Annotated in this window: 51 protein-coding genes and 1 riboswitch (1 of these 52 only partly in view); of the genes, 30 read left to right on the plus strand and 21 right to left on the minus strand. The window is 62.1% G+C overall.

What is annotated here, in order from left to right; translation table 11 throughout:
* Positions 1-310: 310 nt before the first annotated feature.
* From PG900_RS20120 to PG900_RS20135, 4 genes are all read left to right on the plus strand, one after another.
* Positions 311-763, plus strand: a complete 453-nt coding sequence (locus tag PG900_RS20120) for a pullulanase (protein ID WP_139704397.1) — start codon at positions 311-313, stop codon at positions 761-763.
* A gap of 207 nt (positions 764-970) precedes the next feature.
* A complete protein-coding gene (locus PG900_RS20125) occupies positions 971-3,118 on the plus strand; it encodes an adenosylcobalamin-dependent ribonucleoside-diphosphate reductase (RefSeq protein WP_270832121.1) in 2,148 nt (715 codons plus the stop codon).
* A 10-nt stretch (positions 3,119-3,128) separates the two neighbouring features.
* Complete coding sequence (locus PG900_RS20130; RefSeq protein WP_017410266.1) at positions 3,129-3,809, plus strand: TSCPD domain-containing protein; 681 nt, start codon at positions 3,129-3,131, stop codon at positions 3,807-3,809.
* A gap of 208 nt (positions 3,810-4,017) precedes the next feature.
* Positions 4,018-5,388, plus strand: a complete 1,371-nt coding sequence (locus PG900_RS20135) for a PhoH family protein (protein ID WP_011704812.1) — start codon at positions 4,018-4,020, stop codon at positions 5,386-5,388.
* 82 nt (positions 5,389-5,470) lie between these two features.
* Here PG900_RS20135 and thiQ read toward each other — a convergent pair whose 3' ends face one another.
* The 3 genes from thiQ to thiB form a co-directional block, all read right to left on the minus strand.
* Complete coding sequence (thiQ, locus tag PG900_RS20140) at positions 5,471-6,166, minus strand: thiamine ABC transporter ATP-binding protein (protein WP_270800497.1); 696 nt, start codon at positions 6,164-6,166, stop codon at positions 5,471-5,473.
* Between the two features lie 65 nt (positions 6,167-6,231).
* Positions 6,232-7,854: a thiamine/thiamine pyrophosphate ABC transporter permease gene (gene thiP / locus PG900_RS20145; protein ID WP_270832138.1), complete on the minus strand. Its 1,623-nt coding sequence runs from the start codon at positions 7,852-7,854 to the stop codon at positions 6,232-6,234.
* Complete coding sequence (gene thiB / locus PG900_RS20150; protein WP_270800684.1) at positions 7,851-8,831, minus strand: thiamine ABC transporter substrate binding subunit; 981 nt, start codon at positions 8,829-8,831, stop codon at positions 7,851-7,853. The genes thiP and thiB overlap by 4 nt, the downstream gene beginning before the upstream one ends.
* 51 nt (positions 8,832-8,882) lie before the next feature.
* Positions 8,883-8,973: riboswitch (TPP riboswitch) on the minus strand.
* Between the two features lie 91 nt (positions 8,974-9,064).
* Here thiB and PG900_RS20155 point away from each other — a divergent pair.
* Complete coding sequence (locus tag PG900_RS20155) at positions 9,065-9,355, plus strand: PilZ domain-containing protein (protein WP_017410271.1); 291 nt, start codon at positions 9,065-9,067, stop codon at positions 9,353-9,355.
* A 101-nt stretch (positions 9,356-9,456) separates the two neighbouring features.
* Here the strand turns inward: PG900_RS20155 and PG900_RS20160 are convergent, their stop codons facing one another.
* The 5 genes from PG900_RS20160 to leuA form a co-directional block, all read right to left on the minus strand.
* Positions 9,457-10,386, minus strand: coding sequence for a transglutaminase domain-containing protein (locus PG900_RS20160; RefSeq protein ID WP_270832122.1), 930 nt, complete (start codon positions 10,384-10,386; stop codon positions 9,457-9,459).
* Between the two features lie 118 nt (positions 10,387-10,504).
* Entirely contained in the window at positions 10,505-11,104 is a 600-nt protein-coding gene (leuD, locus tag PG900_RS20165; RefSeq protein WP_270800501.1) for a 3-isopropylmalate dehydratase small subunit, read from the minus strand.
* 15 nt (positions 11,105-11,119) lie between these two features.
* Positions 11,120-12,517 carry a 3-isopropylmalate dehydratase large subunit gene (leuC, locus tag PG900_RS20170; RefSeq protein WP_201903921.1) on the minus strand — a complete coding sequence of 466 codons (1,398 nt, stop codon included), beginning with the start codon at positions 12,515-12,517 and terminating at the stop codon, positions 11,120-11,122.
* Between the two features lie 32 nt (positions 12,518-12,549).
* Positions 12,550-13,635, minus strand: a complete 1,086-nt coding sequence (leuB, locus tag PG900_RS20175; RefSeq protein WP_270800505.1) for a 3-isopropylmalate dehydrogenase — start codon at positions 13,633-13,635, stop codon at positions 12,550-12,552.
* A 2-nt stretch (positions 13,636-13,637) separates the two neighbouring features.
* A complete protein-coding gene (gene leuA / locus PG900_RS20180; protein ID WP_011704822.1) occupies positions 13,638-15,212 on the minus strand; it encodes a 2-isopropylmalate synthase in 1,575 nt (524 codons plus the stop codon).
* Between the two features lie 407 nt (positions 15,213-15,619).
* Between leuA and PG900_RS20185 the strand changes: the two genes are divergently transcribed.
* From PG900_RS20185 to ilvN, 6 genes are all read left to right on the plus strand, one after another.
* Positions 15,620-16,243 (plus strand): TetR/AcrR family transcriptional regulator, encoded by a 624-nt coding sequence (locus tag PG900_RS20185; protein WP_011704823.1) that lies wholly within the window; start codon positions 15,620-15,622, stop codon positions 16,241-16,243.
* Positions 16,244-16,369: 126 nt separating this feature from the next.
* Positions 16,370-16,870 (plus strand): phosphatase PAP2 family protein, encoded by a 501-nt coding sequence (locus PG900_RS20190; protein ID WP_043162413.1) that lies wholly within the window; start codon positions 16,370-16,372, stop codon positions 16,868-16,870.
* Positions 16,870-17,979: an MJ1255/VC2487 family glycosyltransferase gene (locus PG900_RS20195; protein WP_103828619.1), complete on the plus strand. Its 1,110-nt coding sequence runs from the start codon at positions 16,870-16,872 to the stop codon at positions 17,977-17,979. The genes PG900_RS20190 and PG900_RS20195 overlap by 1 nt, the downstream gene beginning before the upstream one ends.
* A 36-nt stretch (positions 17,980-18,015) precedes the next feature.
* Complete coding sequence (locus PG900_RS20200; RefSeq protein ID WP_011704826.1) at positions 18,016-18,168, plus strand: hypothetical protein; 153 nt, start codon at positions 18,016-18,018, stop codon at positions 18,166-18,168.
* Between the two features lie 389 nt (positions 18,169-18,557).
* Positions 18,558-20,276, plus strand: coding sequence for an acetolactate synthase 3 large subunit (locus PG900_RS20205; RefSeq protein WP_270832123.1), 1,719 nt, complete (start codon positions 18,558-18,560; stop codon positions 20,274-20,276).
* Between the two features lie 91 nt (positions 20,277-20,367).
* Positions 20,368-20,862, plus strand: a complete 495-nt coding sequence (gene ilvN, locus PG900_RS20210; protein WP_270832124.1) for an acetolactate synthase small subunit — start codon at positions 20,368-20,370, stop codon at positions 20,860-20,862.
* Between the two features lie 405 nt (positions 20,863-21,267).
* Here the strand turns inward: ilvN and pta are convergent, their stop codons facing one another.
* A complete protein-coding gene (gene pta / locus PG900_RS20215; RefSeq protein WP_017410280.1) occupies positions 21,268-23,439 on the minus strand; it encodes a phosphate acetyltransferase in 2,172 nt (723 codons plus the stop codon).
* A 51-nt stretch (positions 23,440-23,490) separates the two neighbouring features.
* A complete protein-coding gene (locus PG900_RS20220) occupies positions 23,491-24,693 on the minus strand; it encodes an acetate kinase (RefSeq protein WP_011704831.1) in 1,203 nt (400 codons plus the stop codon).
* Between the two features lie 302 nt (positions 24,694-24,995).
* Between PG900_RS20220 and yfbV the strand changes: the two genes are divergently transcribed.
* On the plus strand, positions 24,996-25,436 hold the full coding sequence (gene yfbV, locus PG900_RS20225; RefSeq protein WP_158197932.1) for a terminus macrodomain insulation protein YfbV: 441 nt from the start codon (positions 24,996-24,998) through the stop codon (positions 25,434-25,436).
* 55 nt (positions 25,437-25,491) lie between these two features.
* Here the strand turns inward: yfbV and PG900_RS20230 are convergent, their stop codons facing one another.
* From PG900_RS20230 to PG900_RS20240, 3 genes are all read right to left on the minus strand, one after another.
* Positions 25,492-25,992, minus strand: coding sequence for a YfbU family protein (locus PG900_RS20230; protein ID WP_010634968.1), 501 nt, complete (start codon positions 25,990-25,992; stop codon positions 25,492-25,494).
* A gap of 412 nt (positions 25,993-26,404) precedes the next feature.
* Entirely contained in the window at positions 26,405-26,869 is a 465-nt protein-coding gene (gene bcp, locus PG900_RS20235) for a thioredoxin-dependent thiol peroxidase (RefSeq protein ID WP_024944312.1), read from the minus strand.
* A gap of 21 nt (positions 26,870-26,890) precedes the next feature.
* On the minus strand, positions 26,891-27,424 hold the full coding sequence (locus PG900_RS20240; protein WP_016349586.1) for a glycine cleavage system protein R: 534 nt from the start codon (positions 27,422-27,424) through the stop codon (positions 26,891-26,893).
* A 283-nt stretch (positions 27,425-27,707) separates the two neighbouring features.
* Between PG900_RS20240 and dapA the strand changes: the two genes are divergently transcribed.
* The 3 genes from dapA to PG900_RS20255 all read left to right on the plus strand — a co-directional run bounded on the left by dapA (position 27,708) and on the right by PG900_RS20255 (position 30,881).
* Positions 27,708-28,595 (plus strand): 4-hydroxy-tetrahydrodipicolinate synthase, encoded by an 888-nt coding sequence (dapA, locus tag PG900_RS20245; RefSeq protein WP_223951831.1) that lies wholly within the window; start codon positions 27,708-27,710, stop codon positions 28,593-28,595.
* Positions 28,588-29,712, plus strand: coding sequence for an outer membrane protein assembly factor BamC (gene bamC / locus PG900_RS20250; protein ID WP_029301731.1), 1,125 nt, complete (start codon positions 28,588-28,590; stop codon positions 29,710-29,712). Before dapA ends, bamC begins: the two co-directional genes overlap by 8 nt.
* A 65-nt stretch (positions 29,713-29,777) precedes the next feature.
* Positions 29,778-30,881, plus strand: a complete 1,104-nt coding sequence (locus PG900_RS20255) for a phosphoribosylaminoimidazolesuccinocarboxamide synthase (protein ID WP_029303855.1) — start codon at positions 29,778-29,780, stop codon at positions 30,879-30,881.
* A gap of 143 nt (positions 30,882-31,024) precedes the next feature.
* Here PG900_RS20255 and PG900_RS20260 read toward each other — a convergent pair whose 3' ends face one another.
* A complete protein-coding gene (locus PG900_RS20260; protein ID WP_016349590.1) occupies positions 31,025-31,627 on the minus strand; it encodes a short chain dehydrogenase in 603 nt (200 codons plus the stop codon).
* A gap of 98 nt (positions 31,628-31,725) precedes the next feature.
* Between PG900_RS20260 and PG900_RS20265 the strand changes: the two genes are divergently transcribed.
* The 4 genes from PG900_RS20265 (at position 31,726) to PG900_RS20280 (ending at position 34,646) form a co-directional block, all read left to right on the plus strand.
* Positions 31,726-32,625, plus strand: a complete 900-nt coding sequence (locus tag PG900_RS20265; RefSeq protein WP_158197930.1) for a LysR family transcriptional regulator — start codon at positions 31,726-31,728, stop codon at positions 32,623-32,625.
* Between the two features lie 72 nt (positions 32,626-32,697).
* Positions 32,698-33,339 carry a DUF2057 domain-containing protein gene (locus tag PG900_RS20270; protein WP_270832129.1) on the plus strand — a complete coding sequence of 214 codons (642 nt, stop codon included), beginning with the start codon at positions 32,698-32,700 and terminating at the stop codon, positions 33,337-33,339.
* Positions 33,340-33,411: 72 nt separating this feature from the next.
* Positions 33,412-33,849, plus strand: coding sequence for an HIT domain-containing protein (locus PG900_RS20275; protein ID WP_029301727.1), 438 nt, complete (start codon positions 33,412-33,414; stop codon positions 33,847-33,849).
* Between the two features lie 98 nt (positions 33,850-33,947).
* Positions 33,948-34,646: a DUF3334 family protein gene (locus tag PG900_RS20280; protein WP_158197929.1), complete on the plus strand. Its 699-nt coding sequence runs from the start codon at positions 33,948-33,950 to the stop codon at positions 34,644-34,646.
* A gap of 68 nt (positions 34,647-34,714) precedes the next feature.
* On the opposite strand, the gene PG900_RS20285 is transcribed toward PG900_RS20280, so the two are convergent.
* The gene (locus PG900_RS20285; protein WP_024944318.1) at positions 34,715-35,713 is read right to left on the minus strand and encodes a DUF2860 family protein; all 999 of its coding nucleotides are present in this window, start codon (positions 35,711-35,713) and stop codon (positions 34,715-34,717) included.
* Between the two features lie 207 nt (positions 35,714-35,920).
* Between PG900_RS20285 and arcB the strand changes: the two genes are divergently transcribed.
* The 6 genes from arcB to PG900_RS20315 all read left to right on the plus strand — a co-directional run bounded on the left by arcB (position 35,921) and on the right by PG900_RS20315 (position 47,777).
* Positions 35,921-38,233 carry an aerobic respiration two-component sensor histidine kinase ArcB gene (gene arcB, locus PG900_RS20290; RefSeq protein ID WP_270800542.1) on the plus strand — a complete coding sequence of 771 codons (2,313 nt, stop codon included), beginning with the start codon at positions 35,921-35,923 and terminating at the stop codon, positions 38,231-38,233.
* Between the two features lie 28 nt (positions 38,234-38,261).
* Positions 38,262-39,617 (plus strand): dGTPase, encoded by a 1,356-nt coding sequence (gene dgt, locus PG900_RS20295; protein ID WP_270832131.1) that lies wholly within the window; start codon positions 38,262-38,264, stop codon positions 39,615-39,617.
* A gap of 322 nt (positions 39,618-39,939) precedes the next feature.
* Complete coding sequence (locus PG900_RS20300) at positions 39,940-40,143, plus strand: hypothetical protein (protein WP_011704847.1); 204 nt, start codon at positions 39,940-39,942, stop codon at positions 40,141-40,143.
* Between the two features lie 149 nt (positions 40,144-40,292).
* On the plus strand, positions 40,293-44,570 hold the full coding sequence (locus PG900_RS20305; protein ID WP_270800547.1) for an ATP-binding protein: 4,278 nt from the start codon (positions 40,293-40,295) through the stop codon (positions 44,568-44,570).
* A complete protein-coding gene (locus PG900_RS20310; RefSeq protein ID WP_270800550.1) occupies positions 44,551-45,762 on the plus strand; it encodes an EAL domain-containing response regulator in 1,212 nt (403 codons plus the stop codon). Before PG900_RS20305 ends, PG900_RS20310 begins: the two co-directional genes overlap by 20 nt.
* A 38-nt stretch (positions 45,763-45,800) precedes the next feature.
* Positions 45,801-47,777, plus strand: coding sequence for a HAMP domain-containing methyl-accepting chemotaxis protein (locus tag PG900_RS20315; protein WP_270800553.1), 1,977 nt, complete (start codon positions 45,801-45,803; stop codon positions 47,775-47,777).
* Between the two features lie 108 nt (positions 47,778-47,885).
* On the opposite strand, the gene rfaH is transcribed toward PG900_RS20315, so the two are convergent.
* The 4 genes from rfaH to metN all read right to left on the minus strand — a co-directional run bounded on the left by rfaH (position 47,886) and on the right by metN (position 50,986).
* Positions 47,886-48,386, minus strand: coding sequence for a transcription/translation regulatory transformer protein RfaH (rfaH, locus tag PG900_RS20320; protein ID WP_016349600.1), 501 nt, complete (start codon positions 48,384-48,386; stop codon positions 47,886-47,888).
* Between the two features lie 96 nt (positions 48,387-48,482).
* Complete coding sequence (metQ, locus tag PG900_RS20325) at positions 48,483-49,283, minus strand: methionine ABC transporter substrate-binding lipoprotein MetQ (protein WP_011704853.1); 801 nt, start codon at positions 49,281-49,283, stop codon at positions 48,483-48,485.
* Between the two features lie 25 nt (positions 49,284-49,308).
* Complete coding sequence (locus PG900_RS20330) at positions 49,309-49,962, minus strand: methionine ABC transporter permease (RefSeq protein ID WP_011704854.1); 654 nt, start codon at positions 49,960-49,962, stop codon at positions 49,309-49,311.
* A complete protein-coding gene (metN, locus tag PG900_RS20335; RefSeq protein ID WP_011704855.1) occupies positions 49,943-50,986 on the minus strand; it encodes a methionine ABC transporter ATP-binding protein MetN in 1,044 nt (347 codons plus the stop codon). The genes PG900_RS20330 and metN overlap by 20 nt, the downstream gene beginning before the upstream one ends.
* 232 nt (positions 50,987-51,218) lie before the next feature.
* On the opposite strand from metN, the gene PG900_RS20340 reads away from it, so the two are divergent.
* On the plus strand, positions 51,219-51,458 hold the full coding sequence (locus PG900_RS20340) for a hypothetical protein (protein WP_244088769.1): 240 nt from the start codon (positions 51,219-51,221) through the stop codon (positions 51,456-51,458).
* Positions 51,458-51,913, plus strand: coding sequence for a hypothetical protein (locus tag PG900_RS20345; protein WP_016349602.1), 456 nt, complete (start codon positions 51,458-51,460; stop codon positions 51,911-51,913). The genes PG900_RS20340 and PG900_RS20345 overlap by 1 nt, the downstream gene beginning before the upstream one ends.
* Before the next feature lie 112 nt (positions 51,914-52,025).
* Here the strand turns inward: PG900_RS20345 and ppgK are convergent, their stop codons facing one another.
* On the minus strand, positions 52,026-52,784 hold the full coding sequence (gene ppgK, locus PG900_RS20350) for a polyphosphate--glucose phosphotransferase (RefSeq protein ID WP_029303843.1): 759 nt from the start codon (positions 52,782-52,784) through the stop codon (positions 52,026-52,028).
* A gap of 83 nt (positions 52,785-52,867) precedes the next feature.
* Entirely contained in the window at positions 52,868-53,995 is a 1,128-nt protein-coding gene (gene queG / locus PG900_RS20355) for a tRNA epoxyqueuosine(34) reductase QueG (RefSeq protein WP_270800559.1), read from the minus strand.
* Positions 53,996-54,169: 174 nt separating this feature from the next.
* Here queG and PG900_RS20360 point away from each other — a divergent pair, with 174 nt between their 5' ends.
* The 3 genes in view from PG900_RS20360 to PG900_RS20370 are tightly spaced (at most 8 nt apart) and all read left to right on the plus strand, a layout consistent with a single transcriptional unit that may run on beyond the window.
* Positions 54,170-55,681, plus strand: a complete 1,512-nt coding sequence (locus PG900_RS20360) for an NAD(P)H-hydrate dehydratase (RefSeq protein WP_270832133.1) — start codon at positions 54,170-54,172, stop codon at positions 55,679-55,681.
* Positions 55,682-55,689: 8 nt separating this feature from the next.
* Positions 55,690-56,163, plus strand: a complete 474-nt coding sequence (gene tsaE / locus PG900_RS20365) for a tRNA (adenosine(37)-N6)-threonylcarbamoyltransferase complex ATPase subunit type 1 TsaE (protein ID WP_017410299.1) — start codon at positions 55,690-55,692, stop codon at positions 56,161-56,163.
* On the plus strand, positions 56,154-56,487 hold the beginning of the coding sequence (locus tag PG900_RS20370; RefSeq protein ID WP_270800563.1) for an N-acetylmuramoyl-L-alanine amidase. 1,232 nt of this gene lie beyond the right edge of the window; only the first 334 of its 1,566 coding nucleotides appear in the window; the start codon lies at positions 56,154-56,156; its stop codon lies off the right edge, out of view. The genes tsaE and PG900_RS20370 overlap by 10 nt, the downstream gene beginning before the upstream one ends.

Below are 56,487 nucleotides of genomic sequence, written 5' to 3' on the forward strand. Positions count from 1 at the left end.
CGAGAGTAGGACACTGCCAGGCACCCAATACAAGAAACCCCGCTCATCTGAGCGGGGTTTTTTATTGCCTGAAATTCAGCCTTTTGCTCTCTGAGCCCCATCTATCAGATCGCTCAAGATCATCTTTCCTGACCCCGTTTCCTATATGGTCTGCCTCTTGTCTGGCTGATATTTGTCCATCAATTCAATTGCTGAACAGAAAAAGCACAGAATGTGATGCCTCTACCTTTCTTGTGATGCCCGCTCTGCTTTAATTCGTTTGCCCACGTTTGATGGGCCAAGGAATCACAATAATCTGAGGAATGGACACATGTTCAAAAGAACAGTAACGATGATGCTGGCGGCGGGAACCCTGGTATTAGGCGGTTGCGCATCTCACGGTGGCGCTGAGCAAGCGGCTGCAGACAACAGCGATTTCGGTGGCAAGTCCATCTACCTGCGTGGTGAAATGAACGACTGGATGGCAACCGATGAGAGCAAGGTGGTCAAGGTTGCCGACAAGCTCTACATGGCCAAGGGCACGCTCAAAAAAGAGTGGGCTCCTTACAAGTTCAAGTTTGCCGACTCCGGCTGGAGCTGTGGCACCAACTTCGGCTACAAGAGTCCGAGTGACGGCGTTGCCGTGCTGGGCGGTGAAGCCGTGCCGGTCAACCCCTGCTCCAAGTATGAAGACATGAAGTTCTCACCGGATGCGGATGGCGTCTATGAGTTCTATCTGAACATGGCGGGCGATACCCCGACCGTGTACGTCAAGAAACCCTGATCTGGACCGGGAAGCACGTTTCCCGGGCGATGAATCGGTCAATGCCCCGGCCCAGCACACTGCTGGCCGGGGCGTTTTTTTAGGATGAGACAGGCTCTCTCGTTATTAAAAATACTACATATAGTGTTTTTGTTTTGTTTGTTCGCTATTGGTTGTGTTTGTTGCTACTGTCGTGACGTTGTTCCATTCACATGAGGTTGATTGAACATGGCTAAATCCAACCCGGTGCAGGAGAGTGAGAGCGCCTCTCGCCTGATCCCCCTGCAGGACACTTCCTTCGAGATCTGGGACAGCAAGTATCGTCTCAAGAGCAAGGATGGCGTCCCCATTGATGGCACGATCGATGAAACCTACCAGCGGGTCGCCCTTGCCCTGGCTGGCCAGGAGTCGCAGCCGGACGTCTGGTATGAGCCTTTCCTGTGGGCACTGCGCAACGGTGCCATTCCGGCGGGCCGCATCACTTCCAATGCGGGAGCCTTCGAGCACAAGCCGGCGACCTCGACCATCAACTGCACTGTCTCCGGCACCATCGAGGATTCGATGGACGACATCCTCGGCAAGGTGCACGAAGCGGGACTGACCCTGAAAGCCGGTTGTGGCATCGGCTATGACTTCTCGACCCTGCGTCCGCGCGGGGCTTTTGTCTCCGGTGCCGGGGCCTATACCTCAGGCCCGCTCTCCTTCATGGATATCTACGACAAGATGTGTTTCACCGTCTCGTCCGCCGGTGGTCGTCGCGGCGCCCAGATGGGCACCATGGATATCCGTCACCCCGATGTGGTCGAGTTTATCCAGGCCAAGCGGGAGGATGGCCGTCTGCGTCAGTTCAACCTCTCTCTGCTCATCACCGAAGAGTTCGTCAAGGCGGTGAAAGAGGATGCCCCCTGGCAGCTAATCTTCCCCTACACCGCCAGGGAGGTGGAGCAGGACGGCATAGCGCTGGACGATCCCGCTCAGGTGTTCTGGGCCGACTGGCCCAACAGGGAAGGGGTGGTGTTCAACGAGCTGGGGCAGGTCGCCTGCAAGGTCTACAAGACCCTGCCGGCGCGCAAGCTCTGGAACGTCATCATGACTTCCACCTATGACTATGCGGAGCCCGGCTTCATCCTGATCGACAAGGTCAACCAGATGAACAACAACTGGTTCTGCGAGGAGATCCGCGCCACCAACCCCTGCGGTGAGCAGCCTCTGCCCCCCTATGGTGCCTGCCTGCTGGGGTCGGTCAACCTGACCCGGTTCGTGCGCGACCCTTTCACCGAACAGGCCGCCTTCGACTGGTCCGCCTTTCGCAAGGTGGTGGCCATCTTCACCCGCATGCTGGACAACGTGGTGGAGATCAACCAGCTACCGCTTGCCAAGCAGCGCGAAGAGATCATCAGCAAACGCCGTCATGGCATGGGCTTCCTCGGCCTCGGCTCGGCCCTCACCATGCTGCGGATAAAATACGGCTCTGCCGCCGCCGTCGCCTTTACCGAGCAGGTATCTCAGGAGCTGGCCATGACCGGCTGGCGCGAGTCCCTGGCCTTGGCGAAGGAGAAGGGCCCGGCCCCCATCATGGAGCTGGAGTTCGAAGTGACGGGCAAGCTGCTGAGGCTACGCCCCGAGATGGCGGCAGACGGCATCAAGCTCGGTGACAAGGTGAAGGGCAAGGTGTTGCACGCCCGCTACAGCCGCTACATGCAACAGGTGGCCGAGGTGGATCCCGCCCTAGTTGCCGAGCTGGCCGAGGTGGGTGGGCGTTTCACCCACCACAGCAGCATTGCACCGACCGGCACCATCTCGCTGTCGCTGGCCAACAACGCCAGCAATGGCATCGAGCCGAGCTTTGCCCATCACTACAGTCGCAACGTCATCAAGCCGGGCAAGAAGAGCAAGGAGAGCGTGGATGTCTACTCCTATGAGCTGCTGGCCTACCGCGAGCTGGTCAATCCGGCTGCCATGCCTTATGCCGAGGATGAGGCGACCCGGTTGCCGGATTACTTCATCACCGCCGACGACATCAGCCCGGCCCAGCACGTGGACATTCAGGCGGCGGCCCAGCGCTGGATCGACTCCTCCATCTCCAAGACGGCCAACGTGCCGACCGATTTTCCGTTCGAGCAGTTCAAGGACATCTACCTCTATGCGTCGGATTCGGGGCTCAAGGGCTGCACCACCTTCCGGTTCAACCCGGCAGTCTTCCAGGGGGTGCTGGTGAAGGAGCAGGATCTGGAGAACACCCTGTACGAGTTCACCCTGGAGGATGGCTCGGTCGTCACGGCGAAAGGGAACGAAGAGATCGAATACGATGGCGAGCTGCATACCGCTGCCAACCTCTACGACGCCTTGAAAGAAGGCTATTACGGTAAATTCTGAGGACGAGCGCATGGTCAAGAAAATCGACAGGAAAATCGTCGCCTACCAGGTGAAAACCCGGGATGAACCGCAGCAACCCCCTGTGCAGGATGACGTGGTTCACATGCACGAGACTGTGCTGCGGCCGGAGCGGTTGATGGGCACCACCTACAAGCTGAAGACGCCGGAGCATGTCTCCGAACACTCGCTGTTCATCACCATCAACGACATCATTCTCAACGAGGGGACGGTGCACGAGACTCGCCGCCCGTTCGAGATCTTCATCAATTCGAAAAGCCTGGAGCACTATCAGTGGATCGTGGCGCTGACCCGCATCATCTCGGCGGTGTTTCGCAAAGGGGGGGACGTCACCTTCCTGGTGGAGGAGCTGCGCTCGGTGTTCGATCCCAAGGGTGGCTACTGGAACAAGGGCAAGTACGTACCCTCGCTTATCGCTGAAATTGGCAACGTGATCGAGACCCATCTCACCGAGATCGGCATGCTCAAGGTGGCCGGGCTGGATGAACACCAGCAGGCGTTCCTGGCCGATAAGCAGGCCGAGCTGCAAGCCCGGCAACAGGCCGACGAGCAGCAGGCCGGGAGCGGTTTTCCACCCGGTGCAGCGCTTTGCTACAAGTGCCACAGCAAGGCGCTGGTGCAAAAGGATGGCTGCATGACCTGCCTCAACTGTGGCGATTCCAAGTGCGGTTGAGCGATTGAGCGCAGACAACAGGCCGGCCTTGGTGCCGGCCTTTTTCATTGCTGTTTTTCTGTTCGAACGCACCGGTGGCACACGCGATTTGTTGCGCGATAGTAAAATCGGGCGTAGCGTTGGGGGTAATAAAACTGTCACGGCCGTGTGGTTTCAATGACATCTGAGATTCACACACGTGGCACCTTCAGTGCCAAGGAGGATGCTTATGGACAACACGGACCGAAAGCTGTTTATCCTGGATACCAACGTTCTGCTTCACGAACCCCTCGCCATCTACTCCTTCAAAGAGCACGACGTGCTCATCCCCATGACGGTGCTGGAAGAGCTCGACAACATCAAGGATCGCCACAAGGACGTCAGCCGCGATGCACGAGTGGCCATCCGGGCGCTGGAGGATGTATTTCGCGATGCAACGCCGGAACAGATTGCGCAAGGGGTAGCGCTGGCCGGTGAGGCGAGCGGTCACATCTCCATCTTCAGTGACCACCATCTGCCGCAGGATGCCGAGGTGTTCACCGACAAGGAGGCCGACAACCGCATCATCAACGCGGCCCTCTACCTGCAAAAGCATGAGTTGAAACGTCAGGTGGTGCTGGTCACCAAAGACATCAACATGCGGCTCAAGGCCAAGGGCGCCGGGCTTGCCCACGTCGAGGATTACCGCAGCGACCAGCTGATCGACGACATCCGCCTGCTGGCCAAGGGCTTCCAGGTGGTGCCTGGCAGCTTCTGGGAGCGGGTCGGCGAGTGCGACAGCGAGACTCATGGCCGCGATACCGTCCACGTCATCGATGCCAACCTGCTGGAGGGCATTCACGTCAACCAGTACCTGATCGATGAAGAGAACTTTTTCGCCGCCCGGGTGCTCAGCCACGACAGCCAGAAGATCCGCATCAAGGATCTGGGGCGCGAACGGCTGATGTCCCGCAAGGCGTGGGGGGTACATCCCAAGAACGTCTATCAGGGGATGGCGCTCGATGCGCTGCTCGATCCGCACATTGATCTGGTGATCCTGACCGGCCCGGCGGGTTGCGGCAAAACCCTGCTGGCCATGGCTGCCGCGCTGGAGCTGGTGATCGAGAAGGGGATCTACGAGAAGGTGATCGTCACCCGAAATACCCCAGAAATCGCCGAGAGCATTGGCTTCCTGCCTGGCACCGAAGAAGAGAAAATGATGCCCTGGCTGGCGGCGGTGACCGACACCCTGGAGGTGCTGCACAAGCAGGACGAGAACATGAGCGGGTCCCTCAGCTACATCATGGAGAAGGCCAACATCCAGTTCAAATCGGTCAACTTCATGCGCGGGCGCAGCATCCAGAACACCTTCGTGCTACTGGACGAGTGCCAGAACCTGACCGCGTCCCAGATCAAGACCATCATCACCCGCTGTGGCGAAGGCACCAAGATCGTCTGCTCCGGCAACCTGGCCCAGATCGACTCCAACTACCTGAGCCCGGTGACCTCGGGTCTGACCTACATCGTCGAGCGTTTCAAGGACTTCGACGGCAGTGCCAACATCTTCCTGAACGGGGTGGTGCGCAGCAAGCTCGCCTCCTTTGCCGAGGAAAACCTCTGATTTGATTGACTATCTTCATATGAAAAAGGGAAGCCACTTGGCTTCCCTTTTTTGATCCCGCCACCAGTTCAGTGTCCTTGGATCATTGTCCAAGATAGCGCAGCAGCCCGGGGTGATCGCTGTTGTGCAGGATATCCGGCGTACCCTGCAGGGCGATGCGCCCCTCATCCACGAACAACACCTGGTCGGCGATGAGCTGGGCATCCTCCGGGTTGTGAGACACCATCAGCACGGTAATGCCCTGCTCGCAGGCGAGCCTCGCCACCTCCGCCAGCATCTCCCGGCGCAGGGCCGGATCGAGCGCCGAGAAGGGTTCATCCAGCAGCAACAGCGGTTTGCCCCGCACCAGGGCGCGGGCCAGCCCGACCCGCTGTTGCTGGCCGCCGGAGAGCTGTTCCGGCAGCCGGGTGAGCATCTCGCCGAGGCCGACCCGGTTCGCGGCATCCTTCACCTGGGCCCGTTGGGCAGCATTCAGGCGCAGACCGGGGTGCAGGCCGATGGCGATGTTGTCGAACACCGACAGATGCAGGAACAGGTTGTGATCCTGAAACAGGGTGGTGACCGGTCGCGCGGCTGGGCCCAGCGGCAGCAGCTCCTCGCCATCGAAGTCGAGGGTGCCGGACTCTACCGGCACGAAACCGGCGATCATGCCGAGCAGGGTCGACTTGCCTGCGCCGCTCGGGCCGATGAGCGCGGTGATCTCTCCCTTGGGCAGGGTGGCGCTGAAACTGACGCGCCAGTCCGGGTAGCTGGTGACCAGCTGATCAATATTCAGCATGTTCTCTTCTCCAAGGGGCAGCTCGGCCAACCGGAGCAGCCGAATAAACGGTAGGGGCGTGCGCTTCAATGATCGGCATGTTTGCCTCCCAGGCCACGTTCGACCAGCCAGAACAGGGAGAAACAGAGCAGCAGCAGCAGCAGGGCGGTGGCGGCCGCCTCGGTCAACCGGTAACTGCCGAGCTGCTGATAGAGCAGCCAGGGCAGGGTGGTGAGCTCCTGGCTGCCGAACATGGCGATGGCACCGAGATCTCCCAGCGACAGGATCATCGAGAGCGCGGCCGCCTGGGCCAGCGGGCGGCGCAGCAGGGGCCACTCCACCAGCCGAAGGCGATGCAGACCGTGTACCCCCAGACTGTCGGCTAGCCGGTCGTACTGGCGCACCACCAATTGCATGGGAGCGGAGAGGGTACGCAGCACATAGGGCAGCGCCATCAGGGCGTTGACCAGCACCACCAGCCAGGGGCCGAGGGCGAACACGTCGGCGAACGGCATGAACAGGATGAAGAGGCCGGTGGAGAGCACTACCGCCGGGATCATCAGGATCACCGAGCCGCTGGCCTCCCACAGGGCCGCGGCCCGCCGCTTGCGATCCCGCACGCGCAGGTGACGGCTGGTGAGCAGCAGCGCACTGCCGAGCAGGGTGGCCAGGCTGCCCGCCGCCAGCGCGATCAGCAGCGACTGGCCGCTGGCCAGCCACAACTTGCTTGAGGTCAGTGCATCTGGCAGGCCGGGGTTGAGGCCGGCTACCACGATGGCCAGCAAGGGGGGCAGGAACACGGCCAGCCCGATCCCGAGGGCGAGGGCGTCCACCAGACCGGTTCCCGGCTGATGGCGGTCCGGGCGCAGACAGGGGCGATGAGAAGTGATCCGGCTGGCCGGGCTGCTCTGCAGCTTGTGCTGCAGCATCAGCAGGGCGGCGGTCAGGATGAGCTGCACCAGTGCCAGTCCGCCGGCGGTGGCGAGATCGAAGTCAAAACGCAGCGCCTGATAGACGGCCACCTCCAGGGTGGTGGATTTGGGGCCGCCCCCGAGCGCCAGCACGGTGGCGAAGCTGGTGAAGCAGAGCATGAAGATGAGGCTGGCCAAGCCTGGCAACTGGGCCCGGATCAGCGGCCACTCCAGCAGCCGGAAAATATGGGAGGAGCGCATGCCGAGCTGGCTGGCGAGGCGCCAGGAGGACTCGGGAATGCTCTCTATGCTCTGCAGCAACAGGCGTGCCGCCAGCGGCATGTTGAAGAAGACGTGGGCCAGCAGGATACCGAGCAGGCCATAAAGGTAATTGCCGGGGGCGAGCCCCAGCCCGTGCAGCAGCTGTGGCAACCAGCCCTGCTTGCCGTGTACCGCGACGATGCCGAAGATGGCGATGATGACCGGCAATACCAGCGAGAGGCCGAACAGCTTGAGCAGCAGGCGGCGGCCGATGAAACGGCGCCGCGCCAGCGCGCGGGCCACCGGAATGGCCAGCCCCAGACTCAACAGGGTGGAGAGCAGCGCCTGCCAGAGGCTGAAGCCCAGCACGTGGCGCAGGTAGGGGTCGGCCAGCAGGGTACGGGGCGCCAGCGCCCCGGCCTGCCACAACAGGGCCGCCAGCGGCCCCAGGGAGAGCAGCAGGATGATCAGGGTGGCGGCACTACCCGGCAGCCACCAGAGGGGGCGAGCCTGCGCTCTGGCGAAGATACGGCTCACTGGGTGACGGCTTGCAGCCACTCGCGGATCCAGTTCTTGCGGTTGGCTGCCACCTCATCGCTGCTGAAGGTGAGCGGCTTAGCAACGGTGATCATCTGCTCGAAGCCCTTGGGCAGCGGCGTGTCAATCACCGGATACATCCAGTTGCCGGTTGCCATCTCGTTCTGGAATGCGGGGCTTGTCATGAACTGCAGGAACTTATCCGCCAGCTTGCCCTGGGTGGCGCTGTTGAGCTTGGCGGCCACTTCCACCTGGCGGTAGTGACCCTCCTCAAACGCTGCGGCCTGATACTGGGGCTTGTTCTCGGCAATCAGGTGGTAAGCGGGGGAGGTCGTGTAGGAGAGCACCATGTCCGCCTCGCCGTCGAGGAACATGCCGTAGGCCTCGGACCAGCCCTTGGTGACGGTGACCGTCTTCTTGGCCAGTTGCGCCCAGGCGGCAGGTGCCTTATCCCCGTAGACCGACTTCATCCATAGCATCAACCCCTGACCCGGGGTGGAAGTGCGCGGATCCTGATAGATCACCTTGAGGTCCGGGCGCTCCACCAGCTCTTTCAGGCTCTTGGGCGGGTTCTTGAGCTTGCTCTGGTCGTAGACGAAGGCGAAGTAGCCGTAGTCGTAGGGGACGAAAGTATCGTCCTGCCAGCCGCCCGGCACCTTGACCCCGTCCAGCTTGCTGCCGTGGGGGGCAAACAGGCCGCTCTGTTTGGCTTCGCTGACGAGCGCATCGTCCAGCCCCAGCACCAGGTCGGCCTTGCTGTGTTTGCCTTCCAGCCGCAGCCGGTTGAGGATGGCCACGCCATCTTCAAGCGGCACCAGTTTGAGGGTGCAGCCGCACTCTTTCTCGAAGGCCTGCTTGATCTTGGGACCGGGTCCCCACTCGGCGGTGAAGGAGTTGTAGGTGTAGACGGTGAGGGTGTCGGCCGCGAAGGCCTGGGCACTGAGCAGGCTGGTGGCGACCAGCAGCAGGGTTTTCATGAGCGGCACTCCCTTAGCAATGAGGTGCCAGCGGATGAGGGCGCAAAAAATGAGCGCCATGCCTCAAATTCCTCCGCCAGCATTATCTGGATCAGGTTCACGGGTATAATCTCAGCGGTAAACCGCACCCCGTTTGAGAAACGAACCGCATTGTATTAACGTTCTTGGGGGGAGGCCAGCACAATTGTTCCTGCGGGCCAGCGAGACGGCGTCAGACAACAGAGGATGTTCGCGTGATCACCAGCACCAAGGAAAGACGCGCCTTCCAGCGCATGATAATCAATGCCCCCGTCACCATCTTTCAGCAACAGCAGGTACTGGAAGGGGTCTGCCGGGATCTCAGCGCCAACGGCATGGGGATCGCCGTCGCCGAGCATCAGCTCGATGTGAGCCAACCCATTCGGGTGAGCCTGGCCACCAACAACAACCTGCTGCCCCCCTTCGAGGCGCAGGCCCGCATCATTCGGGTGCTGGAAGAAGAGGATGGGCTGCTGCTGGCCATCGAGTTCCAGGCCCTCGCCTGACCGACCGTCACACCCTTCGTCATGCATCGACCAGCCCCGCGCTGGTCGATTTCATTCTGGCGTATTTCCCTTGGTTTTCACGACGGCCCCGACGGGCGGCGTTATTTATTCGTGCGAACCGGCTGCACGCTCAGCTGCTGGCTGTCGATGAGGGTCTTGCTGGTTGGTGCCAGCTGGCCCATCGCCAGCTGGGCCGGGCCGGTGGGTTCCATCAGCAGATAGGTTTCTCCTTCCCGGTTCAGAGTGGCCTCACCCGGCTTGGTTGGCAGCGCCACTCCCAGCAGGGCATGACCCGGCACGAACACCATGGCCTGTTTCAACTCGGGAAAGAGCTGGGCCAGCATGGCGGCCATCAGGGTCACCTTGCTGTCGCAGTCGCCCTGGTTCTGCTCCAGCACCTGGCGCGGGGTTAAAAAGCCCTTCCCCTGGCGCCCCGACTGGCTGTCGAGCAGCTGATAGGGGATGGATTGCACGAAGTCGAGCATATGAGCCACCGTCTTCTGGCGGGCTTCGGTCTCGGTGCTGCCCTGCTGCTTGAGCTGCTCGGCCAGCGGCGCCAGCTCGCTGCGGCTCTCCAGTGCGATGCGCACATGGTCCTGCTTGATGGCGGCGGCGCCGTCGGGGGCGGTGAAGGGCTGGAAATAGTGCTGCTTGAGCCACTCGGCTTCCAGCTTGTCCCGTTGCTGGGTAAGCCAGCCCATGGCCTTGTTGACCTGCTCGGGCTGGCGTCCCTTGATTTTGAGCTCCATCTGGGGACGAGGGAGGGAAAACTGCACGGTAGGAAACTCGGCCATCCCCTGTTGCAGCAGGCTCTGCAGCACGTCCTCCTGCATGCGGGCCGGCCGATAGGCGATGAGTGGCGGCAGCTTGCCCGCCTCCAGCCGATAGGTTAGCTGCTGTGCCTTGCCGTCCTTGTCCTGCCAGCCGACGTTGAGCTGCCCGCCGCTGCTGTTGAAATAGGTCTGCCCGGCACAGACCGGCAGCGCCAGCCAGAGGCCGCAGAGCAGGGGGAGGGCGATCGTCATCTTCATTCGAGTGTCCCGTCGGGCATACAAGAGGTGGCCAGCCATGGTGTATAGGCTGGCCTGACAATAAAACAGGGAGCCGCGGCTCCCTGTTGATTCTACTCGTTTTATGGCACCTGATGGGTCAAATCCAGCTGGGCTGCTTCGCCTCGAAGGCGCTGATGGCGGCTTCGTGCTGCAGGGTCAGGCCGATGGTGTCCAGCCCGTTGAGCAGGCAGTAACGACGGAACTCGTCGATCTCGAAGCTGAACGCGAGGGCACCTGCGCGCACCTGATTGGCCTCCAGATCCACTTCGATCTCGATGCCCGGCTGGGTGGCAACCAGCTGGAACAGGGCCTCGACCTCCTCCTCCTTCAGGCGCACCGGCACCATGCCGTTGTTGATGGCGTTGCCGTAGAAGATGTCGGCAAAGCTCGGGGCAATGATGGTCTTGAAGCCGTAGTCCGCCAGCGCCCAGGGGGCGTGCTCGCGGCTCGAGCCGCAGCCGAAGTTCTCGCGGGCCAGCAGAATGCTGGCACCGGCGAACTGCGGCTGATTGAGCACGAACTCGGGGTTGGGCTGCTCCCCTGCATCGTCCAGGAAGCGCCAGTCGTGGAACAGGTGCTTGCCAAAACCGATGCGGTTGACCTTCTGCAGAAACTGCTTGGGAATGATGGCGTCGGTGTCGACGTTGGCGCTGTCGAGGGGGACGGCGATCCCTTTATGCTGTTTGAATCCTGTCATCTTGTTGCTCTCCAATTACAGCGCACGAATATCGGCGAAGCGGCCGGTAACGGCGGCGGCGGCGGCCATGGCCGGGCTCACCAGATGGGTGCGGCCGGCACGGCCCTGACGCCCTTCGAAGTTGCGGTTGCTGGTGGAGGCGCAGCGCTCTCCCGGTTGCAGCCGGTCGTTGTTCATGGCCAGACACATGGAGCAGCCGGGCAGGCGCCACTCAAAGCCTGCCTCGATGAAGATCTTGTCCAGCCCCTCGGCTTCGGCCTGGGCCTTCACCTGCTCGGAGCCCGGCACCACCAGCGCCTGCACGCCGGCCGCGACCTTGCGACCGCGGGCGATGGCGGCGGCAGCGCGCAGATCCTCGATGCGGCTGTTGGTGCAGGAACCGATGAACACCTTATCGATGGCGACATCGGAGAGCTTCTGGCCCGGCTGCAGGTCCATGTAGGCCAGCGCCTTGCGGGCTGACTGCTGCTCCATCAGATCGCTGAAGGATTCCGGCGCCGGAATGGGTTCATTGACGGCGATCACCTGACCCGGGTTGGTGCCCCAGGTAACCTGCGGGGCGATGTCGGCGGCGTCGAGCACCACTTCGGCATCGAAGTGGGCACCTTCGTCGCTCTTGAGGCTCTGCCAGTAGGCGATGGCCTGTTCCAGCGCCTCGCCCTTGGGAGCGAACTCCTTGCCACGGATGTAGTCGATGGTGGTCTGGTCGGGGGCGATCATGCCGGCCTTGGCGCCGAGCTCGATGGCCATGTTGCACACCGTCATGCGCCCTTCCATGGTGAGCCCTTCGATGGCCTCACCAGCGAATTCCACCACATAGCCGGTACCGCCGGCATGGCCGACCCGGCCTATGATGGCCAGCACCACGTCTTTGGCGCTGATGCCCTCGGCCAGCTTGCCGTTGACTGAAATACGCATGGTCTTGGCGCGGCCCTGTTTCAGGGTCTGGGTGGCCATCACGTGTTCCACTTCGGAGGTGCCGATACCGAACGCCAGCGACCCGAAGGCACCGTGGGTGGCGGTGTGGGAGTCGCCGCAGACGATGGTGGTGCCAGGCAATGTGATGCCGAGCTCGGGGCCCATCACATGGACGATACCCTGGTATTGGTGGTTCAGGTCATACAGACGGACCCCGAACTCCTTGCAGTTGGCGGCCAGCGTCTCCATCTGGATGCGGGCCATCTCGCCGGAGGCGGCGATGTCCTTGGTGGTGGTGGATACGTTGTGATCCATGGTGGCCCAGGTCAGATCCGGGCGGCGCAACTGGCGGTTCATGGCGCGCAGGCCATCGAATGCCTGCGGGCTGGTCACTTCATGCACCAGATGGCGGTCGATGTAGATGAGGGGCGTTTCCCCTTCCACTTCCCGGACCACGTGGGCGTCGAATACTTTCTGATAGAGGGTCTTGGCCATTGCTCGGTTTCCTTGTTATCGATGCCGTGGGGTCAGATGCGCGCGGCGATCTGGCTGCCCATCTCGGCCGTGCTCTGCACCGGGTGACGGGCGCTGGCCTGATGCAGGTCGGCGGTGAAGTAACCCTCGGCCAGGGTCTGGGCCACGGCCTGCTCGATGGCCTGGGCGGCGGCTTCCTGGCCCAGGCTGTAGCGCAGCATCAGGGCGGCGGAGAGGATCTGGGCGATGGGGTTCGCAATCCCCTTGCCGGCGATGTCCGGCGCCGAGCCACCGGCCGGCTCGAACAGGCCGAAGCCGGATTCGTTGAGGCTGGCGGAGGGGAGCAGCCCCATGGAGCCGGTGATCATGGCGCACTCGTCGGAGAGGATGTCACCGAACAGGTTGGAGCAGAGCAGCACGTCGAACTGGGACGGATCCTTGATGAGCTGCATGGTGGCGTTGTCGATGTACATGTGGTTCAGCGCCACGTCCGGGTAGGACTTGGCGACCTCGCTGACCACCTCGCGCCACAGGATGGAGGAGGCGAGCACGTTGGCCTTGTCGATGGAGGTCACTTTGGCTTTGCGCACGCGGGCCGATTCGAAGGCAATCTTGGCGATGCGCTCTATCTCGAAGCGATGGTACACCTCGGTGTCGAACGCCTTCTCGGTGGGGCCTTGCCCTTCACGCCCCTTGGGCTGGCCGAAGTAGATGCCGCCGGTCAGCTCACGCACGCAGGCGATGTCAAAACCGCGATCGGAGATGTCGGCACGCAGCGGCGAGAACTGCTCGAGGCCGGTGTAGATGCGGGCCGGACGCAGGTTGCAGAACAGCTTGAAGTGGGCGCGCAGGGGCAGCAGGGCGCCGCGTTCCGGCTGACCGTTGGGGGGCAGGTGCTCCCACTTGGGGCCACCCACCGAGCCGAACAGCACCGCATCGGCCGCCTCGCAGCCTGCAATGGTGCTCTGGGGCAGCGGGGTGCCGTGGTTGTCGATGGCGATGCCGCCCACGTCATGGCGCTCGTAGTCGAGGGCGAAGCCAAATCTGGCCTGCACCTTTTCCAGCACCTTGACAGCCTCGGCCATCACTTCCGGGCCAATGCCGTCACCCGGCAATACTGCGATCCGATAACTGCTCATACTCACACGCTCTCCGTATTGATCTTGTCTGTTTTTGCGACGTTGCGTTCCATCTGTTCGGCCACCTGATCGGCGCGCCAGATGCTGTTGATCACGTGGATCAACGCCTGGGCGGAAGACTCTATGATGTCGGTGGCCAGGCCCATGCCATGGAATTTGCGGCCCTTGTACTGTGCGACTATGTCGACCTGGCCGAGGGCGTTCTTGCCTTCACCCTTGCCCTTGAGTTCGTACTTGTCGATGCTGATTTCGTAGCCGGTGATGCGGTTGATGCACTGGTAGACCGCGTCCACCGGGCCGTTGCCGGTGGCGGCTTCGCTGACGATCTCCTGGCCCACCTTCAATTTCACCGAGGCGGTGGCCATCACCGAGCTGCCGCTCTGCACGCCGAGGTACTCCAGCTTGAAGTGCTCCGGCTCTTCGTGGATCTGGCTGAAGAAGGCGAGTGCCTCCAGATCGTAATCGAACACCTGCCCCTTCTTGTCGGCCAGGGTGAGGAACTTGCCGTAGAGATCGTCGAGGTCGTAACTGCTCTCGGCGTAGCCCATGGACTCCATCCGGTGCTTGATGACGTGGCGACCGGAGCGGGAAGTCATGTTGAGGTTGTTCTGGGTGAGGCCGATGCTCTCGGGGGTGATGATTTCATAGGTGTTTTTCGCCTTGAGCACGCCATCCTGATGGATGCCGGAGCTGTGGGAGAAGGCGTTGGCCCCGACGATGGCCTTGTTGGGTTGCACCGGCATGTTGCAGAGCTGGCTGACCAGGGCACTGGTGCGATGAATTTCGCTGTGGCGAATGTTGGTGTGTACCCCGAGCAGGTCGGCGCGGGTTTTCAGTATCATCGCCACCTCTTCCAGCGAGCAGTTGCCGGCCCGCTCGCCGATACCGTTGATGGTGCACTCGATCTGGCGGGCCCCCATCTGCACGGCGCCGATGGAGTTGGCCACCGAGAGGCCCAGATCGTCGTGGCAGTGCACCGAGATGATGGCCTGATCGATGTTGGGTACCCGGTTGAACAGGGTCTGGATGATGCCGGAGAACTCGGTCGGTACCGTGTAGCCCACGGTGTCCGGGATATTGATGGTGCGAGCACCGGCCTTGATGGCGGCTTCCACCATGCGGCACAGGTTGTCTATCGGGGTGCGGCCTGCGTCCTCGCAGGAGAACTCCACGTCGTCGGTGTAGCGGCGGGCATGCTTGATGGCGCTGACCCCCATCTCCAGCACGTCTTCGAAGCTCTTCTTCAGCTTGCTCTCGACGTGGATGGAGGAGGTGGAGATGAAGGTGTGGATGCGAAACGCTTCGGCGACCCGCAGGGCTTCGCCGGCGGCGTCGATGTCCTTGGGCAGGGCGCGGGCGAGGGCACAGACCCGGCTCTGCTTGATGTGGCGGGCGATGGTCTGCACCGATTGAAAGTCGCCGGGGGAGGAGACCGGGAACCCCACCTCCATGACGTCGACACCGAGCCGCTCCAGCGCCTGGGCGATCTGCAGCTTCTCCTTGACCGTCAAGCTGGCCGCCAGAGCCTGCTCACCATCGCGCAGGGTGGTGTCGAATATGATGACCCGATCTGACATGTGACTTCCCTCTTCCTAAGTTCGGTGACGTGCATCCTGCGTTGGCATAAAAAAACCCGTGCAGGGTGCACGGGTTTTTGTAAATTCCGGCTATGCCTGAGCCCGGCTACAAGGATCCCGCGCGACTGGTCGCGATTAGGGAGATTAGTAGTAGCGGAGCGGCAATACGCATGATGAATCAATCCTTCCAGTCGATAACGCTTTTACCAATATCGAGATTTTTATGCTGTGTCAACCGCGCAGACCCGGTTCATTTCGCTGGTTTATTTAATCGGATTGTAAAGGAGTGCAAATTTACTTGTCCCATATTCGGCCCTTGCACGATTATCTGGTCATTCCTGCTGTACTCGATCATCTGTGCAATCAGATCGACTTGTCAGTTTTTGCTGAATTATCCGAGGTATTAAATGGAAAAACGTAGACCTGGTCGTCCGGTCGGACGTTCTGACATTCGTGACAAGTTGCTCTCTGCCGCCCGTGAGCGTTTTCTCAACACCCCCTACAGCAAGGTGACGACCCGTGAGATCGCCGAGCTGGCCGGCTCCAATCTGGCGATGATCCACTACTACTTCGGCAGCAAAGAGGGTCTCTACAAGGCGGTGCTGGGCGATGTGGCCGAGCCGCTGGATCAAGCCTGGCACGATGAGGCCGGCAACCGCAGCCTCAACGATCTGCTCAACACCTACTATCAGGTGATGGCGCCCAACAGCGAGCTGACCTCCGCCATCTCCAGCGCATTATCGACCGAGAAGAGCCCAGGTCGGGATTTTGTGCTGAACCGCCTGCTGGAACGCCAGCTGCCCCAGTTCGATGCCTTGCTGGAGTCCATGAAGAACAACGGCGAACTGGGTGACAACCTGGATCCCGAGATGCTGAAGATCTCCTTCCTCAGCATGATGTGGCAGCCGTTCGTGATGAAGGATCTCTATGAGCAGGTGTTCGGCCTGACCGTGGATGAACACTTCATGGCCCGCCTGGCGGATCACAACTGCCGTCTGATGGAAAACGGTCTGCGCGGCACCCTGAACTGATCATTTGCCACCTAAGACAGCAAAAAGGGCCATTCGGCCCTTTTTTCATAAATCTGTTATCCCACGTTCAACCAAGTGTCACCCCGTCGCCCTAGTCTGCTCCAAGACTTCAGGGAAGGAGGGGTTATGAACAAGATCCAGCAATGGGACCTGCAGGTGTGCCGTATCTGCCTGCTGCACGCCTACAACCGGCCACAGGCCAGGATCAGCCGGCTCATCTCCCGTACCGGTGACGGCCCGCTCTACGCCGTGTTGGCGGCCCTGCTCTGGTGGCAGGGGGAGGCCGAGCGCGAGCTGGTGAAGCTGGCGCTGCTCGCCTTCGCCTTTGAGCTGCCGCTCTACCTGCTGCTGAAGAACCTGCTCAAGCGCCAGCGCCCGGTGGGGCTGCCGGTCTTCATCACCCCTTCCGATCGCTACAGCCTGCCCTCCGGCCACACCGCCGCCGCCTTCCTGATGGCAACCGTGCTGGCCGCCAGCTTCCCGCTCTGGGCCCCCTTGCTGTTTGTCTGGGCCGCGCTGGTGGGGGCGTCCCGTCTGCTGCTCGGGGTGCACTATCTGAGCGATCTGGTGGCCGGTGCCCTGCTCGGCGGTGGCTGCGCCCTGCTGGCGCTCGGCTGGGGCCAATGATGAGGATCCTGTTCGGGGTACAGGGCACCGGCAACGGTCACATCAGCCGCAGTCGTACCCTGGCGCGGGCGCTGCGAGCCCGTGGTCTGGAGGTGGACTATCTGTTCAGCGGCCGTCCCGCAGACGGCTATTTCGAGATGGCCGAGTTCGGCGATTATCGTGCCTTTCCCGGCATCACCTTCGTCAGCCATGAGGGGGCCATCTCGGGCTGGCGAACCCTCAAGGGGCTCTCGCCGCTGCGCTTCTGGCGCGACATGCGGGCGCTCGACTGCCGCGACTACGATCTCGTCATCAGCGATTTCGAGCCGATCAGTGCCCACGCCGCGCGCCGCTGGGGCAAGCCGAGTCTCACCATCAGCCACCAGGCGAGCTTCGACTGGCCCATTCCGCGCTGGGGGGAGAGCGGCTTCAACCGTCAGCTGATGCGCCATTTTGCGCCGGTGCGCCAGGCGCTCGGGTTGCACTGGTTCCACTTCGGTCAGCCCTTGCTGCCGCCCATCATAGACGCCATCCCACCTGCGCCCGACAATCAGCAGATCCTGGTCTACCTGCCATTTGAGCAGACCGAGGCGATCGCAGCGCTGCTGTCGCGCTTCAACCAGCAGCGCTTCGTCTGCTTTCATCCGGCCATTCGCAGCGCCAGCCAGTGGCGCAACATAGCGTTCGAGCCGCAGGCCAGGGAGGGGTTCAAGCAGATGCTGGCTGGCTGTCGCGGGGTCATCACCAACGGTGGCTTCGAACTCGCCTCGGAGGCACTCTCCCTTGGCAAGAAGCTGCTGGTCAAGCCGCTGGGGGGCCAGTTCGAGCAGCTGACCAACAGCAAGACCCTGGAGCTGATGGGGCTGGCCCGTCTGATGGATGCGCTAGATGCCAACGCGGTGCGGGCCTGGCTGGATGCCGCCGCCCCTGGCCAGATCATCTACCCCGATGTGGCCAGCGAGCTGGCGGGCTGGCTGGCGGACGGAGCGCAGGAGAGCGTGCCGGCGCTCTCCCGCCGGCTGTGGGCTCGTACCTTGTTTCCGGAAGAGGTGTGCGATCGGCTGAGCGAACTGGAGGGGGGCAGCCCGCTAAACAGCAGTTGGTTATCGCAAGTGAGCGCCTTTGACTAGACTGAGAGGGATCCCACCAAGGAGAGGACGGACACCATGCGCTTTACCAATGAAAATGGCGACACCATGAATCTGGCGGACAATCTCACCCTGCACGAGCTGCTGGACATGGGGGTCAGTATCTCGGTCTGCGAGGAGACGGATCCGGATCAGCAGATCTGGCTGGCGGAGCCCGAAGAGGATCACTGATCCCCTGCCAGGCTTGCGGGCCCACCCTGGCGGTGGGCTTATTTTTTTCCATTCAGGGCCGCCGTGACAGCATGATCCGCTGGTCATTCCCCCAACTTCCCCGCATTGTCCCCACCCTTTTTCTCAAGTCACTGAATGTTAATAGCTGTTTGAAATTTATGACTGTTCTGGTCAGACAAAGCCGTGGACAAGCGTTCACAAGCGGGTTAAGTTGGTTTTTCACCCGCTTTTCGGGTGAATGATGGAAAAAACCTATTTTTCTACTATCGACAGCGCCGAACTCGCCGGGTCCGTATTCAGACAACAACAATGCACGGACTGGCGGTGCCGGGAAGCAGCGGACTGCCGATAGCTTTCGCTTAACGGAGCAAAGCCTGGAGGGCTTTATCATGGAGATGTTATCAGGCGCCCAGATGGTGGTTAGAGCGCTGGAAGATCAGGGAGTTGAGCACGTTTTCGGCTACCCTGGTGGCTCAGTGCTCGACATCTATGACGCTCTCTTTGAAAACGGCAAGATGGAGCATGTCCTGGTGCGGCACGAGCAGGCCGCGGTGCACATGGCGGACGGTTACGCCCGCTCCACCGGCAAGGTGGGCACTGTGCTGGTGACCTCGGGTCCCGGCGCCACCAACTGCATTACGGGGATCGCGACCGCCTACATGGACTCCATCCCCCTGGTGATCCTGTCTGGCCAGGTGCCGACCAGCATGATCGGGGAGGATGCATTCCAGGAGACCGACATGATCGGCATCTCCCGCCCGGTGGTGAAGCACAGCTTCCTGTGCAAGAAGGCCAGCGACATTCCCGACGCCATCAAGAAGGCCTACTACATTGCTGCCAGCGGCCGCCCGGGGCCGGTGGTGGTGGATCTGCCCAAAGACGTGCAGAACCCGAAAGAGAAGTTTCCCTATAAGTATCCCGAGACGGTGTCCCTGCGCTCCTACAATCCGACCAAGTCGGGCCACAAGGGGCAGATCAAGCGGGCCGCCAAGCTGCTGGTGGAGGCCGAGCGCCCGGTGATGTACGTCGGCGGCGGCGCCATCAATGCCAATGCGGATCACCTGGTGACCAAGCTGGCGGAGCTGTTGAACCTACCGGTGACCACCACCCTGATGGGGTTGGGGGCCTTCTCCGGCACCCATCCGCAATTTATCGGCATGCTGGGCATGCACGGCACCTTCGAAGCGAACAAGACCATGCACAACGCGGATCTGATCTTCGCCGTGGGTGCCCGTTTCGATGACCGCGTCACCAACAACGTGGCCAAGTTCTGCCCCAACGCCACCATAGTTCACATCGACATCGATCCCACCTCCATCTCCAAGACGGTGCAGGCCCACGTGCCCATCGTCGGCTCGGTGGAAACCGTGCTCGAGCAGATGCTGGAAGTGATCCGCGAGTGTGGTTTCGACAACGACAAGCAGGTACTGGCGGACTGGTGGAGCCAGATCGGCCAGTGGCGCTCGCGCAACTGCCTGGCCTACGAGACCCACCCCACCCTGATCAAGCCGCAGCAGGTGATCGAGACCCTCTACAAGGTGACCAAGGGGGAGGCGTTCGTGGCCTCCGATGTGGGCCAGCACCAGATGTTTGCCGCCCTCTACTACCCGTTTGCCAAGCCGCGCCAGTGGATCAACTCCGGCGGCCTCGGCACTATGGGGTTCGGCATTCCGGCCGCCATGGGCGCCCAGTTTGCCAACCCGGATGCGGTGGTCTGCTGCGTCACCGGCGACGGCTCGGTGCAGATGAACATTCAGGAGCTCTCCACCTGCATGCAGTACGGGGTGCCCATCAAGATCATCTCCATCAACAACCGGGCGCTGGGCATGGTCAAGCAGTGGCAGAAGATGTTCTACGGCGGTCGCCACAGCCACTCCTACATGGAGTCGCTGCCGGACTTCGTCAAGCTGGCGGAAGCCTATGGCCACGTCGGCATCGCGGTGAGCGATCCGGCCGAGCTGGAGAGCGCCATGGAGAAGGCTTTCGCCATGAAGGATCGGCTGGTGTTCATGGACATCTCGGTCGACCCGGATGAGCACGTCTATCCGATGCAGATAAAGTTCGGTGCCATGGACGAGATGTGGCTGAGCAAGACGGAGAGAACCTGACGATGGAACATATTATTTCGGTCGTGCTCAAGGAACTCAAGTTTGGTTCCATCAAGGACGAGATGTGGCTGAGCAAGGCGGGGGAAACATCATGAGACATATAATTTCCGTTCTGCTGGAGAACGAATCCGGCGCCCTGGGCCGGGTGGTGGGCCTCTTCTCCCAGCGCGGCTACAACATCGAGACCCTGACGGTGGCCCCCACCGAGGATCCCACCCTGTCACGCATGACCATCGTCACCATGGGTGACGAGCGGGTGCTGGAGCAGATCCAGAAGCAGTTGCACAAGCTGGTGGACGTGCTCAAGGTATGCGACTTGAGCGAGGGTGAGCACATCGAGCGGGAGATCGCGCTGGTCAAGGCGCGCGCCGCCGGTGGTGGTCGTGACGAGCTGAAACGGCTGGCAGATATCTTCCGCGGCCAGATCGTCGACGTCACCCCCGAGCTCTACACGGTGCAGCTGGTGGGTACCAGCGACAAGCTGGACGCCTTCATCAAGACGGCTGCCCAGACCAACGAGATCATCGAAGTGGTGCGCTCCGGTGTCTGCGGCATCTCCCGTGCCGACAAGGCGCTGCGCCCCTGAGCCGGTGGCTGGCGGGTTTGTTGTCCAAAGGGGCTCCTCTGAGCCCCTTTTTCATGGGCGCAAGGCGGTGCAGGGGAGTGGGCAGGGTTTGTCATTTTCTTTCAAATGATCGGTAAACTATCCACAAAAGCTGTGGAAAAGTCTGTAGATTAGCGGTGTGTCTGACGTTAGTATGCTGATCTTAAAGAAGTATTTGGATCTGATCTCGGCTGTGGCGCAATTGTGCAATCGCCTCTGGCGGGTGTGAGCGTTTGCTTATCCCACCGCCCTTGCCGGGCTGGCCTCTGAACGAGAATACGGGATCAGCACTGGATCCTGATTTGATCTCGCGGATCAACATCTGCCCGTCAGCCATAAAAAAACCCGCCTTGCGGCGGGTTTTTCAACAGGGATAAGCTCGCTCGATTACTCGGCCTGGGCTGCCTGAATACCGGTCAGGGCGATGGTGTAGACGATGTCGTCCACCAGGGCGCCACGGGACAGGTCGTTGACCGGCTTGCGCATGCCTTGCAGCATCGGGCCGATGGAGACCAGATCCGCGGAGCGCTGTACCGCCTTGTAGGTGGTGTTGCCGGTGTTCAGGTCCGGGAACACGAACACGGTGGCTTTACCTGCGACCGGAGAGTTCGGTGCCTTGGACTTGGCCACGTTCTCCATGATGGCCGCATCGTACTGCAGCGGGCCATCGATGATGAGGTCGGGGCGCTTGGCCTTGGCCAGCTCGGTGGCTTCACGCACTTTCTCTACATCGGCGCCGGCGCCGGAGGTGCCGGTGGAGTAGGAGATCATGGCGACGCGCGGCTCGATGCCGAAGGCGGCAGCGGAGTCGGCGGACTGGATGGCGATCTCGGCCAGCTGCTCGGCAGTGGGATCCGGGTTGATCGCGCAGTCACCGTAGACCAGTACCTGGTCCGGCAGCAGCATGAAGAAGATGGAGGAGATCAGGGAAGAGCCCGGAGCGGTCTTGATGATCTGCATCGGCGGACGGATGGTGTTGGCAGTGGTGTGCACCGCGCCGGATACCAGGCCGTCAACTTCATTGCGCTCCAGCATCATGGTACCCAGTACCACGTTGTCTTCCAGCTGTTCGCGGGCAACCACTTCGGTCATGCCCTTGTTCTTGCGCAGCTCGACCAGACGGGCCACATAGCGCTCGCGCACGGCAACCGGATCGATGATCTCGACGCGGTCGGTCAGGACCACGCCCTGCTGTTCGGCAACGCGACGGATCTCTTCCGGGTTGCCCAGCAGGACCGGACGGGCGATGCCACGCTCGGCACAGATGGCGGCAGCCTTGATGGTCCGCGGCTCTTCCCCTTCCGGCAGCACGACGCGCTTGTTGGCCTGACGGGCCAGTTCGGTCAGCTGGTAGCGGAAAGCCGGCGGGCTCAGGCGACGGGAACGGGTGGACTTGGCGGAGAGAGACTCGATCCAGTGCTTGTCGATATGGCCGGCCACATAGTCCTGCACCAGCTCGATCCGCTCGCGGTCATCTTCCGGAATGTCGACGTTGAAGTTCTGCAGGCTGACCGCAGTCTGCCAGGTGTTGGTGCCGGTGATCATGATCGGCAGGCCGGTGGCCATGGCCTGTTGGCACAGCGCCATCACCTGGGGTTCCGGGTGGTAGTTGCCGGTCAGCAGCAGGGCACCCAGCTTGACGCCGTTCATGGCGGACAGGCAGGCGGAGACGATGACGTCGGAGCGGTCGCCGGAGGTGACCAGCAGGCTGCCCGGACGGAAGTGCTCGATCATGTTGTGGATGGAGCGGGCACAGAAGGTCACGGTCTGCAGGCGACGGCTGTCCAGCTCACCCTTGTGCAGGATCTTGGCGGCCAGGTGCTTGGCGAGATCCTTGGCGCGCGGGGCGATCAGCTGGGTATTCCAGGGGATGCAGCCGAGAATGCGCAGCGGGCTCTTGCCGAATACCTGCAGCACTTCCAGGTTATGGGCGGCATCGGAGGTGTGGTGGTGGGCCTCGAACATCTCGGTCAGGTCGGGGCGAGTCACGCCATGCTCGTCAACCGGTGCACCCACCTTGTTGATGACGCAGCCAACGATACGGGGGTTGTTGACGCCACCGAAGTTGGAACAGGCCAGCTCGATGCGCTCTTTCAGCTTCTGGCTGGAGTCGTTGCCCGGATGGGTCACGAACACCATGTCTGCATCCAGCGCCTTGGCGACGTCGTAGTTCAGCTTGTTGGCAAACGGCTGCTTGTCGGTCGGCACCATGCCTTCGATGACCAGCACTTCGGCACCGCTGGCCTTCACGTGCTCTTCGAAGCGGGCCACGATCTCTTCCAGCAGGATGTCGGTGTTGCTGGAGGTGATCATGTTCTCGGCGTAGGAGAGGGCGAACGGCTCGGGCGGGTTGATGTTGGCAGCGGCGCGGATCACGGCGGTGGAGCGCTCGGTACCGGTTTCACCCGGACGCGGCTGGGCGACCGGTTTGAAGAAGCTGACATTGACACCGTGACGTTCCATGGCGCGAACAACGCCAAGGCTCACGGAAGTTACGCCGACACCAGTGCCGACCGGGATAAGCATAATAGTGCGTGCCACTTTATACCCCTTGTTCATTTTTGGGATCAGGAAAAGGCCGCCCTTGGGCGGCCTTGCTCTACAGCGAAATTATGCGCCAACCAGTTCCAGCGCGTCGTGGGCGATGACCCACTCTTCGTTGGTCGGGATAACCAGGGCTTTGGTGGAACCAGCCTTGGTGATCTCGCCACCCTTGCCGAAACGAGCCTTCAGGTTGGCGTCGTGATCGACGTCGAAGCCCAGCAGACCCAGCTTGTTCAGGGTGATTTCACGGATCGGGGCGGAGTTTTCACCGATACCACCGGTGAAGACCACGGCGTCCAGACGACCGTCCATGGCGGCGGCGTAGGCGCCGATGTACTTGGCCAGGCGATAGCAGTAAACGTCCATGGCACGCTTGGCTTCTTCTTTGCTGTCGTAGTTGTCTTCAACGAAACGGCAGTCGGAAGTGACTTCGGTCAGACCCTGCAGGCCGGACTCTTTGGTCAGCATGGTGTTGATGTCGGCCACGCTCATGCCCAGCTTGTCGTGCAGGAAGAAGATGATGGCCGGATCGATGTCACCGGAACGGGTACCCATCACCAGGCCTTCCAGCGGGGTCAGGCCCATGGAGGTGTCGACGGATTTGCCGTTCTTGATGGCGCAGACGGAACCGCCGTTGCCCAGGTGGCAGTTGATGATGTTCAGCTCTTCCACCGGCTTGTTCAGCTGCTTGGCGGCTTCCAGGCTGATGTAGTAGTGGCTGGTGCCGTGGGCGCCGTAGCGACGGATGCCGTTCTCTTTGTAGAGCTTGTACGGCAGGGCGTACAGGAAGGCTTCTTCCGGCATGCTCTGGTGGAACGCGGTGTCGAACACGGCAACGTTCTTCTCGGCCAGCGCCGGGAACACGCGACGGGCTTCACGGATACCGATCAGGTGAGCCGGGTTGTGCAGCGGCGCGTACGGTACGGCGGCTTCGATGCCGGCGATGACGTCGTCGCAGATGCGCACGGAGGAGGTGAAGCGCTCACCGCCGTGTACCACACGGTGGCCGATGGCGATCAGGTTCTTGGACAGCTCCGGGTTGAGCGGCAGGATCTTGTTGACGATGTAGTCCAGCGCTTCCTGGTGAGCGGCACCGGCGCCCAGATCGGCACTGCCTTTCTCACCGTTCAGTTTCCACTTGATGCGGGCGTCGTCGAGGTTGAAGCACTCGGCCAGGCCGGACAGCAGGTCATCACCGGTGGTTGCGTCAATGACAGCAAACTTCAGGGACGAGCTGCCACAGTTAAGAACAAGAACCAGCTTACTCATGAATAAATCCTATCGCAGATTGGGTTGTGTAGGAGGATGCGTTGGACGAGCCGTGTCCAAAAACTTTCAACTTATCCTTATGAGGGTTGGCAATCTGTTGCTTGCCCCTTGTATAGTGATACAAGACCCGAAATCCAGACGTCCCTGACAGCGCAACGGCAGGCCGCTGGCGCAAAAATTGGGCGTACAAAGGATAACCCGATTGTTGAAAAATAACAAAGTCATCCTCAACCTTTGTTATTGCGCATCAAATATTGTCGTGGTTTTGCCGTTAATACGTTCAAAAAGAGCTCGGAGGTAGCATGAGCATGAACATTTTTGGAACTAAGTTACAGCAAGGCCGTCATTATATGACCCTTTGGCCCCGCCGTCCCGAGCTTAATTCCATGTTCCCGGAGAATCGGGTGATCAAGGCCACCGAGTTCGCCCTCAAGGTCATCCCGGCGCTGGCGGCGCTTAGCGTCATGCTGCAGTTCCAGTTCGGCGAGCTGCACTACTGGCCTTCCGTCATGACCTCGGTGCTGTTTCTGCTCAGTCTGCCGCTGCAGGGCTACTACTGGCTCGGTCAGCGTGCCGATACCCGGCTGCCGCCCTCCCTTGCCAGCTGGTATCGCGAGATCAACGGCAAGATGAACGAGCAGGGCGGTCGTCGCCAACTGGTGGCCCAGCCCAGATACGAAGAGCTGGCCGATACCCTCAACGCCGCCTTCAAGCAGCTGGACAAATCCTTCCTCTACGAGTGAGGCCTGTGGCCCATGACTCGGACCAAGGCGCCTCGCGGCGCCTTTTTCATATCTGTCAAGCTGCCAGAACCTTGCGGATCTCCTGGATGGAGAGCTTGTACTGACGCGGGCACTGGCGCCACACCGCTAGCATGCGCTGGTACTTGTCGCGCATGGCGATGTCGCTGGAGAGCTCGTCACACGGGCATTTGAGCTCGGGGAAGCGCTTGTCCACCTCCAGCAGGAAGCAGACATAGTCGGCCAGCTCCCGTTCCTGGCTGCGGCTGTAGCCGTTGAACTCCAGCCGGCTGGCATTGATTTCGCCCTGATCGGCCGCTTCCAGGTTGCCCCAGGAGATGGCCAGCGCATGGTGCAGTTCCAGGGTGTCGATCACCTCCTGGCAGGTGGCCAGATCCAGATGGCCGAAGCTCTTCTCCAGTTCGAGGATCTGCAGGCAGTAGCCGCGCTCGATGATGGTGCTGGCCCGTTGGTAAAACGCCGCCTTCTCCGGATTGAGTTTGGCCAGAATCTCGTACTGGTTGCTCAGGATCAGGCGTTCGGTGTGGCTCATGTTCATGGGCTTTTCTCACTGGAAAATGAAACTGGGGTCACGTTAACCCATATATAAGATGAATTTTTTGATCTGGCAGGGGAGGTTGGCGAGATAGCGGGACGGGAAATCAACGTCGGCCCCGGCTGGTTAATTAAATGTAACGGCTGGCGGCTTGCTTTCTGGCCCACTGGCGCAACAATAAGGGCGTCATTTGGCCTGCGCCGAAAGACCCGTCACCAAGGCATCCCATCGTGGATGCAAGCCGGCGCCTTCATGACAAATGAGAACGTCGCCGCCAGTCACTTGCCTGGCAGGCGAGCCGAAGGACCGGGCATCGAGCCTCCTGCCCGCAACGCGAGGCAGGCAACGACATGTGAATAAAAAAGGGCCTGCACTTGCAGGCCCTTTCCATATGGGCAGTACCGGTATCTGGGGTTCAGCCCTTGAGCAGGTCGAGCACCACCTGATGATGATCGCTGGTCTTGAACTTGTCAAAGCGATGGCTAATCTTGCCCTCTTCGTCGATGAGGAAGCTCAGCCGGTGGATACCGTCATACTCCTTGCCCATGAACTTCTTCGGGCCCCAGACGCCAAACGCATCGGCCACTGCATGGTCTTCATCGGCCAGCAGGCGGAAGTTCAGGTTGTCGCGCTCCTCGAATTTTTTCAGCCGCTTGGCCGGATCCGGGCTGATGCCGAGCACCACCACATTGAGGGCGGCCAGCTCGGCGTTGACGTCGCGCAGGCCGCAGGCCTGGGTGGTGCAGCCCGGGGTCATCGCCTTGGGATAGAAGTAGACGAGCACTTTCTTGCCGCGCAGGTCGGCAAGGCGTACCTGGTTGCCGTCCTGATCGGACAGGGAAAAATCGGGGGCCAGGCTGCCAGCGGATAAAGGTTGCATGGGATCTCCTTGGATGAGTCGTCAGGCGTGTTTGTGATTGACGATGAATTCGAACGATTCTGCGCCCAGTTCACGACAGAATCCGGCGAAGGCCGTCTGCGAGCCGGCCGCCTCTCCCTGCTTGGCCAGATTGAGCTGAAAGCTGGCCTTGAGCAGGTTGAACGGCTGCTGTTCCAGGGTGATGGTCTGCATGGCCTGGATGTCCCAGCCGTGATCGCTGAAGAACTGGGTGCACTGGCTTACGATGCCCGGCTGGTCCCGGATCAGGATCTCGGCATTGGCGCTGATGTCGTATTGCAGCGACTGATGGCGTTCGGTGCGCTTCATCATGGTGATGAGGTCCCACTCCTGGCTGCGCAGGGGCAGGCTTATCTCGAGCTGCATCAGGCTGTTCCAGTCACCGGACAGCAGCATGATGAAGGTGAATTCATTGCCGAAGATGCCAAGACGGCTGTCGACAATGTTGCAGCCACACCCACTGACGTGGCGGGTGACCTCATTGACGATGCCAGGCCTGTCCGTGCCGATGGCCGTTACGACCAGGTAATGAGTCATAAATCTTCTCTCGTCCATTAGCGGGTTGCGAATGTGGATGCAGTGGCATGGCCCGAAGGGGCTGGCCATGGGCCACTGCCAGCGATCCTGCATGGCAACCTTGTTGAGAATCTCGTTGCAACGAGCACGGTATCGGGGTGTCACGACCAGCGTCCGGCGTGTTCCACCGCGGCTCGCGCAGTGCGGTTTTTGCCGGATGGTAACACGGCTTGCCCCTGGCCTCCCTTGTTTTTCCAAGGGGGCAGCTTTACCATAACGCCCCTGAAAATCGGGAGAAATATCCATGTTGCGCGGTAGTATTGTTGCCCTCGTTACCCCCATGCTGGCTTCAGGCGAAGTCGATTGGGCCAGTCTGGCCACTCTGGTCGACTATCATGTCAGCGCCGGGACCAGCGCCATCGTGGCGGTCGGGACCACGGGGGAGTCGGTGACCCTGAGCGAGCAGGAGCACATCGCCGTCGTGGAGAAAACCGTGGCGTTGGCCGCCGGACGCATTCCGGTCATTGCCGGCTGCGGCTCCAACAATACCGCCCATGCCATCGACCTGGCCAAGCGCTTCGCCGAAACCGGCGTGGTGGCGGGTCTCTCGGTCACCCCCTATTACAACAAACCCACCCAGGAAGGCCTCTATCGTCACTATTGTGCGATCGCCGAGGCTAGTGGTCTGCCCCAAATTCTTTATAATGTGCCCGGTCGTACCGGTTGCGATCTCAAACCGGAGACGGTAGCCCGACTGGCCAGGGTGCCCGGCATCATAGGCCTGAAAGAGGCGACCGGGGATCTGAGCCGTACGCCGCTGCTGCGCGAGCTGTGCGGCGCACAATTCGCGCTTTATAGTGGCGATGATGCCAGTGGATGTGATTTCATGCTGCAAGGCGGGGACGGAGTCATTTCGGTCACCACCAATATTGCAGCGGCCCAGATGGCCGACATGTGTCGTGCTGCGCTGGCCGGTGATGCCGGACGAGCGCACGACATCAACAATCGATTGATGCCGTTGCATCAGACTCTGTTCTGCGAACCGAGTCCTATCCCGGTGAAGTGGGCCTGTGCCCAGCTGGGATTGATTGCGACGGCCACCTTGCGTCTGCCGCTCACCGACCTCACCCCCGAGGGCGAACAGGCGATGGCGCGAGCACTGACGACTGCGGAGTTGATGGCGAGTGTTTAAAGCAAATGGAAAGGGAAATGCAGTGCGCCTGGTGCTGAGTGTGGCGACCGTTGCCGTGCTGGCAGCCTGTAGCTCACCCCAGGAACGCAAGATGGCCAACCGTGGTTTCGAGTACGAGGATGCCCGCCTTGAAGGCCGTGCGTTTCTGGTACCGGCCGGGTTGAATACCCCCGCCTTTAACAGCAGTTTCGACATTCCGGCCCTGCCCGAGAGCAGCCGTGACGGCGCGCTGGGTGCCAAGGTTGACGTGCGTCCACCCGCCCAGCTGCTGACCGTGGTACCGGGCAGCCAGGTGGTGGCCAATGCTGGCGAACCCACCATGGCCTTCTACGCCCTCAGCACCTCCCAGAGCGTGGAGCGCGATACCTGGGCCTTCCTGATGAACTTCCTCGCCCAGTACAAGGTCACCACCGAGAAGCTGGACCAGCAGGCCGGCGTGCTGCAGACCGGCTGGTTTGACAACACCAAGGCGCTCGACGGCTGGAGTGAAGAGGACGATGACTTCGTCATTCGCCAGCGCTACCAGTTCACCCTGCGCAACGATCCTCAGCGCCACGCCGTCAACATGTCGGTACGGGTGCTGGATCATGAAGAGACCGTCGATGGCGAGACCAGCAAGGAGTTGACCCCGGCGGATGCCCAGCGCTATGCGACCCGGGCCCTCAACCAGTTCTCGCTCTACTACGACAAGCAGCTCAAGTCCCGCGAACAGCACAAGGCCAACGATGGCATGGGGCTGGAACTGGGTCTGGACAACAACGAGCTGAGCGCCTGGATCGCCGATGGCTCGTTTGACCAGGTGTGGCGTCGTCTCAATCAGGTGCTGCCGGCCTACGGTTTCACCATCAAGGATACCCAGCAGTCGCTGGGCTGGATCGACGTGGAGTACGACGAGCCGGGCAGCGAATTCTGGAAGGCCAAGGGCAGCGAGCCGTTCAAGCTGGACGAAGACAAGTATCGCTTCCAGCTTGGCGAGATGGCGGGGGGCAAGACCTCCATCACCCTGTTCGACAAGGACAAGAAGCCCGTGTCGTCCGGTGTCATCTCCCAGATGTACATCAGTCTGTCCGAGGCATTCGCCAAGGGTCTGGCTGACCAAGCTGCAAAAACAGAATAGAAACAGGGGCCTTGTGCCCCTGTTTTGTTATGTAAACCCCCCACAAACAGGAAGTGTTACTTACCATGAGTCTTGCAGATCAAGTATTGGCGGTGAACGACGATTTGCCGATCCGTACCGATAAACCCGTCCATTCCGGCAAGGTGCGCAGCGTCTACTGGCTGACCGCCGCAGACAGTGCCCGCCTCATCCGCGAGAAGGGTTACGACGTGCCGGCAGATGCGCCGCTCGCCATCATGGTGATCAGTGACCGGATCTCGGCCTTCGACTGCATCTGGCAGGGCGTGGACGGGCTCAACGGCGTGCCGGGCAAAGGGGCTGCGCTCAACGCCATCTCCAGCCACTGGTTCAAGCTGTTCAAGGAGAAGGGGCTGGCCGACAGCCACATCCTGGACATCCCCCATCCCTTCGTCTGGATCGTGCAAAAAGCCCGCCCCGTGATGATCGAGGCGATTGCCCGCCAGTACATCACCGGCTCCATGTGGCGTGCCTACAAGGATGGCGAGCGCGAGTTCTGCGGCATCACCCTGCCGGAAGGACTGAAGAAGGATCAGAAGCTGCCCGAGATCCTCATCACCCCCTCTACCAAGGGCGTGCTGACCGGGCTGGACGGCGTGCCGGAAGCCGACGACGTCAACGTCTCCCGTGCCGACATCGAACGCCACTACCAAGGCTTCAACTTCAGCAAGCCGGCCGACATCGACCGCTACGAAGTGCTGCTCAAGGAAGGCTTCAACGTCATCAGTGACGCGCTGGCCGAGCTGGATCAGATCTTCGTCGACACCAAGTTCGAGTTTGGCTACGTCAATGACGCCGCCGGCAACGAGAAGCTGATCTACATGGATGAAGTGGGCACCCCCGACAGCTCCCGCATCTGGGATGGCGCCGCCCTGCGCGACGGCCAGATCGTCGAGAAGTCGAAAGAGGGTTTCCGCCAGTGGCTGCTCAACCACTTCCCGGATCCGGACATCCTGCTCAACAAGCACCGCATGCCCGAGCGCTTCGCCCTGGCCCGCGACAACAAGTTGCCGACCGAGGTGATGATGGACATCTCCAACACCTATGTGGGGATTGCCGAGAAGATCATCGGTCAGCCGCTGGTACGCAGCGCCAATCCGAAGCAGGAGATCATCGAAGTGCTGCGCGCGCAGTATGGGCTGATCGACTGAGGCACACCGCCTTTTTTGTTGTCGTAAAAACAAACGTTTGCTATCTGCTGGCTATAAGCCACGTACGCTGGCAGCAATGGAACGGGCCCCATCACGGGGCCCGTTTTTGTTGCCGTGCCGGCTGGGTGGCAGCAGGGCGGCGATCAACCGTTGACCCTGAATACCTGGCCGGTCTGCACCCCCAGTACCGACTTCTGGTAGGCCTGCGCCACCCTGGCGGCGGGCACGGGGACGAAGCCCGGGAAGAAGCTGGCGTATTTATCCATCGACTCCGTCAGCACGGTCGGGCTCACCACGTTGATGCGCAGACCCCGCGGCAGCTCGCAGGCTGCCGCCTTGACGAAGTGATCGATGGCGCCGTTGATGGTGGTCGCGCTCGCCCCCCAGTTGATGGGCTCCTCGCTCAGGATGCCGCTGATCAAGGTGATGGAGCCCTTGTCGTTCAGGTGGGGGATGGCGGCCCGGGTCAGGTTGATCTGGCCCATCAGCTTGCTCTGAAGCCCCACTTGCCACTGCTCGTCGGTCATCTCGGTGAGGGCGTTGAAGGCCACGCTGCCACTGGCCACCACCAGCGCATCGAACTGGCCCAGCTTGGCGAACAGCGCCTTGATGGAGGCGGGGTCGCGCATGTCGACCGTGGCGTCCCCCTGGCTGTGACCGACCCGGATCACCTGGTGGTCTTTGGCAAGCAACTCGCTGACGGCGGAGCCGACGGTGCCGGAGGCACCCACAATCACAATCTTCATCTGTTTCACTCCTGGTTGGGATGTGTTGATTCTAGCGCGATGAAAAGGGAGAAAAAGCGCGTAAAATAAACGCATTGTTTCCATATTGGAGCTAATGAATGGACATCTCCCACCTGGCCAGTTTTTACGAGGTGGTGCAAAAGGGCAGTTTCTCGGCCGCAGCCGACCGCCTGGGGGTGAGCAAGGGGATGCTGAGCCGTCACGTCAGCGCGCTGGAATCAACCCTCAATGCCCAGCTGCTGCAGCGTACCACCCGCCGACTCAGCCTCACCGAGGCGGGCCGGACCCTCTATCAGCAGGCTGGCGAGATCTTCGCGCTGGCGCGCCAGGCGGAGCAGGATATCCAGGCGCTGACCGAGGAGGATGGCGGCCGGCTGCGCTTCACCTGCCCGGTCAGTACCGGTGATCGCATGGTGAACGATCTGCTGGCTCGCTTTGCCGAGCTCTGCCCCGGCGTCCAGGTCGAATTGAACTTCACCAACGCCATGATCGACATGAGCCAGGGGGAGCACGACATCGCCCTGCGCGCCATGAGCAGCATTCCCGACAACCTGGTGGCGCTGCCGCTCGGCAGACTCAAGGACGTGGTTGTAGCCAGCCCGGTTCTGCTGGCGCGGGAGGGGATCCCCGCCACCCCTTATGAGCTGGGCGGGCGGCCCTGCCTGCTGCAGGGCCACAACCCGGCCTGGGAGCAGTGGCACTTTCGCAAGGGGGAGGAGGAGGCGCACATCCTGGTGCAGGGCAAGGTGCGGGCCAACCACTACAGTACCGTGCTGCAGCTGGCTCGGGCCGGCATGGGGTACGCCAAGTGCCCGCTGATGCTGGTGGAATCCTGGCTGGCGCAGGGGGAGCTGGTCACCGTGCTGGCGGAGTGGCAGACCGGGTTGCACCCGCTGCACGTCCTGCACGCCCAGCAGCGGCGGGTGCCGCGCAAGATCCGGCTGTTCAAGCAGGTGTTGGCCCAGTGGTTTGCCGAGCGCCCCCATTACCTGCTCTGAGCCCTCGTTATTTTTCTGTCATCTTCGGCTGCTAGCCTGCGCCCATCAACGCGAACAGGAAGGTGAGCGAACATGAAGAGTTATCGGTACGGGCGTGGGGTATCGCTGCTGTGGGCAGCGCTGGGCATGAAGATGGTGCTGGGCAGTGCGGCTTGGGCGGCCGTCGAGGTGACGGTGCCGGCGGATTTCCAGATCCTGGCGGTGAGTGCGGGCACGCTGCACGATGAGCAGCATGCCACCCTGCCGGATGGGGAGCAGCAGTTGCTGGTGCGTTATGAAGGAGTGATCCTGAGTCGCAGCAGCAGCGAGAATGACCGCCAGTTGCGCTCTGTGCCGCAGGTGTTGCGTTATCAAGCCAGCCAGCAGCAGGTACGACTGGTCGCCAATTTGCCGAGCGATGAGCGGGGCATGGCGCAGTATGCCGAGTCTCCCGTCATGGGGCTGCAGGCCGGTGGCCAGCGCATTGCCAGCCAGCAGGATGCGCTGATCACCAGCGGCATGCTGATAGGGATGGACTGGCGGGCCAAGCTGGTCGAATACAACCAGAGCGGCGGCAAGGCGGCATTGAGCACGGTCGTGCCTGTCACCGCAACCACCGCTGCGGTTGAACCGGTGGCGGCCAGCGCGCTGGAGAGGCAGTTGCAACAACTCTTCCTCAAGGCCGACCCTGCGCTTCGCAAGCGCTTTGTCAGCTGGGCCGTGCCGCGACTTTAAGTTTGCGGCCCGTTGCAGTAACGTGGGTGCTCTCATCTTGCATCGCGCCCACCTTACGTCAACGAGGTCTTCATGTTTGAACTGCACAGCCGCCTGCAGGCAGATACCCGCCTGCTCGGCGATCTGCCCCTTTGCCGCGTCCTGCTGGCCAAGGACAGCCAGTATCCCTGGCTGATCCTGGTGCCGAGAGTGGCCAATCTGCGGGAAATTCACCACCTGGCACCGGCGCAGCAACAGCAGCTGATGGAGGAGTCCTGCGCGGTCGCCACCCTGATGGAGCAGGCGCTGCGGCCGGACAAGATCAACGTGGCGGCGCTCGGCAATCTGGTACCCCAGCTGCATCTGCATCATGTCGCCCGTTTCAGTACAGACAAGGCCTGGCCTGGTCCCATCTGGGGGGCTCACCCCTCCGTGCCCTATGAGGAAGACGCATTGCTGGCAGAGGCGGCCAGCTGGCGTCTCAAGCTGGCCAATCTGGCCGGATTCAGCCCGCTTGGCACTGACAATTGAATCAACTGAGAGGCGGCTCGCTATTTCGAAGCCCAAGCCGCGCTATCTGTTAGAGTTATGGTATAGATAAGCCCATTTTCGATGTTCAGGAAGGTCCCATGATAGTGACAAGAGCCGACAACGATACCGTATTGACCACAGAGGACGTGCTGCTGAGCCTGTGCCATTCGGTCACGGATGTATTGAGTGCGGCAACCCAGAGTCAGGTGCGTTTCTCCGGCATGGTGCAGCGGATCAGCAAGACCTGCCTCAAGCCGGATATCGGCTGCTTCGTACTGTTTGACGGCGGCTTCTCCGGCCTGGTGGTGATCAACTTCTCCGCCTCCGCCGCCATGGAGCTGTACGAGAGCTACATGCTCAGCATGGGGCTCTCCAAGGAAGATCTCGCCATCTCCCATACCTCGGACGAGGTGAGCAACGTGATGGGCGAGCTGATGAACCAGATCGTCGGCAGCTTCACCGTCAAGGTCGGCCGGGATCTGCAGACCCACATCACCCAGAACCAGCCGAAGATGCTGGCCCTCAACAAGCAGGTGATGCTGAGCGTCGATACCAACCTCGACAGTCCGGAGTCGCGCCGGGTCACCTTCTTCACCGCCCGCAACAACATCTTCTATCTGGAGCTGGCAATGGACAAGACCGAGTTCATCCGCATCCACAACGACGGCATGGATCAAGAAGAGTTGGATCCGGATGCCCTGATCGCCCAGACCAAGCGCGAGGCTGCCCAGCCGGCCCCGGCCGCCGCCCCGGTGACCAACGATCACGACGATCTGCTCGATTCGCTCGGGATCTGATGGCCGCAGGCCGTTGCAAATGACGAGGCCACCCATGGGGTGGCCTTGTTTGTTGATGCGGGTTGGGTTTAGAAGTTGTAGAGCAGACCCGTGCTGAAGCGGGTGGACTGACTGTCGTAGAAGTTGATGTCCGAGTCGGCGCTGGCATAGGCGGCGGTGAAGGTGGCGGCGAGGGCGTTGACGCCAAACAGGTTGTGCCAGAAGAAGGTGCCGTTGATGGCGAATTCGTCGGCATCGGCACGCTGGCCGAAGATGGGGTTCGCCTCGTCATACTTGCGCTTGCCGGTATAGAGGTTGCTGACGAAGGACCACTGGGGGCCGCGCTTGGCATAGGTCAGCTTCAGGCCGGTGTTCTTGAAACTCTCGGCACTGCCGTCAAGGCGGGCCTGCTTGTAGACGATGGCCGGCTCCAGCAGCTGGTTGCCGCCAAAGTGCCACTGGTAGGAGAGCTCCATGTCGTGCATCTTGCCGTTGCGATCCAGCATGTCGGCGTAGTGGGTGCCGTGGCTCTGGTCATACTGCTGGCCGCTGCGCTCCTCATCCATGTCCACCTCCCGGGTGGTCAGGTTGCCGTAGAAGTTGCTGCCCCAGATCTTGTCCCAGGCAAAACGGGCCCCTTTTGATTTCACATCGGTGGAGCTGCGATCCACCCCGGTGGCGAAGGGATCACTCCACAGCTCGACCGGCATGACGTTGAACACCAGCGAGGTGGCGACTATGCCCTTGTCACCCATCTCCTGGCGCAGGCCGAGCTGCTGGGTGAAGTCGAAGCGCACCGCGTCCTGGATCAGGTTGCCGAGGAAGATCTGGGTACGGGTATCGGCAAAGGTGTAGCGGATATCGGCGTTGAGCAGCGGCGTCAGGCCGCTCTCGCTGTCGGGTGAGCCGAGGTCATTGATGCGACTGTGGTTGTCATCGCCGGCATAGAAGTTGGACTTGTAGCTGACGGCGTTGACCCCGCCCAGCAGGAAGCCGGACCAGCCGGACTGCTTGGGGATCTCGCCCAGATCGGCGTGGGCGGCATTGGCTGCCAGCAGGCCAAGACTCAGCAGGGTGAGATTACGCATCGATGAGACTCCTGAAATATCAGTTGGTTGAATTGAACGGCCGAACATTATAGCCAGCCAGGCTTAACCCGGGCTGACCGAATTGACTCCGGCATGCTACCCCAGCGGGCGGAGGAGGTTAACCGATAATTTATCGTGCGACGGCACAAGAGTTCGGCGCGCTGTGCTGGTATTCTGTTCGGCGAATATCGGGGAGAAAACAATAAGATGAAACAAATCAAATCCTGGGCGCAATATTACGTCGACCTGATGACCAAGCTGGGACTGGTGCGCTTCAGCATGTTCCTGGCCACCGGCATCATAGTGCTGGCCGTTTCGATCCAGATGGGGGTCACCCTGTTCCTGCGCGGCACAGTGGACATCGTCGACCTGGTGCGCTCGGTCTTCTTCGGCCTGCTGGTCACCCCCTGGGCCGTCTATTTTCTCTCCATCGTGGTGGATCAGCTGGAGGACTCCCGCCAGCGGCTGACCCGCATGGTGCGCAAGCTGCAGGACATGCGTGAGCGGGATCTCGAGCTCAACAGCCAGCTGCAGGAGAACATCAGCCGCCTCAACGCCCAGATCGCCGAAACCAACCGGGCCGAGACCCTGCGTCAGCAGGCCATCGAGGATCTGGAGAACGAGGTATTCCAGCGCGAGAAGGCCCAGCTGCATCTGGGGGAGCGCACCGCCCTGCTGCGCTCCTTCATCGACTGCTCCCCTGATCTGGTCTACTACCGCAACGAAGACGAGCAGTTCTCCGGCTGCAATCGCGCCATGGAGGAGCTCACCGGCAAGGTGGAGGCGGAGCTCATCGGCTTGACCCCGTTCGATGTCTACAAGCACGACATCGCCAGCAAGGTGGTGGAGACCGACAAGCAGGTCTTCGCCCAGAACGAGCCGCTCACCTATGAACAGTGGCTGGAGTACCCAGACGGTCGCAAGGCCTACTTCGAGCTGCGCAAGGTGCCCTTCTTCGATCGCTTTGGCAAGCGGCTCGGCCTGCTCGGTTTTGGTCGCGACATCACCGAACGCAAGCAGTATCAGGACAAGCTGGAGAAGGCGAGCCGCGACAAGACCACCTTCATCTCCACCATCAGCCACGAACTGCGTACCCCGCTCAACGGCATCGTCGGTTTGAGCCGGATGCTGATGGATACGCCGCTCGATCCCAAGCAGCACCAGCAGCTCAAGACCATTCACCTGAGCGCGGTGACGCTCGGCAACATCTTCAATGACATCATCGATCTCGACAAGCTGGACCGGCGCCGGCTGGAAATTGCCCCGACCCCCATCGACTTGCCAGCCTTCCTCGACGAGCTGGAGACGCTGTCGCGCATCCAGGCGGAGCAGAAGGGGCTCTATCTGCATTTCGACCGGGATGGCGACGTGCCGCAGTTCGTGATGGCGGACGGGACCCGGTTGCGCCAGGTGTTGTGGAATCTGGTGGGCAATGCGGTCAAGTTTACCGACGAGGGGGGGGTGACGGTGCGCTGCCTCACTCACCCGGCCGACACACCGGGCAAGCTGGCCCTGCACTTCGAGGTGGAAGACACCGGGGTCGGCATTCCCCGTGCCCAGCAGGAGAAGATCTTCGCCATGTACTATCAGGTGCAGGGCAAGAAGCACGCCACCGGCACCGGTATCGGGTTGGCGGTCTCCCGCCAGCTGGTGCAGGCGATGGGCGGCCAGCTCTACGTGGACAGCGATCCGGGCGAGGGCGCCTGCTTCACCGCCGAGCTGGAGGTGGACTGCGTCGCCGCCCAGGCGCCCGCGGCCGAGCCCGAGATGCCCTGCCTCGATATCCTGCTGGTGGAGGACGTCGAGCTCAACGTGACCGTGGCCTGCGCCCTGCTCAACAAGCTGGGTCATGAGGTCAAGGTGGCGCGGGATGGCGCCCAGGCGCTGGCCATGGCCAATCCCGACGATTTTGATCTGATCCTGCTGGATATCCAGCTGCCGGACATGACCGGTTTCGATGTGGCGGAACAACTGCTCGCCCGCTACGGCGACAGCCTGCCGCCCATGGTGGCACTTACCGCCAACGCCACCGGCGATCGCCAGTACTACCGGGATCACGGCATGCAGGATGTGATCAACAAGCCGCTCGGCTCGAAGGCGGTGCGGGAGGTGATTGGCCACCTGTTTGCCGATTTGGCCGAGGATGAGGCGGACGAACAGGCGGATGCGGACAGTCAGGATGCGCTGCTGGACTTGCCCTTCCTCACCGATTACGCCGATACCGTGGGCAAACAGGTGCTGATCTCCAGCGTCGAGCTGTTCGAGAAGATGATGCCCGACTACATGGCGGTGCTCGACTCCAACATGATTGCCCGGGATCAGGCCGGCGTGGTGGAGGAGGCGCACAAGATAAAAGGGGCAGCCGGCTCCATCGGTCTGCGCCGGCTGCAGCAGCTGGCCCAGCTGATCCAGAGCCCGGATCATCCCGCCTGGTGGGAGAACGTGGAAGACTGGATAGAGTCGCTGCGCCGCGAATGTCCGGGCGACATCGCCCGCTTGAAGCGCTGGCTGCTCTCGTAGATGCGAGCCGCAGGCAAGGAGCCGCAACATGTATAGCCGTTTGATTACTCCCGAGCGCATCCATCGCTGGGGTGACGAAGATCTGCTGGAGGCGACCGAACAGGATCGCGCCCGCATCGTGCAGGCGGCGCCGGTGCGCCGGCTGCAGCAGAAGACCCAGGTCTTTCCGCTCGACGTGAAGGCCTCGGTGCGCAGCCGTCTCACCCATTCGCTGGAGGTGCAGGAGACCGGCCGCCAGATCAGCCGCCGCATTCTGGCGGCCCTGCCGGCGGGGTCGGTGTGCGAGGGGGCCTTCATCAATCTGGTGGAGATGTCCTGCCTGTTGCACGACGTCGGCAACCCGCCGTTCGGTCACTTTGGCGAGCAGGTGATGAGCCAGTGGCTGGCGCAGGCGCTGGATGGGTTGTTTGCCGAGGCCCTTGGCAGCAACCCCAGCCCGCAGTGGGCAACGCTTCGCCAGGATCTGCTGGTGTTTGACGGCAATGCCCAGAGTCTGCGGCTGGTGCACAGCCTGCACGAGCTGAACCTGACCCTGGGGCAGCTGGCGGCGCAGTGCAAGTACCCGCAGCAACCCCTGCACGGCGGTCAACATCACGGCTGGGCCAGCAAGCGCGGCATCTTCTTCAGCGAACAACCCCTCTACCGCGCCCTCGGCCAGAGCCTGGGGTTGGCCCCCGGCTGCCGTCATCCGCTGGTCTACATCATGGAAGCGGCCGACGACATCTCCTACTGCATCGCCGATCTCGAAGATGCGGTGGACCGGCGCATCCTCAGCCTGAGCGAGCTGCAACAGGCGCTACGGCTGGCCGATGACGGCGCCTACATGGCCGGCTTGCTGGCGGAGGCGACCGCCTCGGGCAGGGGCTTCTTCCCCCACTTTCGCCAGCAGCTGACCCGGGATCTGGTGGAACTGGCCGCTCACACCTATGTGAGCGAGCACCCGCAGATCCTGAGCGGCGCCTATCCCCAGGCCCTGCTGCACGGTCAGGCACCGGCGGCGCGGGTGCTCGATACCCTCAAGCAAGTGGCTCGCGAGCTGGTATTCATGCGCCCAGAGGTGGAGGCGCTGGAGCTGGAGGGTTATGCCGCCCTGCGCGGGGTGCTCTCCACCTATGCCTGTCTGCTGGCGCTGCCGGCCACGCAGTTCGAGCGGCTGCTGGCCGGGCAGGGGGGCAGCGAGCTGTTCTTTGCTCGCCGGTTGTTTCATCGGCTGTCGGCCCGTCATCTCAAGGCATACCGGTTGGCGGTGGCCGGTCGGGATCCGCGCTTCAGCGACGGGGCGGAGCAGGAGTGGTACTTCCGGGTACGGCTGCTGCTCGACTACGTGAGCGGCATGACGGATACCTATGCGCTGGAGGAGTTCCGGCTGTTGTCCGGGATCTGAGCCAGAGCGGCACGGGTCAGCCTGTGCCGGATGAGTATTGACAGATGACTCACCTCCCCATATGGGGGGTGAGGTTCTTGTATAAAATTCGGTCTTTTTTTAGACTGTGGCAACTTGTTCAACTTTCACTCGGTAAGGAGACGGATATGCAACATTCAATGCTAAACGTTGCGTTCGACCGCTGCATCAGCAGCGCGAAGACTCGTGCTCTTTTTCTGCCGCGTGGAGGAAACAGGTAACACCTGCTTTTTCATCACCCGCGGTTGTCCCGCAGGGTGATCTCTTCTCTCCGGGGGAACCGCACGTTCAACTGGAGAATATTATGTCTATCGAACTGACCCTGCTGCGCACCGTCGAAACCCTGGTCCAGAAACGGATTACCCGGCTGGAGCGTCGTGTCAGCTACCTGCATCTGTCGCCTGCTCTGCTCAAGGACATCGGTCTGGAAGGGCAAAATGTGCAGATCGCCCACATCCGTGAGCGGGAATATCAAACCGGCTTCCGACTCGGGAACCGAATAACCTGACAAGAGGGGGTCTTGGCCCCCTTCTTGCTAGAAAACGGCAGGCGTGAGCCTGCCGTTTTTCGTATCCGGACGAGTTCTGTTACGAATTTCTATTCGCACATTTTGCCAAAATCCCTATGATCGCTCTCCAAGCCGTTCAGGAGTTACCCATGCTGCGCCTCTGTTATCGCGCCATTTTGTTGTGCTGGTTTACCTGCTGGAGCCTGGTGGCTGCGGCAGAAACCTCCCTGGACAAGGATCAGCTGGGGCTGGCGGAACGGCTCTGGCTCGCCTCGCGCAGCGACCTGGTGGTCGGCATGCCGTCGGTAGCCTGGCCGCCCTACATCTATGCCAATAGCCGGGGTGGCTTCAGCGGCCCGCTCGACGATTTTGCCACCCTGATTGCCGGCCGGCTGGGGCTGACCGTGCGCTACAAGACTTACCCCTACTATGCCGGCGCCCAGCAGGCTTTGCTCGATGGTGAGGTGGACATGCTGATCGGGGTGACCCCGAGCCAGTCACGTCAGCAGAAGATGCGCTTTACCTCGGATCTGATGACCCTGCCGCGCGCCGTGCTGCTGGCGCGAGAGGAAGGGGAGCCGACTCTGGCGACGGCGCGTCAGCTGCGCTGGGTGTGCGAGCATGGTTTCAGTTCCTGCGAGGAGCTGGCGGAGCTTGGCATGACCCAGCTCACCGAGGCGGACAGCAGTGACGAAGCTGTCTTCATGGTGAAGAAGGGGCTGGCGGATGCCTATCTCTCCGATCTGCCCTCTCTGGTTCGTCTGCAGCGCCTGCAGCAGCAGGCCGGGCTCAAGGTGATGACCCCGGAGTGGGTGACGGACACCTCGCTGGCCATGGCGGTGGGGCCCGACAATCAGGGGCTGCTCGGTTTGCTGGAGCTGGCCCTCAACGACATTCCGCTGGATGAGCGGCGCCGCATTCTGGAGACCGGCGGAATAGTTGACTACGAGCTGGCCAACGGTCCCCGCCAGATCGTGTTCAACCAGAGCGAGCTCGACTGGCTGGCCCTGCATCCGACCCTGCGCTTCGGGGTGGCACCGGACTGGCCGGCGGTGAGCGAGATCGACGGCAATGGCCAGCTCAAGGGTTTCATCGCCGACATGCTCAAGCTGGTGAGCCTGCGCTCCGGCCTGCAGTTTACCCTGGTGCCCACCAGCAGTTGGGCCGAGACCCAGGCGCTGTTCCAGGCGCGCAAGCTGGACTTTCTGCCTGCCATCACTCCGACCGCGGAGCGGCGTCAATACTCCCTGTTTACTCCCGACTACGCCTTCATCCACCGGGTGATCGCCGCCAGACAGGGGAGCGAGGAGCTGGACAACCTCAACGAGCTCAAGGGGCGACGGGTGGGGATCGTCGGCGGCTCGGTGGAGGAGCTGGTACTCAACGAGGTGGGGGCCCATCCGCTGACGGTGAGCAGCGATACCAAGCTGCTGCCGCTGCTGGACGGGCATCAGGTCGACTACGTGCTGATGAGCATGACCACCCTGGAGCAGGCGCTGCAAAAGGGGTTCAACAACCGCTATCAGGTGGTGTTCTCCGGCAACGAGCTGCGGGTGCCGGTCGCCATGGCGGTGCACCAGCAGGACCCCATGCTGCAGCAGATCCTCACCAAGGTGCTGCTCTCCATCCGCCCGGAAGAGATGACCAAGCTGGAGCACAAGTGGCTGGCGCTGACCATCCAGACCGGCATCTCCCCTGCCACTGTGGCGCTCTGGTCCGCGGTCGGCGTGGGCGCTTTCCTGCTCTGCGTGCTGCTGTTCATGGGCTGGAACCGAACCCTGCGCCGCCAGATAGTGCAGCGCAAGCTGGCCGAGCACAAGTTAAGCGAGCAGCTGACCTTCGTGCAGACCCTGCTCAACTCCCTGCCCAACATGGTGGTGCTGCGGGATCGCGAGCAGCGCATCACCCTCTGCAACCAGGCCTATCGGGATGCCTTTATCGGTGAGCTGACCCAGGATGATGGCGACGATCTGGACCGCATGCCGGCCAGAGAGCGGGAGCGGGTGCTGCGCGAAGAGTCGGGGGTATGGCAAAGTGGCGAACAGCTGGAAGGGGCGGGCAACAGCCGCCGTCAGGATGGCGCCATGTTCCACGTCATCTACACCAAGCGTCCCTATCGCTCGCCAAAGGGCGACATGCTGGGGGTCCTGACGGTGCTGACCGACGTGACCCGCATCAAGGAGGCCGAGGCGCGGGCCCGCAAGGCGGAGACCCGGCTCACCCAGATCACCGACAGCATGCCGGGCATCGTCTATCAGTATCTCTGGCTCGGTCCCGGCAAGGGGCGTTTCCTCTATGCCTCGCAGGGGGCGAGCGAGATCCTGGGCGCCAGCCGGCAGGAGATATTGTCGGCCGAGTCGGGCGGCGAGGTGTTCGGTTTTACCGAGGAGGCACTGCAGGATTTCGTCAGCAAGGTGGCCAATCATGCCGAGACCCTGGCCCCGCTCGATCTGGAAGTGCGGGTGGAGCGGCCGGAGGGAGCCCGCTATCTGCAGGTGCGCGGCAGTTTCGTGCCGCAGGAGGAGGGGCACCTGATCCTCAACGGGGTGATCCAGGACATCACGGCCCTCAAGCACCAGGAGCACGACCTGAGGGAGGCGCGCGCCTATGCCGAGCAGGCGATGCAGGTGCGCAGCCGCTTCCTGGCCACCATGAGCCACGAGTTGAGGACCCCCATCTCCGGCATGCACGGCATGCTGGAGCTGCTGCAGATGAGCGAGCTGAACGACGACCAGCGCTATCTGCTGCGCAACGTGGTGACCTCCACCAACAACCTGCTCTATCTGGTCAACGACGTGCTCGATTTCTCCAAGATAGAGGCGGGTCAGCTGCAGTTGCACTATCAGGATTGCCGCCTCGCCTCCGTCATCTGCGACGTGATCCGCGGTCACGCCACTCTGGCCCATGGCAAGGGGCTCAAGGTGACGCTGGGGTGGGCGCCGGAGGTGCCGGATCAGGCCCGCATCGATGCGGTGCGGGTGGGGCAGGTGCTCTCCAACCTGCTCAACAATGCGGTCAAGTTTACCGAGCGGGGCGAGATCCGTATCCAGGTCAGCTTTGAGAAGGAGCGGCTCGCCATCGCGGTCAGCGACACCGGCATCGGCATTGCCGAGGACAAGCAGGATCGCCTGTTCACCCCGTTCGAGCAGGTGGAGTCCGACATAACCCGACGCTTCGGTGGTACCGGGCTCGGCCTTGCCATCTGTCACCAGCTGGCCCAGAAAATGGGGGGCACGCTGGTGCTCGAGAGCAAGCCGGGGCACGGTACCCGGCTTACCTTCGACTTCCCGCTGGCGGCGTGTCAGTGGGATGCCCCGCCGCTGGCAGGCCACGATTGGTGGCTGTTTGGCGAGGATGCGGCCCTGCAGAGCGCGATGCAGCGGCTGGGGGCCAGGCTGCATCGTATGGATCCACAGCAGTGGCAGCAGCCGGTGAGTGGTTTGTTATTAGCAGAGGAGAGCTGGCTCGAGCAGGCCCTTGGCAGCGAGTGGCTGACACATTTGCAGCGCTCGGCCCTCAAGGGCATAGTGCTCTCCCCGCAGGAGGCCCTGCGCGGCCGCATGGGGTCGGGTGCCTGGTGGCGGCTGGGGCAGTCTCCGCTCTATCCTGATCTGCTGCTGGAGACCTGTCACCAGCTGCTGGGAGAGGCGGCGACCAGCCCGGTCGAAGCCAATGCCCCCAAATTGCAGGGACGGGTGCTGGTGGCCGACGATCACCCCATCAACCGTGCGCTGCTGGCTCGCCAGCTGGCGATCCTCGGGGTGGATGCCGAGGTGGTGGATGACGGTGACAAGGCCTTGCGTACCTGGCAGGGGCAGGCATTCGCCCTGCTGCTGACCGACTGCCACATGCCGGTGATGGATGGCTACAGTCTGACCCGGGCCCTGCGGGCACAGGGGGAGTCGGCTCCCGTCATCGGGGTGACCGCCGATACATCCGAAGAGGCCAGCCTGCAGATGCAGGAAGCCGGCATGAACGACATGCTGTTCAAACCCTATACCCTGGAGACGCTGCATCAGATGCTGATGCGCTGGTTGCCGGTGAGCCCTCAGACCCAGGAGCCGGACCAGCCCGCTCCGCCAGCCAGCGAGCAGGGGGAGTGCTGGATCTCGCTGTTTGGCGATGAGGCGGTGGCGCGCAGCATGGCGCGGGAGTATCTGGATTCCAATCGCCAGGACGGCGATGACATGATGCAGGCACTGGCCAGGCAGGACACCTATGCCCTGGTGGAGACGGCGCACCGCATCAAGGGGGCTGCCCGCATGGTGGGGCAGCAGGCTCTGGCGGAGGAGGCGGCCCGGCTCGAAGCGGCGGCCCGCCTCAAGCAGCTGGACGAACTTACCGAGTTGAGTCAGACGGTACTGGCGCTGATGAACTCTATTACATGCGAAATTGGATTATGGCTCGATGAACAAGACACAGCATGAGTTGGTGATCATGGTGGTGGAAGACCACGCGTTCCAGCGCAAGGCGTTGATGCACCAGATCCGCGGGCTCGGTTACGGCGCCCTGCTGGAGGCGCAGGACGGGGTGGAGGCGCTGGCCATGTGTCAGCGTCATCAGGTCGACATCCTGTTTTGCGATCTGCGCATGCCGGGCATGGATGGCATGGCGCTGCTGCGTCGCCTCTCGCTGGGCGGTTTTCGCGGCGGCATCATCCTCTCCAGCGCGCTGGAGGATGACGTGGTCGAGGCCGTGCTGCGCATGAGTGCCGCCTATGGTCTGCAGGTGCTGGGGCGCATCGAGAAGCCTTCCAGCCAGCAGCAGATCAGCCAGCTCATCGGCGCCTGGCGCCCGCAGCAGGAGCGAGCCCAGGAGGAGGACGGCCACCGCCTGACCCTGGATGAGTTGAGCCTGGCGCTGGAGCAGGATCAGCTGCTGCCCTGGTATCAGCCCAAGGTGAGCTTCGGCTCCGGCCAGTGGGTCGGCATGGAGGCGCTGGCGCGCTGGCAGCACCCGGAGTACGGCCTCATCTCGCCGGCCCGCTTCATTCCGCTGGCGGAACACAACGGCCTCATCGATCAGCTGACCGAGGTGATCATCAGCAAGTCACTGCGCGATGGCCATCTGTGGGAGCAGACCGGGCTCTCCCTCAACCTGTCGATGAACCTCTCCACCACCTCCCTCATCGAAGGGGATCTGTGCAATACCCTGATCAACCAGTGCCAGCGCTGGAGCATCAACCCCGAGCTCATCACCCTGGAGGTGACCGAGAGCTCGTTCGTGAAGGATCTGGGCAAGTCGCTGGAGGTGCTGACCCGCCTGCGCATGCACGGTTTCGGCCTCTCCATCGACGACTTCGGTACCGGCTACTCCTCCATGCAGCAGCTGGCCCTGCTGCCCTTCACCGAGCTCAAGCTGGATCGCTCTTTCGTCGATCGCTGCTTTGAGGACCCCTCCCGCTTGGCCATAATAGAGTCAAGCATCGAGCTGGCCCGCAAACTGGGGCTCAAGTCCGTCGCCGAAGGGGTGGAGGATGAGCTCACCTGGCGGCTGCTGGCGCGGCTGGGGTGCGACGTGTGCCAGGGCTTCTTCTCGGCCCGGCCCATGCCGCGTGAGGAGTTGCTGGGATGGCATGACTCCTGGCGTGAACGGCTACCGGCGCTGCTCGGGGAGTGAATGTCGGGCAGGATGCCCGCAACGAAACAAGGATGTTCATGAAAATTTCAAGCAAGTTGCTGCTCAGCTTCTGTTTTATCAATCTGCTGGTGATCCTCTCTTCCAGCCTTGTTTACCACCAGCTCGGTCGTATCGGGCAGGCCGGCAACGCCCTGCTGGAGCAGGCTCTACCCGCCCTGCAACGGGATGAGGCCAGCCAGAAGGCACTGGTGGCGACCATCTCCTCCCTGCGGGCCTATCTCATCCTGGGCAAGGATCCGGCGCAGGCCGCCCGCCTCAAACAAGAGTGGGAGGGGGCCTGGCAGGTGATCGAGCATCAGCAGTTCACCGCCGAACTGGCCCGCTCGCTCAAGGCCTTCAAGACCAGCCAGCAGAAGGTGTGGGACATCGCCCATACCGACGAGAACCTGCCCGCCCATACTCTGATGCTGCAGGAGGCCGGGCCGCTGGCGGAGTCGGCCCTAGATCAGCTGCAGTCCTTTGCCAACGAAGAGGTGGCTACCCCGCAGGATCAGCTGCCCGGAGATCGCCGCCTGCTGCTCAAGCAGGTGGGGGATGCCTACAACGGCCTCTCCAATGCGCTCTCCGCCCTGCGCGACTTCCTCATCTCCGGCGATCCGGACTATCGCACCAAATACCAGGATTATTACCAGTTCCACCAGCAGCGGGTGGCCGAGCTGAAGCAGCAGGAGGCCAACTTTACCGAGGCACAGAAGGGGATCTGGTCGCTGTTCGAGGAGATGTCGGCCCCCTTCGCCGAGCTGGTGGGGCAGGTGATCAGCAAGCGGCAGGCACCCGACTGGGATCAGGCCAACCATCTGATGGCGACCGAGATTGAACCGGCTCTCGGTCAGCTGGCGACCCAGCTGGCCGGCCAGGTGACCCAGACCCGCGCCGAGGTGGAAAGCATGGGCCAGAAGATGACCAGCGCCGGTCAGGCCATCAATCGCACCCTGCTGCTGGCCACCCTGACGGTGATCGTGCTGGGTACCCTGGTGGCGCTGCTGTTCAGTCGCCGCCTGACCCGGGATATTGCCAGCCTGGTGCTGCGGGCCGATCTGGTGGCCAACGGCCGGCTGCCGGCCCGCCCCCTGCCGGTACAGAGCCAGGATGAGCTGGGCGGGCTGACGGGGTCCATCAACCAGATGTCCGGCCAGCTGCGCCAGCTGGTGGGGGAGATCCAGGGGGCGGTGGGGCAGGTGGACGGGGCCTGTGGCGAGGTAGGCAGCACCACCCGCGCCATCGTCACCGATCTGGCGAGCCAGAATCAGCGGGTCGATACGGTGGCGGCGGCCATCGAGCAGATGTCGGTCAGTACCCGGGATGTGGCGGGCAATATCGCCGAAGCGGCGCGAGCCGCTCAGCAGGCGGAGCAGCAGACTCGCCAGGGCGGCCACGAGCTGGCCCGCATGACCGCCACCATGCAGCAGATCGCCGCCATGATTGCCGAGGCGAACGAGGCGATGGGGCAGCTCAGCAGCCAGAGCGAGCAGGTGGGACGCGTCACCGAGGTGATCGCCACCATCGCCGAGCAGACCAATCTGCTGGCGCTCAATGCCGCCATCGAGGCTGCGCGGGCCGGCGAGCAGGGGCGCGGGTTTGCCGTGGTGGCCGACGAGGTACGGCTGCTGGCGAGCCGCACCAGCCAGTCCACCGAGGAGATCAGCCAGACCATCGCCAGCATCCAGCAGCAGACCCGCCAGACCGTCAATACGGTTGGCAGCGGCACCCGCTTGGTGGAGGAGGGGCGTGGCGCCGTCGACTCGGTGACCGGCACCCTGAATGCCATGTTGCAGCTGGTGCAGGATCTGTCGGGCCAGCTGGGTGCCATCGCCACCGCGACCGAGCAGCAGTCACGGGTGGCTCAGGAGGTGGCGGGAACGGTGGAGGAGATCGCCGGCCTGAGCCGACAGTCGAGCCAGCGCAGCCAGCAGGGGGAGGAGATAGTGGCCCGGCTGGCGCAGGATACCGGCCGCTTGACGGCGGTGATCAGCCGCTTCGAGCTGGATGCCTGAGGCGGACAAGGGTCGTGAAAACGGGGCAGGCCGCTGGGCCTGCCCCGTTTTTTTAGCCTCGCTGGCGCAAGGGATGGTTGCTCTGGGCTGCCGTGATTTATGACCGGGTCAGTCCAGCCGGCGGAAGGACTGGTTGTCGAAGCTGCTGCTGGTCTCCTGATTGAGCAGGCTCACCAGCAGGATCGCCCGCTTGTCGCCGTCCGGCTCCAGATAGATGGCTTCGAAGCCGGCCAGCGGACCGGATTCTATCAGCACCTTGTCGCCCTGGGTCGGCAGGCTGGCGTAGCTGGCGCGGGCCTCGTCGCTGTCGTCCCGACTCATCAGCTGATAGACCAGCTGGCTGCTGATGGAGGTCCACTCCCGACCGAAGTGGATGATGCGGCTGATGCCGCGGGTCGACTTCAGGGTGACCGGGGTGACCTCTTCCAGATCCACATAGATGAACAGGTAGTTGGGGAACATGGGCTCCCGCACCGGGACACGCTTGCCCCGCCGCAGTTTTTCAATTTCCACCATGGGGTAGTAGGACTCGATCCCCTGGGCTTCGAGATGGGCGCGGGCGCGGGCCTCTTCTTTTGGCTTGCAGTAGGCCAGATACCATTTTTTCATGTGCTGAATATGTTCGTGTTGCCGTGCTCGCCGATATGATAACGGCAGCAAAAAAAAAGGCCACGCATTGCGTGGCCTTTTTTGCCGAGTGAGTGATTACCAACCTTTCACCAGGCCGCCCTTGAACAGTTCCAGCCCTTTCTTGTAGACGTCGTCGGTCTGGAAAGCCTGTACGAACTGTTTGACCTTCTCGTCGTCCTTGTTGTTGTCGCGGGCGACGATCAGGTTGACGTAGGGGGACTCTTTGTCCTCAACAAACAGACCGTTCTCGGTCGGGGTCAGGCCGATCTGACCGGCGAAGGTGTTGTTGATGATGGCCAAGTCCACGTCTTCCAGCGAGCGCGGCAGCTGGGCAGCTTCCAGCTCGACGATCTTGAAGTTGCGCGGGTTGCTGGCGATGTCCAGCACGGTCGCTTCCAGACCGGCGCCTTCCTTCAGCTTCAGCAGACCTTGCTTCTCCAGCAGGATCAGGGAGCGGCCCAGGTTGGTCGGATCGTTCGGCACCGCGATCTGGGCGCCATCTTTCAGCTCGCTCAGCGCCTTGATCTTCTTGGAGTAACCGGCGATCGGGTAGACGAAGGTATTGCCGACCGGCACCAGCTTGAAGCCGCGATCACGGATCTGGGCATCCAGATAGGGCTTGTGCTGGAAGGCGTTGACGTCGATGCTGCCATCGTTCAGCGCCACGTTCGGGGTGACGTAGTCGGAGAAGTTGACCACCTCGACGGTCAGGCCGTATTTCTCCTTGGCCACTTTGGCGGCCACTTCAACCAGTTCGGTCTCGGGGCCGGCGATGGCGCCTACTTTCAGGGTCTTGTTCTCTTCTTTTTGACCGCAACCGGCCAGTACCAGAGTGGCCAGCAGGGCTGCCGCAACGGATTTGATGCCAAATTTCATAAAACCTCCTGTCAGAAATCGACGATTAACGATGATCACATTTGTTGACCAGGCGCTCACCCGCGCTCTGGATGAGTTGAACCAGTACGACCAGAATAACCACGGTTACCAGCATGACGGTCGGGTCGAAGCGCTGATAGCCGTAACGAATACCCACATCGCCCAGACCACCGCCCCCGATGGCACCGGCCATGGCGGAGTAGTTCACCAGCGTGACGAGGGTGATGGTGACGCTGTTGAGGATGCCGGGCAGGGCCTCTGGCAGCAGCACCTTGGTGATGATTTGCAGGGGCTTGGCGCCCATGGCCTTGGCCGCTTCCAGCAGGCCGTCCGGCACCTCCATCAGGGCCCCTTCCACCAGACGGGCGATGAAGGGAATGCAACCGACGGTCAGCGGCACGATGGCGGCGATGGTGCCGATGCTGGTGCCGACGATCAGCCGGGTCAGCGGGATGATGGCGACCAGCAGGATGATGAAGGGCACCGAGCGACCCACGTTGACCACCATGCCCAGGGTGCGGTTGAGCAGCGGGTTGGCCAGGATCTGGCCGGCCTTGGTCACGTGCAGCGCCACACCGAGCGGCAGACCGAGCAGACAGCCGAACAGGGCGGAGGCAAACACCATGATGAGGGTGTCGCCCAGGGCCGTGAACAGCAGATTAATCATGGCTTCGGACATAACCCATTACCTCCAGCTGAATATGGTTGTCGATGAGGAACTGCTGGGTCGCCTCGCACTGGGCTTCATCCCCGAACAGTTCTGCCAGCAGGAAACCGAATTTGACGCCCCCGGCGTACTCGATATCGGCGCTCAGAATGCTGATGTCGATGTTGAAGCGACGGCTCGCCTCGGATATGAGCGGCGTGTCGACCGTGCTGCCGGTAAAGCCGAGCTTCACCAGCGGATAGCTGCCGGGTACCCGCTCCGCACTCATCCGATCCTGATACTCCTGAGGCACTTCCAGGTGGATGGTGGAGTGGATGAAATCCCGCGCCAGCTGGGTCTTGGCATTGCTGAAGAACCAGGCCACTTCGCCCTGTTCGATCAGGCGGCCGTCGCTGATGATGGCCACTTCGTCACAGATCCCCTTCACCACGTCCATCTCGTGGGTGATGAGCAGGATGGTGAGCCCCAGCTTGACGTTGATCTCCTTGAGCAGGGTCAGGATCGAGCGGGTGGTCTGCGGGTCGAGGGCCGAGGTGGCCTCGTCGCACAACAGTACCTTGGGGGCCGGCGCCAGCGCCCGGGCGATGGCGACCCGCTGTTTCTGGCCACCGGAGAGCTCGGACGGATAGGCGTGGGCACGGGCTTCCAGCCCGACCAGTGCCAGCAGCTCTTCGACCCGTTGCTGGATCCTCTCTTTGCTCCAGCCCGCCAGCTCCAGCGGGAAGGCGATGTTGGCGGACACGGTACGGGAGGCGAGCAGGTTGAAATGCTGGAAAATCATTCCGATCTGGCGGCGTGCCTGGGTCAGGTCGCGCTCGCTCAGGGCGACCAGATCCTGGCCGTCGACGATGACTTGACCTTCCGTCGGGCGCTCCAGCAGGTTGACGCAGCGGATGAGGGTGCTCTTGCCGGCACCGGAGGCGCCGATCACCCCGAAAATTTTGCCTTGCGGCACATGCAGGCTCACGTCACGCAGGGCGTGCACGGCATCACTGCCTTTACCGTAGACTTTGTTGAGACCGATCAACTTAATCATGGATTCTTCCGTGCTAACAGCCTTAAAGCACAGGGCGCTACAGGCGGGTGAATTGGGCAGAGGTTTCACTGGGTTGCTCTGCCATCATGGAGGATGATGCTAAGATGTCTGGATGGCCGTGTCAACGCGCGTTTATACATCTAGACGTCTAAAAAAGTGCTAAGGATTCCCGCCTGCCGACTAACGCCGACGGTGATCTCGCTCACATCAATATTGTATTTGGTGGTATGGCATGATTGCCGAATATCACATGGTAAATATCCGCTTACAACCTCCTTTATTAGCCGCCAGCCGGATTCACCTGCTCATCCTTTTATTGCCTCCGGGTTGGCACAAATCATTCCACTTTGTATCGATCGCTGCTTTCTTGGCCACTGGCTTGATGCAGCACAACAAGGGCCGCGCTTTGGCTTGGATTGCAATTGCCTGTTTTTTATACTTGAAGGGCACGATATACAGGAGGGCAACCTGATGCGATTTCAACAAATCAAAGACTTGCTGCTCTATCTGGAGCAGGTGCATCACCAGCTTGGGCTCTGTTACGGGCGTCTCATGGCACAGGTGGATGGCGAGCGCAGCCGGCTGCTGCTGGCCTATCTGCAGCAGCGCGAGGAGGCGGCAAAGAGCCAGCTGGATGACTACCTGAGTGAACTTGGCGAAGGGGTGAAGGAGACCTGGCTGGAGCGAGGCTTCAGCGAGGATCTGCTGCCCGGGATCCGGCGCCTGAGCCTGCCCGCCACGGCCCAGACCCAGGACATAGTGCAGCTGGTGTGCCGTCAGGAGGAGAAGCTCATCGGCGAGCTCAGCCATCTGGCCAGGGAGTGTCCGACCGAGGAGACGGTACGGCTGCTCGGCGGCCTGGCCGAGCAGGAGCAGACCCGCCTGACCCGCTTGGTGCACGGCGCCCATCGGCTCGACGACTTATAGGAAATAGCCGGCCGGGCGACATGTCCCCGGGCGATAAGTAGGGTGAAAAATGGGCGCTGAAAACAGCAGAGACCCGGCAATGCCGGGCCTCTGCTGTTTGTTCACGACGGCATCATGCCGATTGGCGGGCGGCGGTGAGCTCGGCGGCGTGCAGGGCTGCGCCTATGATGCCGGCCTGATTAAGGTTGGCGGCCGCCACCAGCGGGGCCCGGGTCTCAATCTTGTCGATGAACTTGTCGAGCTTGGCGGCGCTGCCGCCGCCCAGGATGAAGAGGTCGGGGGAGAACAGAAACTCGAGGCGAGCCAGGTACTTGTTGAAGCGCTTGCCCCAGCGGCCCCAGGAGAGATCCTCGCGCTTGCGCACCGCATCCGAGCAGTAGTGCTCGGCCACCATCCCTTCCAGCATCAGATGACCCAGCTCGGTGTTGGGCAGCAGCTGACCGTTGACGAATATGGCGGTGCCGATGCCGGTGCCGACCGTGATGAGTATGATGACCCCCTTGCTGCGATCCTTGCCGGTCCCGAAGCGCATCTCGGCCAGGCCGGCCGCATCGGCGTCGTTCAGCACGTGGCAGGGTTGGCCGGTCACGTCGGCGAACAGGTGGGCGACGTCGGTTTCAATCCAGCTCTTGTCGATGTTGGCCGCACTCTTGGCGATGCCGTTGTGGATGGTGGCGGGAAAGCCGCAGCCCACCGGGCCCTTCCAGTCGAAGTGTTCCACCAGTGCCTTGAGGGTATGAGCCACGGCGGCCGGGGTGGCCGGCTGCGGCGTCACCAGTCGGTGACGTTCGCCAATCAGCTCGCCCGTTGCGGTGTCGACCAGGCATCCCTTGATCCCCGAGCCACCGATATCCACTCCCAACATCTGCATCAGCTTGTTCCTTTTATAGTGCCGACGATCGACCGTCGGCAGAGCATGAAAAAATGGCTTCGATCCGGCAAGGGGCAGATCGTCTATGCGTGATCCGGCAGACCTTTTTCGATGCAGCGGATCAGCAAGCGCGTCTTTTTGTTGTCATCCTGCTGGCGTTTGGCCAGGGTGGCCAGCGCCCATTCGATATGTTCGGCCACCATGGGCTCGGCTGCTGCCAGCGCCTGCTGCAGGGCCGTCATGACCTGCGGGCTGACCGGGCCGTTGCCAAGGGCCACCGCCAGGTTGCGGCGCCAGCGCTGATAGCCGATGCGGCGGATGGGGCTGCCTTCGGTGTGCTTGAGAAACTCGCTCTCGCTCCAGCCCCACAAGGTCAACAGCGGCGGGCGATGCAGATTGGGGCGCGGGCTGAAGTCGGGCTCCGGGCTGGCGTTGGCATAGCGGTTCCAGGGGCAGATGAGCTGGCAGTCGTCACAGCCATAGATGCGGTTGCCCATCAGCGGCCTGAACTCTTCGGGGATGGGCCCGTCGTTCTCGATGGTGAGATAGGAGATGCAGCGACGGCCGTCCACCACGTAGGGGGCGATGATGGCGCCGGTGGGGCAGATGTTGATGCAGGCCATGCACTTGCCGCACTGCTCTTTCTCCACCGGGGCATCCAGTGGCAGCGGCAGGCTGAGCAGCAGCTCCCCCAGAAAGAAGAAGGAGCCCGCCGACTCGTTGAGCAGCAGCGAGTGCTTGCCCACCCAGCCGAGGCCCGCCTTGGCTGCCAGCGGCCGCTCCAGAATGGGGGCCGAGTCGACGAAGGGGCGCCAGCCCAGCGCCTCGCAGCGCTGCTCGATGCGCTCTCCCAGCTGCTTGAGCCGGTTGCGCAGCAGCTTGTGGTAGTCGCGCCCGAGGGCGTAGCGGCTGATGTAGCCGAGGGTGGGATCGCGCAGGGTGGCGGCAAAGCCCGCCTCGAACGGCAGATAGTTCATCCGCACCGACAGCACCCGCAAGGTGCCCGGCAGCAGCTCGTGGGGGCGGGCCCGCATCATGCCGTGGCGCGCCATGTAATCCATGCTGCCGTGATGGCCCGCATCGAGCCAGGCCTGCAGCCTGGGCTCCTCGAGGGTGAGATCCGTGTCGGTGATACCGGCCTGGTCGAATCCTAGCTCGCTCGCCCAGAGCTTGATATCTTGGGCCAGTTGATGGAGTTCGGTGGTGGTCATGGGGCCGTCTGCCTGCCCGGGTGCTGACCGGGATGGAGGTGTACTGTCATGCTGTATCGCATCTCTGGGGTCTTGTTGCCAAGGTTGACCGACGGGCATGGCGGTTGCCGTCATACTGCATCATGTGCCCGGTGCCGGCTGGCCCGGATGAATGGATGAGAGTCAGGAGCCGTCATGGTACAGATCATCGGGGATGCTATCAGCGGGAAAGAGGTGCGCAGTTTACCACAATCACTGTGGCGGGCTGAACAGATCCGTGCCCTGGAGCGGGAGTGGGCCGAGCGCGAGGGGCTGGCACTCTACACCCTGATGGAGCGGGCCGGGGCGGCACTGCGCACTTACGCCACCCACCACTGGCCGCACAGCCGATGCTGGTGGATCTTCACCGGCCCTGGCAACAACGGTGGCGACGGCTATGTATTGGCCCGCCTTGCAAGGCAGTTGGGGCTGGAGCCTCAGGTGATCGCGCTGAGGGATCCCGCCGAGCTGACGGGAGACGCCAGGCGGGCCGCAGACGAGTGGCTGGCGACGGGGGGCGCAGTGGTGTCGGCCGAAGCGGGCGAGCTCGACCGGCTGCCGGCGCCGGACCTGGTGGTCGACGCACTGCTCGGCACCGGTGTCCATACCCGACTGTCACCGCTTATGACAAAGATCGTCGCAACAATCAATGGCTTGCAGGTGCCTGTGCTATCGGTGGATCTCCCCTCCGGCCTCAATGCCGACACCGGCTGCGCCATGGGGGCCGTGGTGCGCGCCAGCCGCACCCTCACCTTCATCGGCATCAAGCAGGGCATGCTCACCGCTGACGGAGTGGACTGCGTCGGTCACCTCGACTGTGACCCCCTCGGCGTCAGTGTCCCGCCCGGGTGGCAGTCGGCCGCCGAGCGCATCGATTATCCCTCCCTGCACACCCGGCTGGCGCCGCGCCAGCGCTCGTCCCACAAGGGCTCCCACGGCAAGGTGCTGCTGGTGGGGGGCAATGCGGGGATGCAGGGGGCCATCGTGCTGGCCGCTCGTGCCTGCCTGCGGGCTGGTGCCGGCCTGGTGCGGGTGTGCCAGCATCCTGACCATCTGCCCGCCAGCCTTTACCAGGCCGAATTGATGGGCAGTCAGGGCGGGGACGAGGAGCGCTGGGCCTCGGTGCGGGTGGTGGGACCTGGTCTGGGTCGGGATGAGTGGGGTCGGCGTCATTTTGAGTCATTTGTTAACGAGCAGGTGCCGCTGGTATTGGATGCCGATGGATTGAATTGGCTGGCGCAATGTCCCCGTCATCAGGATAATTGGGTGCTCACGCCCCATCCGGGCGAGGCAGCCCGCCTGCTGGGCTGCACCATTGCCGAGATTGCCGCGGATCGTTTTGCCGCGGTGCAGCGTCTGCAGCAGCGTTTCGGCGGTGTGGTGCTGCTCAAGGGGGCGGGGACGCTGATCCACGACGGCAAGGGGATGGCGCTCTGCGACGAGGGCAATCCCGGCATGGCCAGTGGCGGCATGGGCGACCTGTTATCTGGTATAATCGCCGCCCTTTTGGCCCAGGGCTGGTCTGCCGCCGAGGCAACCCGACTGGGCGCCGTGATCCACGGGGAAGCGGCCGATCTGGCCGCTGCAGACGGAGAGCGGGGCATGCTGGCATCGGACCTGCTGCCCTTTATCCGTCGACTGGTAAATCCCGACACCATAACAAGCTAAAGAAGAACATGGCAAAACAGTTGATGATGACACTGCCGGACGAGGCAGCAACGGTGGCACTGGGTGGCCGACTGGCCCACGCCTGCCAGCAGGCAACCACGGTGTTCTTGCACGGCTCTCTCGGGGCCGGCAAAACCACCCTGACCCGGGGCTGGGTACAGGGGTTGGGGCATGAGGGCAAGGTCAAGAGCCCGACCTATACCCTGGTCGAGCCCTATGAGCTGGCCGACTGGCAGCTCTACCACTTCGATCTCTATCGATTGGCCGACCCGGAGGAGCTGGAGTTCATGGGGATCCGTGACTACTTCGGCGCCAATACCCTCTGTCTGGTGGAGTGGCCGGAGAAGGGCGATGGCTGGCTGCCTGCCCCCGATCTCGACATTACCCTGAGTTATGCAAACGAGCAGCGTGAGGTCCTGATAGAGGCCCGCACCGCTATTGGCGAAGCCATTCTGGAACGGTTGTCATCTACGTGCGCTTGATCCTTGTTATTGCCCTCTCCCTGCTGGCCTTACCCTCCTGGGCGAATCAGCTCAAGAGCGTGCGGGTGTGGCCGTCGCCGGACAACACCCGGGTGGTGCTCGACATGAGCAGCGCCCCCAATTACAACTACTTCACCCTGACCGGCCCCGACCGGCTGGTGATCGACCTGAAAGGGGCGAGCAACGTCACCAATCTGGCCCGCATCGAGAACAAGAGCGAGCTGGTGCGCAAGATCCGCGAGAGCTCGCCGCTGGAGAAGGGCGGTCTGCGGCTGGTGCTGGATCTCAGCTCCACCATCAAGCCGGTGGTGTTCCCGCTGGCAC

Source organism: Aeromonas sp. QDB03, from assembly GCF_027707985.1.
Lineage (GTDB): Bacteria > Pseudomonadota > Gammaproteobacteria > Enterobacterales > Aeromonadaceae > Aeromonas > Aeromonas hydrophila.

Excerpts from the sequence above, each read along its gene's own strand:
- ppgK (WP_029303843.1), bottom strand. The coding sequence starts at position 52,784 with ATGCAGATGTTGGGAGTGGATATCGGTGGCTCGGGGATCAAGGGATGC.
- rfaH (WP_016349600.1), bottom strand. The coding sequence starts at position 48,386 with ATGAAAAAATGGTATCTGGCCTACTGCAAGCCAAAAGAAGAGGCCCGC.
- PG900_RS20280 (WP_158197929.1), top strand. The coding sequence starts at position 33,948 with ATGATAGTGACAAGAGCCGACAACGATACCGTATTGACCACAGAGGAC.
- leuA (WP_011704822.1), bottom strand. The coding sequence starts at position 15,212 with ATGTCAGATCGGGTCATCATATTCGACACCACCCTGCGCGATGGTGAG.
- PG900_RS20160 (WP_270832122.1), bottom strand. The coding sequence starts at position 10,386 with ATGAAGATGACGATCGCCCTCCCCCTGCTCTGCGGCCTCTGGCTGGCG.
- tsaE (WP_017410299.1), top strand. The coding sequence starts at position 55,690 with ATGGCAAAACAGTTGATGATGACACTGCCGGACGAGGCAGCAACGGTG.
- arcB (WP_270800542.1), top strand. The coding sequence starts at position 35,921 with ATGAAACAAATCAAATCCTGGGCGCAATATTACGTCGACCTGATGACC.
- PG900_RS20270 (WP_270832129.1), top strand. The coding sequence starts at position 32,698 with ATGAAGAGTTATCGGTACGGGCGTGGGGTATCGCTGCTGTGGGCAGCG.
- PG900_RS20240 (WP_016349586.1), bottom strand. The coding sequence starts at position 27,424 with ATGACTCATTACCTGGTCGTAACGGCCATCGGCACGGACAGGCCTGGC.
- pta (WP_017410280.1), bottom strand. The coding sequence starts at position 23,439 with ATGAACAAGGGGTATAAAGTGGCACGCACTATTATGCTTATCCCGGTC.
- yfbV (WP_158197932.1), top strand. The coding sequence starts at position 24,996 with ATGAGCATGAACATTTTTGGAACTAAGTTACAGCAAGGCCGTCATTAT.
- PG900_RS20260 (WP_016349590.1), bottom strand. The coding sequence starts at position 31,627 with ATGAAGATTGTGATTGTGGGTGCCTCCGGCACCGTCGGCTCCGCCGTC.
- leuC (WP_201903921.1), bottom strand. The coding sequence starts at position 12,517 with ATGGCCAAGACCCTCTATCAGAAAGTATTCGACGCCCACGTGGTCCGG.
- PG900_RS20345 (WP_016349602.1), top strand. The coding sequence starts at position 51,458 with ATGCGATTTCAACAAATCAAAGACTTGCTGCTCTATCTGGAGCAGGTG.
- leuB (WP_270800505.1), bottom strand. The coding sequence starts at position 13,635 with ATGAGCAGTTATCGGATCGCAGTATTGCCGGGTGACGGCATTGGCCCG.
- PG900_RS20200 (WP_011704826.1), top strand. The coding sequence starts at position 18,016 with ATGCGCTTTACCAATGAAAATGGCGACACCATGAATCTGGCGGACAAT.
- dgt (WP_270832131.1), top strand. The coding sequence starts at position 38,262 with ATGTATAGCCGTTTGATTACTCCCGAGCGCATCCATCGCTGGGGTGAC.
- PG900_RS20255 (WP_029303855.1), top strand. The coding sequence starts at position 29,778 with ATGAGTCTTGCAGATCAAGTATTGGCGGTGAACGACGATTTGCCGATC.
- PG900_RS20265 (WP_158197930.1), top strand. The coding sequence starts at position 31,726 with ATGGACATCTCCCACCTGGCCAGTTTTTACGAGGTGGTGCAAAAGGGC.
- PG900_RS20125 (WP_270832121.1), top strand. The coding sequence starts at position 971 with ATGGCTAAATCCAACCCGGTGCAGGAGAGTGAGAGCGCCTCTCGCCTG.
- PG900_RS20135 (WP_011704812.1), top strand. The coding sequence starts at position 4,018 with ATGGACAACACGGACCGAAAGCTGTTTATCCTGGATACCAACGTTCTG.
- PG900_RS20340 (WP_244088769.1), top strand. The coding sequence starts at position 51,219 with ATGATTGCCGAATATCACATGGTAAATATCCGCTTACAACCTCCTTTA.
- PG900_RS20330 (WP_011704854.1), bottom strand. The coding sequence starts at position 49,962 with ATGTCCGAAGCCATGATTAATCTGCTGTTCACGGCCCTGGGCGACACC.
- PG900_RS20185 (WP_011704823.1), top strand. The coding sequence starts at position 15,620 with ATGGAAAAACGTAGACCTGGTCGTCCGGTCGGACGTTCTGACATTCGT.
- PG900_RS20190 (WP_043162413.1), top strand. The coding sequence starts at position 16,370 with ATGAACAAGATCCAGCAATGGGACCTGCAGGTGTGCCGTATCTGCCTG.
- PG900_RS20120 (WP_139704397.1), top strand. The coding sequence starts at position 311 with ATGTTCAAAAGAACAGTAACGATGATGCTGGCGGCGGGAACCCTGGTA.
- PG900_RS20310 (WP_270800550.1), top strand. The coding sequence starts at position 44,551 with ATGAACAAGACACAGCATGAGTTGGTGATCATGGTGGTGGAAGACCAC.
- thiB (WP_270800684.1), bottom strand. The coding sequence starts at position 8,831 with ATGAAAACCCTGCTGCTGGTCGCCACCAGCCTGCTCAGTGCCCAGGCC.
- PG900_RS20315 (WP_270800553.1), top strand. The coding sequence starts at position 45,801 with ATGAAAATTTCAAGCAAGTTGCTGCTCAGCTTCTGTTTTATCAATCTG.
- PG900_RS20205 (WP_270832123.1), top strand. The coding sequence starts at position 18,558 with ATGGAGATGTTATCAGGCGCCCAGATGGTGGTTAGAGCGCTGGAAGAT.
- queG (WP_270800559.1), bottom strand. The coding sequence starts at position 53,995 with ATGACCACCACCGAACTCCATCAACTGGCCCAAGATATCAAGCTCTGG.
- PG900_RS20220 (WP_011704831.1), bottom strand. The coding sequence starts at position 24,693 with ATGAGTAAGCTGGTTCTTGTTCTTAACTGTGGCAGCTCGTCCCTGAAG.
- bcp (WP_024944312.1), bottom strand. The coding sequence starts at position 26,869 with ATGCAACCTTTATCCGCTGGCAGCCTGGCCCCCGATTTTTCCCTGTCC.
- PG900_RS20275 (WP_029301727.1), top strand. The coding sequence starts at position 33,412 with ATGTTTGAACTGCACAGCCGCCTGCAGGCAGATACCCGCCTGCTCGGC.
- dapA (WP_223951831.1), top strand. The coding sequence starts at position 27,708 with ATGTTGCGCGGTAGTATTGTTGCCCTCGTTACCCCCATGCTGGCTTCA.
- thiQ (WP_270800497.1), bottom strand. The coding sequence starts at position 6,166 with ATGCTGAATATTGATCAGCTGGTCACCAGCTACCCGGACTGGCGCGTC.
- PG900_RS20130 (WP_017410266.1), top strand. The coding sequence starts at position 3,129 with ATGGTCAAGAAAATCGACAGGAAAATCGTCGCCTACCAGGTGAAAACC.
- PG900_RS20195 (WP_103828619.1), top strand. The coding sequence starts at position 16,870 with ATGAGGATCCTGTTCGGGGTACAGGGCACCGGCAACGGTCACATCAGC.
- PG900_RS20360 (WP_270832133.1), top strand. The coding sequence starts at position 54,170 with ATGGTACAGATCATCGGGGATGCTATCAGCGGGAAAGAGGTGCGCAGT.
- PG900_RS20285 (WP_024944318.1), bottom strand. The coding sequence starts at position 35,713 with ATGCGTAATCTCACCCTGCTGAGTCTTGGCCTGCTGGCAGCCAATGCC.
- metN (WP_011704855.1), bottom strand. The coding sequence starts at position 50,986 with ATGATTAAGTTGATCGGTCTCAACAAAGTCTACGGTAAAGGCAGTGAT.
- metQ (WP_011704853.1), bottom strand. The coding sequence starts at position 49,283 with ATGAAATTTGGCATCAAATCCGTTGCGGCAGCCCTGCTGGCCACTCTG.
- PG900_RS20230 (WP_010634968.1), bottom strand. The coding sequence starts at position 25,992 with ATGAACATGAGCCACACCGAACGCCTGATCCTGAGCAACCAGTACGAG.
- PG900_RS20305 (WP_270800547.1), top strand. The coding sequence starts at position 40,293 with ATGCTGCGCCTCTGTTATCGCGCCATTTTGTTGTGCTGGTTTACCTGC.
- PG900_RS20300 (WP_011704847.1), top strand. The coding sequence starts at position 39,940 with ATGTCTATCGAACTGACCCTGCTGCGCACCGTCGAAACCCTGGTCCAG.
- leuD (WP_270800501.1), bottom strand. The coding sequence starts at position 11,104 with ATGACAGGATTCAAACAGCATAAAGGGATCGCCGTCCCCCTCGACAGC.
- ilvN (WP_270832124.1), top strand. The coding sequence starts at position 20,368 with ATGAGACATATAATTTCCGTTCTGCTGGAGAACGAATCCGGCGCCCTG.